The organism is Isoptericola sp. NPDC055063 (genome assembly GCF_053608125.1).
The window spans coordinates 230,690-285,201 of the sequence record NZ_JBSGUW010000004.1 but is presented as its reverse complement, the minus strand read 5'-3'; the positions used below and the strand labels follow the sequence as shown (position 1 = coordinate 285,201).

The following is a 54,512-nucleotide window of genomic DNA, read 5'->3' as shown; positions in this document are numbered from 1 at the left end:
GGCCGACAAGCCCGTTCTTTTTTTGTTTTGTTCTCCTCCGTACCCCCAAACCCCCCCCCCCCCCCCCCGCTCACAGCGTTCTGGGCAGTGGGGTAGCGGGTCAGCCGGCGAAGGGGTTCGTCGTCACCTGGTAGGGCGGGGTGGCGGGGCCGTCGCCGAACTCACTCTCGACGAAAAGGACGCGCCCGCGGAGCTCCTTGGCCGTGGTGAAGACCTTGGTCGGGTCGGTGTCCTGCTGGCCGAGGTAGCGGGCCTGCGATCCGTCGGCGGACAGCCGCAGCGTGGCGATCGCGTGGTCGAAGTTGCGCACCACGGTGAGGCGGTTGCCCTGCCGCACGAGGCCGTCGGCGTTCACGAGGTCCGCGGCACCGGTGTCGATCGCGCGGACCGAGCCGTCGAGCCCGAAGCGCCACAGGTCGCCCGTGTTGCCCTGCGCGACGACGAACGCGCTGCGGTCGGCCGACAGCACGATGCCGCCGAGGTTGAAGCCCTCCTGGCGCTCGACCGTGCCGGTGGCGTCGGCCCAGACCTCGGCCTCCCAGCCGTCCGCCCCCTGCGCGACGCGGTAGATGCGGGGGTCGTTGGAGTCGGTGAAGTAGGCGGCGCCGTCCGGGCCGATCGCGACGTCGTTGAGGAACGCCTCGTCGGCGGGCACCTGGAGCGCGGCGAGCAGGTCGCCCTCGGGCGAGTACACCCACAGGTCGGGGCGGTCGCCCGTGAGACCGTTCGGGCCGCCGGCGACGTAGACGTTCCCCGCGGCGTCCACGGTGATGCCGCGCGCCGTGGTGCGGCCGTCGGCGCCCTCGGGCAGCCACTCCTTGGTCCGGCCGTCGCGCACGTCGCCGCGATGGATCTCGCCGCCGGTGACCTCGCTGACGTAGAAGGTGCCGCGGCGCTGGTCGGCGCCGATGCCCTCGAACCGGCTGCCCTCGGGGTCGCCGGTGAGCGCGTACGAGGCGGGGCGCCCGTGGTCGACGTCCCCCTGCGCGAGGGCCGGCTGGGCGCCGACCAGGCCCAGGCCGCCGAGGGCCGCGGCGGCGGTGACGGTGGCGACGAGTCGCTTGTTCATCGAGCTCTCCTGACTGCTTCCACGAGCCGCGTCTCGGCTCCGGCGTCCAGCGTGCGACGCCGCGGACGGCCGAGGCATCGCACGGCCGGGGACGGCGGCCTCATCCGAACGGATGAGGCGGGCCGCGGATGAGACGCGCGCCACGTGGGGCTTCCGTCGTCGAAGGCCTTCGACGACGTGAACTCTCGCGTCACCTGCCCGGTCGGCGCGAGAGATCGCACCACGGGCCTCCGGGGACCGGATCGCGCCGTCTCGCCGCGTGAGATGGCGTCTCGCCGGTCGGCTACCCTGCGAAGGTCGTGCGTGTGCCGTGCCGCCCTCCCGGGCCCGCGGGCGCGTCCCCACCGACCGGGAGGAGCCCCGATGGAAGACCGTCTGCAGCCAGTGTTCGCCGAGGTGCTGCGGCGCAATCCCGGCGAGGTGGAGTTCCACCAGGCCGTGCGCGAGGTCTTCGAGTCGCTGGGCCCGGTGCTGCGCAAGAACCCGCAGTACGTGGAGGCGGCGGTCCTCGAGCGCATCTGCGAGCCCGAGCGGCAGATCATCTTCCGCGTGCCGTGGGTCGACGACACCGGCCGCGTGCGGATCAACCGCGGCTTCCGCGTCGAGTACAACTCGGCCCTCGGCCCGTACAAGGGCGGCCTGCGCTTCCACCCCTCGGTCTACCTGGGGATCGTGAAGTTCCTCGGCTTCGAGCAGATCTTCAAGAACGCGCTCACCGGCCTGCCCATCGGCGGCGGCAAGGGGGGCTCCGACTTCGACCCGCGCGGCCGCTCGGACGGCGAGGTCATGCGGTTCTGCCAGTCGTTCATGACCGAGCTGTACCGCCACATCGGCGAGTACACGGACGTGCCGGCCGGCGACATCGGCGTGGGCGCCCGCGAGGTCGGGTACCTGTTCGGGCAGTACAAGCGGATCACCAACCGCTACGAGTCCGGCGTGCTCACCGGCAAGGGCCTCACCTGGGGCGGCTCGCTCGTGCGTCGTGAGGCCACCGGCTACGGCGCGGTCCTCTTCGCGCAGAGCATGCTCGGCACGCAGGGCGAGAGCCTGGACGGCCGCCGCGTCTCGGTCTCCGGCTCCGGCAACGTCGCGATCTACGCCGCCGAGAAGGCCGCGCAGCTCGGCGGCCGCGTCGTGACGTTCTCCGACTCCTCCGGCTACGTCGTCGACGAGGCCGGCATCGACCTCGACCTCCTCAAGGAGATCAAGGAGGTGGAGCGCGGCCGCGTCGCGGACTACGTGGAGCGCCGCCCGGGCGCGCGCCTCGTGACCGACGGCAGCATCTGGGACGTCCCCACCGACGTCGCGCTGCCGTGCGCCACGCAGAACGAGCTCAGCGAGGCGGACGCCAAGCAGCTCGTTGCGAACGGCGTGCGCGCCGTCGCGGAGGGCGCCAACATGCCCACGACGCCCGAGGCCGTGGGGCTCCTGCGCGACGCCGGCGTGCTGTTCGGCCCGGGCAAGGCGGCCAACGCCGGCGGTGTGGCCACCTCGGCGCTCGAGATGCAGCAGAACGCGTCCCGCGACTCGTGGAGCTTCGAGCACACCGAGTCCCGCCTCGCGGAGATCATGACCAACATCCACGACAACTGCCTCGCCACGGCGGAGGAGTACGACGCCCCGGGCGACTACGTCGTCGGCGCGAACATCGCGGGCTTCACCAAGGTGGCCGACGCGATGATCGCCTTCGGCGTGATCTGACCGGCACAGGCCTCGACGAACGACGACGGCGCGTCCCCGACCGGGGGCGCGCCGTCGTCGTGACCGGGTCCGGGCGATCGCCCGCGGGCCGGCTCAGACCTCGTGGTTCTCCGACGAGATCATCCACGCCTGCTTCTCGAGGTCGGTGATGATCTCGTGCAGCAGGTCGGCCGTGGTCGGGTCCTCCGCGTCGACGTCGTCGTGCACCTCGCGCGCGACCTCCGTGGCCTGCGCCACGCGCTCGACGATCGCGTCGACCGTGTCCTCGACGGACACCAGGCCAGCGGGGTACGGGGACAGGTCCGTCGTGGTGGCGACGGTCTCGGTGCGCCCGTCCGGCACGGCCTGGAGCGCGCGGAGCCGCTCGGCGACGGCGTCGCTGTGCTCGCGGGCGACGTCGACCAGCTCGTCGAGCTGGAGGTGCAGGTCGCGGAACCCGCGGCCGGTGACGTTCCAGTGGGCCTGCTTGCCCTGGACGTGCAGGTCGACCAGCGCGACGAGCACGCGCTGCAGGTGGGCGCGGAGGGTGTCGGACGCGGCGGCGCGGGGAGTGATGCGCTTCATCGTGGGAGTGGTCATGGGTGAACCTTCCTTCCGGTGACGATCGCTCTCTTGAACCATTCCAGGTTAGGGAGCCTTCCCGCGCGCCGCCAGCAAGGCCAGGCGAGCCTTGGTCGGGCGCTGGCAGACAGGCAGACGGCTCAGCGCTCGCCCGTCACGAGGTCGAGCACCGACGTCGCGAACGTCCCGGTGAGGGCGGGGGCGTGCCCGGCGCCCGCGATCGACCACAGCTCGACCGAGGTGCCGCCCGAGCACCCGTCCCACGTCGTCGCGGTGGTCTCGGCCTCGGGGATCGCCCCGTCGAGGTCGCGCCCTGCGGTGGCGCCCGTGGGCGCCGGGTCGCAGCCGTCGAGGCGTGCCCAGTCGGCGGCGGACCTCGCGGCCGACGGGTAGGCGTGCCCGTCGCGGACCCCGCCGTCCGCGCGGATGACGGCGTCGGCGGTGCCGTGCGCCTGCACGACGGTCACCGCGCGCGAGGGACGGCAGGCGCCCTCGTCCGCGGGCATCGCCCCCGCGAGCGACACGGCGACGGACACGAGGTCGGCGTGGTCGCACGCCGTGCGGTAGGCCATGAACCCGCCGTTCGAGTACCCGACGACGGCGACCCGGTCCGGGTCCACGGCGTACGTGGCCCCGAGCGTGCGGATCACGAGAGCGAGGTAGGCGGAGTCGTCGACGCCGGCGCGGTCGACGCCGCAGCAGGCGTCGCTCGCGTTCCAGAACCGCCGGCCGTCGGGGCCCTCCGTCCCCTCGGGCAGGGCGTAGAGCACGCCGCGCGCGAGCGCCCCGTCGCGCAGCCCGAGGGCGGCGTCCACGCGGGCGGCGCCGGAGCCGAGGCCGTGCAGGACGACGACCAGCGGGGCCGGGCGGGCGGGGTCGTACGAGGGCGGCACGTGGACCTGGACGGGCCGACCGCCGACGTCGACGCTGCCGGTCGCGCCGGGCGGCAGCGCCTCGGCGGCCGCGAGCACCAGGGGCGGCTCCGCCGACTGCGGCGGCACCCGGGAGCCGCAGGCCGCCAGGAGCAGCGCGACCACCGCGAGGATGGTCGCCGCGAGGGCCCGGTGCGCCGGCATGCCGCCGATTGTCGCGTGCGCGACGCGCCCGGCATAGGCTGAAAAAGGGTGCGGAGGTGGTGCTCCGATGACGTGGCAGCTGGCGCTCGTGACGGTGGCGGTCGTGGCGTTCGTGACGGTCGCCGCATGGTCGTGGGTGCGCTCGGGAGCGCACCGGGAGGCCGTCGAGCGGCGGTCGCGCCGCCGTCGGGACCTCGCGTCCGACCCGCTCCTGACGCTGACCGTCCAGGTGCGCCTGGGTGAGCTCTCGCGCGAACTGCGCGCCATCGACGACGACCCGCAGGTGTACGCGCGTGCGCACCACTCCCGCGCGGCGCAGTCGGCGTACGACGCCCTGCTCCGGGAGGCGTGCCGCCTCGCCGGGCTGAGCGTCGTCGACCTGCCGGTGCGCGCCGGCGAGCGCGCCGAGTCCGCGGAGCGGCTGCGCGAGGAGCTGGAGCTCAGCTCCCGCGGCTGGTCCTGGTAGCACGCCGAGGTAGTTCCCCCTAGGAGGTCGGACCACCCCGGGGGAACTACCTCGGCGATTTTCGAACTACCTCGCGAGATTCCGGACTACCTCGGCGCTACAGGGCCTCGAGCGCCGTGTTGAAGGTGGCGGACGGGCGCATCACCGCGGCGGCCTTGGCCGCGTCGGGGCGGTAGTAGCCGCCGATGTCGGCGGGCGAGCCCTGCACGCCGACGAGCTCGGCGACGATCGTCGACTCCTGCTCGGCGAGCGACGCGGCCAGCGGCCCGAACGCGGCGGCCAGCTCGGCGTCCTCCGACTGCGCGGCGAGCTCCTGGGCCCAGTACAGCGCCAGGTAGAAGTGCGAGCCGCGGTTGTCGATCCCGCCGACGCGGCGCGTCGGGGACTTGTCCTGGTCGAGGAACGTGCCCGTGGCGCGGTCGAGGGTGTCCGCGAGCACCTGGGCGCGCGCGTTGCCGGTGGCCGTGGCCAGGTGCTCGAACGACGCGGCCAGCGCGAAGAACTCGCCGAGCGAGTCCCAGCGCAGGTAGTTCTCCGCGAGCAGCTGCTGCACGTGCTTCGGGGCGGAGCCGCCGGCGCCGGTCTCGAAGAGCCCGCCGCCGTTCATCAGCGGCACGACGGACAGCATCTTGGCCGACGTCCCCAGCTCGAGGATGGGGAACAGGTCCGTGTTGTAGTCGCGCAGCACGTTGCCGGTCACCGAGATGGTGTCCAGGCCCTGGCGGATGCGCGCGAGGGAGAATGCCGTCGCCTCGGCCGGCGCCATGACGTGGATGTCGAGGCCCTCGGTGTCGTGGTCGCCCAGGTACTCCTCGACCTTGGCGATGAGCTGCGCGTCGTGGCCGCGCTGCGCGTCGAGCCAGAACACGGCGGGGGAGCCGGTGGCGCGGGCGCGGTTGACGGCGAGCTTGACCCAGTCGCGGATGGCGACGTCCTTGGTGGTGCAGGCGCGCCAGATGTCGCCGGCCTGGACGTCGTGGCTCAGCAGCACGTCGCCGGCCGCGTTCACGACCTCGACGGTGCCGTCGGCGGGGATCTCGAACGTCTTGTCGTGCGAGCCGTACTCCTCGGCCTTCTTGGCCATGAGGCCGACGTTGGGCACGGAGCCCATCGTGGCCGGGTCGAGGGCGCCGTTCGCGCGGCAGTCGTCGATGACGGTCTGGTAGACGCCCGCGTACGACGAGTCAGGGATGACGGCGAGCGTGTCGTGCTCCTTGCCGTCAGGGCCCCACATGTGGCCGCCGCCGCGGATCATCGCGGGCATGGAGGCGTCGATGATGACGTCGGACGGCACGTGCAGGTTGGTGATGCCGCGGTCGGAGTCGACCATGGCGAGCGCCGGGCCGTCGGCCAGGCCCTGCTCGACGGCGGCCTTGATGGCGGCGCCGTCGGGCAGCGTGTCGACGGCGGCGAGGAGGCCGCCGAGGCCGTCGTTGGGGGAGATGCCCGCGGCCTTGAGCTGGTCGCCGTACTGCTCGAACAACGCCGGGAAGAACGCCTGCACGACGTGGCCGAAGATGATCGGGTCGGAGACCTTCATCATCGTGGCCTTGAGGTGCGCGGAGAACAGCACGCCCTCCGCCTTGGCGCGGGCGACCTGCTCCGCGAGGAAGGTGTTCAGCGCCGCGACGGACATGAACGTCCCGTCGACGACCTCGCCGGCCTCGACCTTCAGGCCGTCCTTGAGCACGGTCGAGCCGGCCGGGGTGACCAGGCGGATCGTCAGGGTGTCGTCGGCGGGGATCACGACCGACTTCTCGTGGGAGAAGAAGTCGCCGGAGCTCATCGTCGCGACGTTCGTCTTCGAGTCCGCCGACCAGGCGCCCATGCGGTGCGGGTGCGCCTTGGCGTAGTTCTTCACCGAGGCGGGCGCGCGGCGGTCCGAGTTGCCCTCGCGCAGCACGGGGTTGACGGCCGAGCCCTTGACCTTGTCGTACCGGGCGCGCACGTCCTTCTCGGCGTCGGTCTGCGGGTCCTCGGGGTAGTCGGGCACGTCGTAGCCCTGGCCCTGCAGCTCGGCGATCGCGGCCTTGAGCTGCGGCTGGGAGGCCGAGATGTTCGGCAGCTTGATGATGTTGGCCTCGGGGGTGGTGGCCAGCGCGCCCAGCTCGGCGAGGGCGTCGCCGATGCGCTGGTCGTCGCTCAGGCGCTCCGGGAACTGGGCCAGGATGCGACCGGCGAGGGAGATGTCGCGCGTCTCGAGCGTGACCCCGGCCTGGGCGGCGTACGCCTCGACGATCGGGAGGAACGAGTACGTCGCGAGCAGCGGCGCCTCGTCGGTGTGCGTGTAGATGATCGTGGCGGCCTCGGGCCGGGACTCGGTGGTCATGCGGCGATGCTCCCTAGGCAGGGCAGTGATGGACGAGAGATTGTTTGACATCAAGATATCTGGCCGCGGCGGAGCCTGTCGAAAACGGGACGCACGCCATACCGGTGCGGCGGCCGCTCGCCGCGCGGCCCCGACGGCGCGCCGTTACCGTCGAGCCGTGCCGACGCGTCAGCTCCATCTCGCCCATGCCGGCCCGGCCGAGGTCGCGGACGCCCTCGCCGCACTCCGCGCCGAGGTGGGGCTGCCCGCAATGTTCCCCGCCGCGGTCCGCGACGAGGCGCAGGAGGCCGCGAAGGGCGGCGGTTCGTCGGTCGACGGCGGCCAGGCGCGGCAGGATCGGCGCGACGTCGAGCTCGTGACCATCGACCCGCCGGGCTCCATGGATCTCGACCAGGCGGTCCACGTCGCGTCGTCCGGCCGCGGCTACATCGTGCGCTACGCCATCGCGGACGTCGCCGCCTTCGTGGCCCCGGGCGGCGCGCTCGACGCCGAGACCCACCGGCGCGGCACCACGGTCTACGGCCCGGACGTGCGCACGCCGCTGCACCCGCCCGTCCTGTCCGAGGGCGCCGCCAGCCTGCTGCCCGACGAGGACCGGCCCGCCGTCCTGTGGACGATCGGGCTGGACGCGGAGGGCGAGATCACCAGCACCTCGGTGACGCGCGCGACGGTCCGCTCCCGGGCCCGCCTCACCTACGGCGAGGCGCAGGCCCAGCTCGACGCCGGCACGGCGTCCGACTCCTTGGCCCTGCTGGCCGACGTCGGGCGGCTGCGCCAGGCGCGCGAGCGCGACCGCGGCGGGGTGTCGCTGGAGGTGCCCGAGCAGGAGATCGTGCCGCACGAGGACGGCACGTTCGCCCTCGAGCTGCGCCGCACGCTGCCCGTGGAGGGGTGGAACGCGCAGATCTCGCTCCTCACCGGCATCGCCGCGGCCGCGATGATGCGCGAGGCCGGGGTGGGCCTGTTCCGCACTCTGCCGCCCGCCGACGACCGGGACGTCGCGCGGCTGCGGCGCACCGCCGCCGCGCTGGGCATCGACTGGTCGGACGACGTCTCGTACGCGCAGCTCGTGCCCACGCTGGAGTCGCGCCGCCCGGCCCACGCGGCGTTCCTCTCCGAGGCGACGTCGCTCTTCCGCGGCGCGGGCTACCTGGCATTCGGGGTGCCGGGGCCCGACGGCGGGGCGCCGGTACCGCTCCCGGCCGACGCGCGGCACGCGGCGATCGCCGCCGAGTACGCCCACGTCACCGCGCCGCTGCGCCGGCTCGCCGACCGCTACGCCACCGAGGTGTGCCTCGCGCACGGCGCGGGGCGGGAGGTGCCGGCCTGGGTGGCCGACGCCCTGCCCGCCCTGCCCGAGACGATGGCGGCGGCGTCCCGCACGGCCGGTGCGTTCGAGCGCGGCAGCGTCGACATCGTCGAGGCGGCGCTGCTGGCGGGCCGCGAGGGCGAGGGGTTCGACGGCGTCGTCGTGGACGTGCGCGGTGCGAAGGGCGACGCCGAGGGCGGGGTGCAGCGCGGCGAGATGATGCTGACCGAGCCTGCGGTCCGGGCGCGCGTCGACGGCGCCGACCTGCCCCTCGGCGAGCGCGTCCGGGCGACCCTCGCCGCGGCGTCCGTCCCCGAGCGGCGGGTGCTGTTCACCGTGCCCTGACGCTGCCCTGACGCTGCCCTGACGCGGCACCGACGCCGGCCGCCCCGGCCGGGCGGCCGTCGGTCAGGGTTCGAGGTCGGTGATCCCGGCGCCGGTGCGCACGTCGAGCGGCACCGAGACCTGGTCGTGCGCGACCACCCAGCGGTCGCCGTCGCGGCGCAGGCCGAACGTCCCGCGCACCCACATGCCGCCCACGGCCGTGCCGTCGGCGAGGGTGCCGCTGAGCCGGCCGAACGCGTGCCCGAAGGCGACGCGGTCGTCGACGGTGAGGGTGAGGTCGCGCAGCTCGTAGTCGACCGTGGCGAAGGTGTCGAACACCCGCGTCCAGTTGCGCAGCTTGGCGTCGATCCCGACGTGCTGCAGGGGCGGCTCGACGTCGAACGACACGACGTCGTCCGCGTAGAGGTCGCGCAGCACGTCGAGGTCCTTGGCGCGCAGGGCGTCGGCGATCGACCCGAGCCGTCGCCGGATCTCGGCGGGGTGGTCCTGTGTCGCGGTCATGGTGGGCTCCGTCCTGAGTGGTCCTCGTGGTCGTCCACCGTCCCGACGAGACAGCGGGCCGAGACGTGAGGCCGGCCCGGTCGTCGGCGTCGTGACCGCACGAGGTGACGTTTTGATAACACTCCTGCCTTATAACGATTCAACCCCTAGCGGACCACCCCGATGTATTCGTTAAGGTTCCTGCCCTACGGCCATTGCGGTACCACCGCGGCGTGACGACGCGTCGCCTTCCGGAAGGACCCACGATGAACCGACGTACGACGCGAGGCCGGTGGCTGATGGCGGCCGCTGCCCTCACGAGCGTGACCCTCCTGGCCGCCGGGTGCTCCGGTGGCGACGGGGAGGGCAACAAGGACGGGAGCTCCTCGAGCGCCCCCGCGGCCGAGGGCAAGGCCACCGACCGCGAGCTCGTGATCTGGGCCGGCTCCCAGACCCCGATCACGGCCAACTTCAACCCCTACGCCGTGGGCGTGCTCCACCTCGCCAACGGCGGCATCTACGAGACGCTCTTCGCCTTCAACAAGCTCCAGGACGTGGACCCGACGCCGATGCTGGCCGAGTCCTACGAGTGGAACGCGGACGGCACCGAGCTCACGGTCAAGATCCGCCAGGGTGTGACGTGGAACGACGGCGAGGCGTTCACCGCCGACGACGTCGTCTACTCGTTCACCAACGCCACCGCCAAGCCCGTGTACCTCAAGGACGCCGTCGCGAAGGACGAGTCCACGGTCGTCTTCTCGTTCGACGACCCGGCCTACGCCAACGAGTTCGCGATCCTCGGCAGCACCTACATCGTGCCGGAGCACGTCTTCGCCGAGCACGAGAAGGACTCCGGCAAGGACGCCGAGGGCAACGCGCTCGAGGGCCTGGTGGCCTGGGCCAACGCGGAGAAGCCCGTCGGCACCGGCCCGTACATGGTGGACAGCACCTCGAACGCGGCCTACACCGCCAAGGCCAACCCGAACTACTGGGGCGGCACCCCGAAGGTCGCCTCGCTGCGGTACGTCGGCATCGACCAGAACCAGTCCGCCGAGGACCTGCTCACCACCGGCCAGATCGACTGGTCGACGATGTTCGTCCCCGACCCGGACCGCGTCACGTCGACCGGTGCGTACGGCTACGTGAACACCCCGGTCGACCCGACCGTGCTGTACACCTGCGCCAACGTCGACCTCGGCTGCGAGGGCGACCAGACGGACGTCGCCGTCCGCCAGGCCCTCAACGTCGCGATCGACCGCAAGGCGATCAACGACAAGGCCTTCGTCGGCCTCGCCAAGGAGATCTCGCCGACGTTCGCCCTGCTCGGGCGCGACGACAAGTGGATCGCCGACGGCATGCCCAAGGAGTCGCCGCAGACCGCGGACGCCGCGGCCGCCGCGAAGATCCTCGAGGACGCCGGCTACACCAAGGACGACAAGGGCTTCTACGGCAAGGACGGCAAGGCGATCGACCTGACGCTCACGTCGGTCGACGGCTGGACGGACTACAACAGCGCCGCAAAGCTCATCGAGGAGCAGGCCAAGGCGGCCGGCATCAAGGTGACCGCGTCCACCATCTCGTGGAACGAGTTCGCCGACGCCCGCGTCTCCGGCGAGTTCGAGCTCATCATGGGCGGCGTCGTCGGCACCTCGATCGCCGACCCGTTCCAGATCTACCGCGAGTGGTTCACCGGCGACTACACCCAGAAGGTCGGCAAGGCCCTCGAGCCCGGCGAGTGGAACTTCTCCCGGTACGACAACGACGACGTGAACGCGGCCGTCCAGGCCGCCTCCGAGACGAACGACGAGGCCGCCAAGAAGGACGCCTACGCCACCGTCCAGGAGCACATCGTCGAGGACCTGCCGTACATCCCGCTGGTCGTGAACGCGTCGCAGACGTTCTTCAACACGACGGCCTACTCCGGCTGGCCCACCGACGACGACATGTACATGTTCCCGCCGTCGTGGCAGGGCCCGTCCTCGGGCGTCATCCTCGGCAAGCTCGGCGGCGCCGAGTAGTCGACCCACCAGACCGGGTGACCGGCGGGCCCGCCCGTCGGTCGCCCGGTCCGGCGCACCCGCGCCCTGCACCACCAGCACCACGACGACGTGACGCACCAACGAGGAGGAGCCGCATGCCCGCGAACCCGAAGGGCGGCCCGACCCCATGAAGTTCTACCTGAGGCGGATCGCCTTCTACGCAGTCACGCTGTGGGCCGCGATCTCGCTGAACTTCTTCATCCCGCGCCTGCTGCCGGGTGACCCGTTCGACATCCTCATGGCCAAGCTGCAGCGCGCCGGAGGCATCCCGGCGGGCACCGAGAACAGCATCCGGCTCCTCCTCGGCGCCGCCGAGAACCAGTCCCTGTGGGACCAGTACCTCACGTACTGGAAGAACGTCCTCACCGGCAACCTCGGCGTCTCCATCACCAACTTCCCGACGCCCGTCACCGAGCTCATCGGCGACGCGATCCCGTGGACCCTCGGCCTGGTCGGCACCGCCACGATCATCTCGTTCGTGCTGGGCATCGGGCTCGGCGCGTTCGCCGGCTGGAAGCGCGGCACGTGGGTGGACAGCCTCGTCCCCAGCACCACGATGTTGCAGTCGCTGCCGTACTTCTGGGTGGCACTCGTCCTCATCTTCGTGTTCGCCGTGAACCTGCAGTGGTTCCCGATCATCGGCGCCTACGACGTCTTCCACTTCAACGGTCCCGAGTGGAGCTGGGCCTTCGTCGGCTCCGTGCTCTACCACGCGTTCCTCCCCGCGCTGACGATCGTGATCTCGTCGGTCGGCGGCTGGCTGCTCGGGATGCGCAACATGATGGTCTCCACCCTGTCGGAGGACTACGTCACCACCGCCGAGGCCAAGGGCCTGCGGCCCCGCCGGGTGTTCACCACCTACGCGATGCGGAACGCGGCCCTGCCGTCGCTCGCCGGGTTCGGCGTCTCCCTCGGCTTCGTCGTCGCCGGCTCGCTCGTCATGGAGCAGGTCTTCACCTACCCCGGCGTCGGCAAGCTCATGATCACGGCCGTCCGCAACAACGACTACGCGCTGATGCAGGGGGTCTTCCTCGTCATCACGCTCGCGGTCCTCGCGGCGCTGTTCCTCATGGACCTCATCTACGGCTTCCTGGACCCGAGGACGCGCCACAATGACTGATACCCAGACACCCGACACGACGACGGCCGCCGCCGCGGCTCCCGTGAAGAAGTCCGCGCTCCGCCAGATGCTGCCCTCCATGTCGGGCAAGCTGATCGCCGGGCTCGTCCTCATCGGCGCGATCCTGCTCTTCGCGATCGTCGGGCCGTTCCTCACGCAGGACCCGCACAGCTCCGCCAACGACCCGATGCTGCCGCCGCAGCCGGGCCACTGGCTCGGCACCACGAGCCTCGGCTACGACGTCCTCGCGCAGCTCGCCGAGGGTGCCCGCGGCTCGCTGCTGGTCGGCGTGACCGCCGGCCTCATCGCCATCGTGCTGGCGCTCCTGTTCGGCGTCATCGCCGGCTACATGCGCGGCTGGACCGACGAGGTCCTCTCGCTGATCACCAACATCATGATCGTCATCCCCGGCCTGCCGCTGATGATCGTGATCGCCAGCTACCTCCAGGTGCGCAGCACGCTGCTGGTGGCCCTGATCCTCGGCGTGACCGGCTGGGCCGGCGGGGCGGTCGTGCTGCGCTCCCAGGCCCGCTCGCTGCGCGTGCGCGACTACGTCTCCGCCGCCCGCGTGGCCGGCGAGAAGACCCCGCGGATCATCCTCGTCGAGGTGCTGCCCAACCTGCTGCCCCTGCTGGCGTCGCAGTTCCTGTTCGCCATCATCCTGTCGATCCTCGGCGAGGCCGGCCTGTCCTACCTCGGCCTCGGGCCCAACGGCCAGATCACGTGGGGCACCATGCTCAACGAGGCGCAGGGCGGCAGCGCGCTCTCCCGCGGCGCCTGGTGGTGGTTCGTCCCGCCGGGCCTGCTGATCGCGCTGTTCGGCACCGGCCTGTCGCTCGTCAACTTCGCCATCGACGAGATCGTCAACCCGAAGCTGCGCCTCGCGCCGGCCGCCGCCAAGAGCGTGCGCGAGGCCCGCAAGGCCGGTCGGGACAAGCTCGGGCGCGGCGCAGCCGAGCCCGTTACGGCCGCCGTTCCCGCGGGCGACGACGCCCCGACCGACCCGCAGGACTCGCCCGGCCAGAAGGAGAGGGTCGACGTATGACCACCGCCACCACCACGGGCCCGCTGAGCTCCGCGACCCACGCCGAGCACGTCGCCGGCCTCGAGCCGGTCCTCACCGCCCGGCACGTCTCCATCGAGTACGAGGTCGACCCGCCCGTCCGCGCCGTCCAGGACGTCTCGCTGACGCTGCACCGCGGCGAGATCCTCGGCCTCGCCGGCGAGTCCGGCTGCGGCAAGACGACCCTCGCCTACGGCCTCAACCGGCTCCTCAAGCCGCCGGCGATCCTGCGCTCCGGCGAGGTCACGTTCCACGACGCGAACGGCACCGACATCGACGTCGTCGGCCTCACCGGCGACTCGCTCCGGGCGTTCCGCTGGGACAAGGTCTCCATGGTGTTCCAGGGCGCGATGAACTCGCTCAACCCGGTCATCAGCATCCGCAAGCAGCTCGGCGACGTGCTCACCACCCACCGGCCGCAGATGGGCAAGAAGGAGCGGGCCGAACGGTCCGCCGAGCTGCTCGAGCTCGTCGGCGTCGACCCCACGCGCCTCGACAGCTTCGCCCACGAGCTCTCCGGCGGCATGCGCCAGCGCGTCATGATCGCGATGGCCATGGCGCTCAGCCCGCAGGTCATGATCATGGACGAGCCGACGACGGCGCTCGACGTCGTCGTCCAGCGCGGCATCCTCCGCGAGATCATGCGGCTGCGCGAGCGGTTCAACTTCGCCGTCGTGTTCATCACGCACGACCTGCCCCTGCTGCTCGAGATCAGCGACCGCATCGCCGTCATGCGCGCCGGCGAGATCGTCGAGCTCGACACGTCCGAGTCGATCTACGCGCGGGCCCAGCACCCGTACACGCGGCAGCTGCTGAGCTCGTTCCCGAGCCTCACTGGCGACCGCGGCTCGTTCGTCCGCACCGGCGTCTCCCAGGACGCCCCCGAGGAGGAGGCGTCATGAGCGGCAGCCTCGAGGTCCGCCACCTCGTCAAGGAGTTCAAGGTCCGCAACGGGATGAGGAGCACCAAGCTGCGGGCCGTCAACGACGTGTCCTTCACCCTCGAGCCGGGCAAGACCATCGCGCTCGTCGGCGAGTCCGGCTCCGGCAAGTCGACCGTGGCCAAGATGATCTCCCAGCTCGAGACCCCGACCACCGGGGAGATCCTGCTCGACGGGAACCCCGTGCTGCGGCGCGGGAAGGGGCTGGCGTCCTACCGGCACCAGGTCCAGATGGTCTTCCAGGACCCGTTCGCGTCGCTCAACCCGTACCACACCGTGGGTCACCACCTGGAGCGGCCGCTGCGCCTGCACGGCGTCGCGTCCGGGGCCGGGCTCGAGACCGCCGTCCACGACCTGCTGGAGCGCGTCAACCTCACGCCCGCCGAGATCTACGCGGTGAAGCGGCCCCACGAGATGTCCGGCGGGCAGCGGCAGCGCGTCGCCATCGCCCGGGCCCTCGCGCCCGGCGCGCGGTTCCTCGTCGCCGACGAGCCCGTCTCCATGCTCGACGTGTCCATCCGGCTCGGGGTGCTCAACCTCCTCGCGCGCCTGCAGCGCGAGGAGAACCTCGGCGTCCTCTACATCACCCACGACCTCGCCACCGCCCGGCACTTCAGCGACGAGATCATCGTCATGTACCGGGGCGACATCGTGGAGCGGGGGCCGTCCGACGAGGTCATCCTCAACCCGCAGCACGACTACACGAAGACGCTGCTCGCTGCTGCTCCGGAGCCGTCCCGTCACGGGCGGCTGCGGGAAGAGGTGCGGGCGGAGCTGGCTGCTTCTTAGGTGCTGTCTCGCGTGGTTGCTTCCGCGCGGGTCGGCGAGTGCGCCGCGGCGACTGCTTCGCATGGGTCAGTGGGTGGGGGTGCTTCCGCGCGGGTCGGCGACTGCTTCGCGCGGACGCGTTCACGGGCGCCAGGGCGCCCTCCACTTCGGGAGGGATACGTCCGCGCGAAGCACTCGCCGACCCGCGCTTCGCTGTCACCGCACCCAGCGCCCGCGCCGACAGGGAACCCGATCCCGGCTCGACCTGAGCTGGTACGAGGGGCGCCGCGCATTGAGGGCCGCGCCCTCCTCGCGGTCCCATGACGGGCGATGACCACGCCGTGCCGGAGGGGAGGCGTGCACGACCGGGACGAGGCGGCGCCGAGGCATAGGGTGCTGGCGTGCCTGCTCGACGACGGACCGACCCTGCCGCGGGGCGCGCGGCCGTGGCCGCGTGGCTGGAGGGTGACTCCTCGCGCCCGGTGGTGACCACCGCGGTGCGGTTCACCCTGGAGGAGCTGGCGGACGTCGCGCCCGGGAACTCCGTGGAGGTGCGGGTGCCGCCCGCCGGGGCGGTGCAGGCCGTCGCCGGGCCGCGGCACACGCGGGGGACGCCGCCCAACGTCGTGGAGACCGACGTCGAGACCTGGCTCGGCCTGGCCACGGGCCGGCTGACGTGGGACGACGCCGTCGGGTCCGGTCGGGTGAGCGCGTCGGGGGAGCGTGCCGACCTGGCCGCGCTGCTGCCGCTGCAGGCGGCGCGACCGCGGCGCTGAGCAGGACCCGCGCGCGCGATCGCGGGTGTCGGCGCCGTCCGCTACGTTCGGCGGCACCGGGCAGGTGCTGCCGGGTCGCGGACGACGGCGTCCGGTGACCTGGGGTTCAACCGTGGTTCACACGGTCCTGCTTGGGTGACGTCACCCGCACGTCCGCCGCAAAGGAGCCACCGTGACCCCACCCCGTTCCGCCCGCCGCCGAGGACCGCTCGCGGCCGCCGTGACGGCCGCGCTCGTCCTGCCCGCCGGGGCGGCCCTCGCCGCGCCCGCGTCCGCCGCCGTCTCGCCCGCCGCGCCCGTCGTCATCGACGAGGTGTACGGGGGCGGCGGCAACAGCGGCGCCCCGTTCAACCAGGACTTCGTCGAGCTGTACAACCCGACGGACCAGCCCGTCTCCCTCGACGGCTGGTCGGTGCAGTACGCGTCGGCCGCCGGCACCTGGGCCAACGGCGCGCAGACCGCGCTGCGCGGCCAGATCCCCGCCCGTGGCTCGTACCTCGTCGCGCAGGCCCTGGGCGCGAACACCTCGCTGCCCGCGCTGCCCACGCCCGACGTCACCGGCACGATCGCGATGTCCGGCACGGGCGCCAAGGTCGCCCTCGTGCGCAGCACCGACCGGCTATCGTGCACCGGCGCCGACTGTGCCGCGGCCGCCGACGTCGTCGACCTCGTGGGCTGGGGCCCGACCGCGAACGCCTGGGCCGGTTCCGGCCCGGCGCCCGCCACCACGAACGCGACGTCGGTCGCGCGCCGCGCCCACGCGCACACCGCCGACAACGCCGCCGACTTCGCGGCGGGGGCGCCGACGCCGGCCGCGAGCGGCACCGACCCGGGCACCGACCCCGGCCCCGGCGAGGACGCGACGATCGCGGAGATCCAGGGCACCGGCGCCACCTCGCCGCTGGCCGGGAAGACCGTGACGACCGCCGGCGTCGTCACCGCCACGTACCCCACGGGCGGCTTCGACGGCCTGTACCTGCAGACCGCGGGGAGCGGCGGCGACCCCGCCGCCGACGCCACCCCCGGCGCCTCCGACGCCGTGTTCGTCTACTCCCGTGCGGCCGCGCAGCAGCTCGAGATCGGCGACCACGTGGAGGTCACGGGCACCGTCAGCGAGTATTCGGGCCTGACGGAGGTCAGCGCCGACGTGTGGACCGTGCTCGACGAGCCCGCCGCGGTGGAGCCCCTGGCCACGACCTGGCCCGCCACGGAAGCCGAGCGGGAGGCGCTCGAGGGCATGCTGCTCGCGCCCCAGGGCGACTTCACCGTCACCGACAACTACGACACCAACTTCTACGGCACCGTCGGCCTCGCGGCCGGCAGCACGCCGCTGGTGCAGCCGACGACGGTCGGCCGGCCCGGGTCGCCCGAGGCGAAGGAGCAGGCCGAGGACAACGCGGCCCGCGCTGTGCTGCTCGACGATGGCGCGTCGACGAACTACAGCTCGGCCACCAACTCGAGCCAGCCGCTGCCGTGGCTGACAGGCGGCGAGCCGGTGCGGGTCGGGGCCGCCGTGACGTTCACGCGCCCCGTGATCGTCGACTTCCGCTACGACGCCTGGGGGCTCCAGCCGCAGCACCGGCTCACCCCCGACGTGGCCGACGCGGTGCAGCCGGCCACGTTCGAGGACACGCGCGAGGCGTCGCCGCAGGACGTGGGTGGGACGCTCCAGGTGGGCACGTTCAACGTGCTCAACTACTTCACGACCACGGGTGACCAGCTCGATGGGTGCACCTACTACACCGACCGCGCGGGCGACCCGGTGACGGTCCGTGGCGGGTGCGACGCCCGCGGCGCCGCGCAGGCCGACGACCTGGAGCGGCAGCAGACCAAGATCGTCGCCGCGATCTCCGCGCTGGGCGCCGACGTCGTCTCGCTCGAGGAGATCGAGAACTCCGCGACCTTCGGCAAGGACCGCGACCAGGCGCTCTCCGACCTCGTCGACGCGCTGAACGCGCACGACGGCGCCGGCACCTGGGCGTACGTCGCGTCGCCGGCGGACCTGCCGGCCAGCGAGGACGTGATCCGCACGGCGTTCGTCTACCGCACGACGGGCGCCGAGCCCGTGGGCCCCTCGCGGATTCTCGACGACCCGGTGGCGTTCGGCAACGCGCGCCAGCCGCTCGCGCAGGTGTTCCAGCCGGCAGGCGGGGTCGACGCCGACCCGGGCGACGACGTCGTGGTGATCGCCAACCACTTCAAGTCGAAGGGGTCGGCCGGCCCCTGGCCGGGCGACAAGGACACCGGCGACGGCCAGGGCGCCTCGAACGAGTCCCGCGTGCGGCAGGCGACCGCGCTGGTCGCCTTCGCCGACGACGTGGCCGACGACGCCGGCACCGACGCGGTGCTGCTCGTGGGCGACCTCAACTCCTACGAGCAGGAGGACCCGGTCATGGTCCTCACCGACGCCGGCTACACGGACCTCGGCCCCACCACCGGCGAGTACACGTACGCGTTCGACGGCGCCGTCGGCTCGCTCGACCACGCGCTCGCCTCCCCGGGCCTGATCGACCGGGTGTCCGGCACGGACATCTGGAACATCAACGCGTACGAGCCGGTGGCGAACGAGTACAGCCGGTACAACTACAACGCGACGATCCTCTACGACGAGACGCCGTTCCGGTCGTCGGACCACGACCCGCTGCTCGTGGGGCTCGACCTCGCGCCCGCGGCGCCCGCGTGGTCGGCGAGGGCCACCTACACGAAGGGCGACCGTGTGGTGTTCGACGGCGGGCTCTTCGAGGCGCTGTGGTGGTCGCGCGGCGACGAGCCCGGGGCCTCCACGAAGGGGCCGTGGGCCGAGGTCGGGGCGCCGGTCGTCACGCCCGCGGGGACGTTCCCGGCCTGGACGGACACCTGGGTGTACGGCGCCGGCGACGTCGTCGTGCACGACGGTCATCGCTGGGAGGCGCGCTGGTACTCGCGCGCCGACGAGCCCGGCGCCACGCGGCACAGCCCGTGGCGGGACCTCGGGATCGCCTGACCGGCGCGGGGACGCCGGACGCCCGCCGCGCCGGCCGAGACCACCACCCGTGGTCTCGGCGGGTGCGGCGGGCGTCGTCGTGCTCGGGCTTCGTCGGCCCTGACCGTCGGCCCTGACCGTCCGCCCGGCCGGCGTCAGGGCTGCTGCTTGCGGCTGCCCATGCCCGCGACGAGGGAGACGCCCACCGCGGCCAGCACGATCTGGAAGGCCAGCTCCAGCCAGTCGATGCCGTCCGTGTCCTTGACCCCGACGAGGTCCGCGATCCACGTGCCCAGCAGGGCTGCGACGATCCCGACGAGGATCGTCACGAGGATCGAGACGTTCTGCCGCCCGCGGACGACCAGCCGTCCCAGGGCGCCGATGATCGCGCCGATGATGATCGCGCTGATGATGCCGGAGATGCTCACGATGCTTCCCCTTCCCGACGATGCCTTCTCGTCGACTCGGCGACGGCGCAGGTCGCGCCCGGATCGACCGTACGGCGGGCGGCCGTTGCACGCCGGGCGGGCGTGGCGCGCGAGGGCCGGCAAGAGGGCAGCGCGACGGCGACGACCGGAGGGTTCCGCCGGGTGACTTAGGCTCGTGGGGTGACCAGCTCCACCCCCGACGGCCCCGCCGGCGCCCGTCCCGTGCCCGAGGACGCCGCGAACGGCGGCACCGCGAACGACCGCCCCGCGACGCCCGGGACGGCCGGCGACGTCCCGGCGCCGGCCGCGCCCGCCGACGCCCCGGCGGACGACGCGCCGACCCTGCACGTGCCCGAGGAGCCGCAGGAGGTGACGCTGCTCGTCGACCCGGAGCGGGTCCGTCGCGCCCCCAAGTACCCCGTCTTCCTGTGGGTGGGTGCGCTGGTCGGCGCCGTCGTGGGCCTGATCTTCTCGACGTGGCTCATCGACGTCTCCGGCTCCGCCGAGACGTTGATGAAGCCGGGCGTCTACGTGTCGGTCACCATTCTCGGCGGCATCGCCGTCGGCCTCGGCGTCGCCGGGCTGATCGCGGTGATCTCCGACCGGCGCAGCCTGCGCCGCCGCTGAGCCGTCCGCCCGCCCCCGCGCACCCGTCCGCGCAGGTCGGCCCTCCGGGCTCCTGTGGGATACTCGGACCATGCCCTTGCGCCCTGACGGCCGCCTGAACCATGACCTCATGCCCGGCGAGAAGGGCCCCCAGGACGCGTGCGGCGTCTTCGGGGTCTGGGCCCCCGGTGAGGAGGTCGCCAAGCTCGCCTACTTCGGTCTGTACGCGCTGCAGCACCGCGGACAGGAGTCCGCGGGCATCGCGACCAGCAACGGAGAGCAGATCCTCGTCTACAAGGACATGGGTCTCGTGTCCCAGGTCTTCGACGAGACGGCGCTCGACGCCCTCACCGGCCACCTCGCCGTCGGCCATTGTCGGTACTCCACCACGGGTGGTGTGACCTGGGAGAACGCCCAGCCGACGCTCGGCGCGACGGCGGGTGGCACCGTCGCCCTCGGGCACAACGGCAACCTCACCAACTCCGCCGAGCTCGTCAACCTCGTGGCCGAGCGCTACGGCGCGCAGCGGCGCGGCGAGCTCGCGCGCGGCAACACCACGGACACGGCGCTCATCACCGCGCTGCTCGCGGGCGACGCCGACCACACCCTCGCCCAGACGGCGCTCGAGGTGCTCCCGCGTCTGCGCGGCGCCTTCTCGCTCGTCTTCATGGACGAGGGCACCCTGTACGCCGCGCGCGACCCGCAGGGCGTGCGCCCGCTGGTCCTGGGGCGCCTCCAGCGCGGCTGGGTGGTCGCGTCCGAGACGCCCGCCCTCGACATCGTCGGCGCGTCGTACGTCCGCGACGTCGAGCCCGGCGAGCTCATCACCATCGACGCCGACGGCCTGCACTCCGACCGCTTCGCCGAGCCCGAGCGCGCCGGCTGCGTGTTCGAGTACGTGTATCTGGCGCGCCCGGACAACACGATCAACGGCCGTTCCGTGCACGCGTCGCGCGTGGCGATGGGCCGTGCGCTGGCCCGCGAGCACCCGGTCGAGGCCGACCTCGTCATCCCGACCCCCGAGTCCGGCACGCCGGCCGCCGTCGGGTACGCCGCCGAGTCGGGCATCCCGTTCGGCCAGGGCCTGACGAAGAACGCGTACGTGGGGCGCACCTTCATCCAGCCGTCCGACACGCTGCGTCAGCTCGGCATCCGGCTCAAGCTCAACCCCCTGCGTGAGGTCATCCGCGGCAAGCGCCTCGTCGTCGTCGACGACTCGATCGTGCGCGGCAACACGCAGCGCGCCCTGGTGCGGATGCTCCGCGAGGCGGGGGCCGCGGAGGTGCACGTGCGCATCTCCTCCCCGCCGGTGAAGTGGCCGTGCTTCTACGGCATCGACTTCGCCTCGCGTGCCGAGCTCATCGCCAACGGGCTCACGCCGGACGAGATCGGGCAGACCCTGGGAGCCGACTCCCTCGGCTACATCTCGCTCGAGGGCATGATCGAGGCCACCGAGCAGCCCGCCTCGCAGCTGTGCGCGGCCTGCTTCACGGGCAAGTACCCGATCGAGCTCCCCACCGCCGACCAGCTCGGCAAGCACCTGCTGGAGCAGGCCGAGCTGCCCCTCGGCGCCCCCGAGGACGGGCTCCGGCAGGTCGCCGTGGGTGCCGGCGGCTCCACCGCCCTCGACCACCCCTGACCGCCGGCTGACACCCCAGCCGACCGACACAGCCGACGAACGGTGAGCCACACGTGACGAACGAACCCCTGACCTACGCCGCGGCCGGCGTCGACACCGAGGCCGGCGACAAGGCCGTCGAGCTGATGAAGGACGCGGTGCGGCGCACGCACGGGCCCGCCGTCCTCGGCGGCGTGGGCGGGTTCGCCGGGCTCTTCGACCTGTCGGCGATCCGCGAGTACCGCAAGCCGCTGCTCGCCACGTCCACGGACGGCGTCGGCACCAAGGTCGCGATCGCCCAGGCGCTCGACAAGCACGACACGATCGGCTTCGACCTCGTCGGCATGGTCGTGGACGACATCGTCGTGGTCGGTGCCGAGCCGCTGTTCATGACGGACTACATCGCCACCGGCAAGGTCGTCCCCGAGCGCGTCGCCGACATCGTGCGCGGCATCGCGCAGGCGTGCGAGGTGGCCGGCACGGCCCTCGTGGGCGGCGAGACGGCCGAGCACCCGGGCCTCCTGGAGCCCGACGAGTACGACGTCGCGGGCGCGGCGACGGGCATCGTCGAGGCGGATGCCGTGCTCGGCCCGGACCGGGTGCGCGCGGGCGACGTGCTCGTCGCGATGGGCTCGAGCGGCCTGCACTCCAACGGCTACTCGCTGGTGCGCGCGGTCGTGAGGCACGCGGGCTGGTCGCTCGACCGGCACGTCGAGGAGTTCGGCCGCACCCTGGGCGAGGAGCTGCTGGAGCCCACGCGCGTGTACGCGCGCGACGTGCTCGCGCTCGCCGAGGACCCGGCCGCCCAGGTGCACGCGTTCACGCACGTGACCGGTGGCGGGCTCGCGGCGAACCTCGCGCGCGTGCTGCCCGAGGGCACGGTGGCCACGGTCGACCGCTCGTCGTGGGAGGTGCCCGCCGTCTTCCGCACGGTGCGCGACCTCGGCTCGGTGCCGCGCCGCGACCTGGAGAACACCCTCAACCTCGGCGTCGGGATGGTGGCGGTGGTCGGCGCCGACGGCGTGGACGCGGCGCTGGCCACGCTGGCCGCGCGCGGCGTGCCCGCCTGGGTGCTGGGCTCGGTGGCGGACCTGGACCCGGCCGCGCCGGCCGAGGACCTCGTCGCGGGGACCAAGGGCGTGCACGGCGGGGCCGTGAGGATGACCGGCGACTACCGCTGACGGTGAGCCTCGCGCAGACGAAGGGCCGGACGGCGATTGCCGTCCGGCCCTTCGTCTGCGCGGCTCAGGAACCCGTCGAGGCGGGAGCCTGACGCTGACGAGTCAGCGCTCGTCGTTCCAGGCGTTGTATCGGTTGTCGTACTCGTCGTCGTCGGGGGAGGAACGGTCCTCCGTGGCGACATCGGTGCGACTGCCCTCGCTGCCCTTGAGCTCTCGCTCGAGCGCGTGGTAGTTCGTCTCGGGGCTGTAGTACTTCAGCTCGCGAGCGACCTTAGTCTGCTTTGCCTTCTGACGGCCGCGGCCCATGGCTGAGACCCCCTCAACGTAGGAGCGGGGCTTGCGCCGTCCGTGACGGCGGCCCCGTGCGTAAGTAGTCTGTTCAGATCCCAACGGTACATGCTCGCGCGCCATTCCCTCCACTCCGCGACACGTGCCGTGCGCATCAGTGGACGTCGGAGCGGGTGATCTCGCGCCGATGGTGTCTCAGGTCACGAGACCGGACGGTGCACGTTCCGGTCGTTCCCGGGCCCCGCAGCAGGAAGAACGGGACGCACGGCGCGTCTCGGACCAGTCCAGGACGATCCGGACGATTTCATCCGGCTCCCAAGTCGCCTCAATCCCGCTTTCTGCACACAATGGATGAGCGAGACCGTGTCCGCACACCGGGCGCCGCCCGGGCCGGTCGCGCACCAGGAGGTGCAGGGGATGTCGCTCCACGGAGACTCCGAGGTTCTGCTGACGCCTGCCGAGGTGGCCAGCCTCTTCCGCGTCGATCCCAAGACCGTGACCCGCTGGGCGAAGGCGGGGAAGCTCTCGTCGATCCGCACCCTCGGTGGGCACCGTCGCTACAAGGAGTCGGAGGTGCGGGCGCTCCTCGGCGCCGCCTCCGAGGAGGCGACGCCGGACAAGTAGCGCCGGCCCGGAGCCCGGGCCGCGAAGGGCCGCTCAGCGGCGCCGGGCGCGCACGACGACGATCACGACCAGCGCGAGGCCCGCGGCGGCCGCCCCGAGCAGCACCTGGGCGTTGCGCCGGCGCCGGGGCTCGCCGTCGGGCAGGCCGCCGCCCGTCACGAACGCGCCGGCGTCGGACGCCGCCCGCTTGGTGGCCCGGGCGAGCTGGTTCGCCTGGTAGGCGGGGGAGAGGCGGGTCGCGAGCTGGTCGAGGGTCTCGGTCAGCTCCGCGCGGGTGCGGGCGACCTCGTCCTCGAGCTCCCGGGTGGTAGGCGCCGGGGCCCTGTTCTCGGGCGTCGTGGACTCGGTCACCGGCGCACCCCCTTCTTCAGCGTCTCGACGTCTTCCTTCACCCGGTCGATCGTCTCGGGCCGGCGGGCGGCCTTCTTGAGCTGGCCGACGGCGATCGCGACGGCGATGCCCGCCACGATCAGCATCGCGACGCCGACCGTCAGGGCCGAGAGCCACAGCGGCCACGCCGTGGCGAGGCCGGTGATCCCCGCCCAGATGAGCACTCCCACCGCGTACAGCACGATGACGAGGGCGACGACGACGAGGCCGACCCCGATGCCGGACCGCTTGGCCTTCTCCGCCAGCTCGGCCTTGGCGAGCGCCACCTCGGCGCGCACGAGCCGGGTGGTCTGTTCCGACAGCTGCTCCACGAGCCGCCCCATGGAGGGCGGCTGCTCGGCGGGCGGCGTGCGTCCGTCGTCCCAGTCCGTCATCGACTGCTCCGATCCTGCGTGAGGTGATCGTCCGTGCGGTCCCACTCAACCCGTCCCCGCTGGTCCAGGCAATTCGACCGGCGATATCGAGGGGGTGAGGCTGCCGGTTCCGCACCGGCCGGGAACGACGAAACCCCCGCGCCCTGAGGCACGGGGGTTTCGGTGGTGGCTCCGACCGGCGTCGATCCGGTGACCTTTCGATTTTCAGTCGAACGCTCTACCAACTGAGCTACAGAGCCTGGACACGAACGCCCGGGCGCCGTTTCCGACGAACCGGGCGCATCATGCGCGACCCTGACGGGACTTGAACCCGCGACCTCCGCCGTGACAGGGCGGCGCGCTAACCAACTGCGCTACAGGGCCATGGCGAGGAGGATTCTCCGCGCCTGGAAGCTCGTTTCGAGCCGAGAAGAAGCGTACCCCATGGTCGGCGGGATCTTGAAATCGGATCCTGACCAGCAAGAACGCCCCGTTTCGCGGGTTTCCGGCCAGGCCGGTGTCCCGCTGACGTACCCCCAACGGGATTCGAACCCGTGCTACCGCCGTGAAAGGGCGGGGTCCTAGGCCGCTAGACGATGGGGGCTGGACCGGGCAAGCATACCCAGGCGTCGGCCGGGCCCACGCGCGCGGTGGGCGAGGATGGGCCCGTGGTGGAGATGACGCGCGAGGAGTTCGAGGACGCCGTCCGGGACGGCCTCGATGAGGTGCCGGCCGACCTGGCGGCCATGATGGACAACGTCGTCGTCCTGGTCGAGGACGACGCCCCCGCCGACGACCCGGAGCTGCTCGGGCTGTACGAGGGGGTGCCGCTGACCGAGCGCGACCTGCACTGGGCGGCCGGGTCGCTGCCCGACCGCATCACGATCTACCGGAACCCGACCCTCGCCATCTGCGACACGCGCGAGGACGTGGTGGAGGAGGTCGCGATCACGGTGGTGCACGAGATCGCGCACCACTTCGGGATCGACGACGAGCGGCTGCACGCGCTCGGCTGGGACTGAGCGGGCGGGCAGAGCGGGCGGGCAGAGCGGACGCGGTCGGACCCTGGGTCAGAGCGGGCTGTACTCCCAGTGCCACGCCTCGGGCTTGCGGCCGTCGGGCTGGGCCCAGGCGGGGTTGTGCCAGCCGAACTTGCCGGCGTTGGCGACCAGCCACTGGTGCTCGGCGCTGGTGTACTGCTGGACGCCGCCGTTGAGGTCGACCGCGATGCCCCAGCCGTGGTCCGAGTACCCCGGCACGGCGGCGAAGTAGCCGCGGCTCGCCTTGACGGAGACCTGCGACTCGTAGGAGCGGTAGGAGTCGCGGACCTTCAGGTGCGTGCCGAAGCGGGCCTGGTACGCGGCGTCGAGCCGCTCGAGCTGCTCCGCCGCGTCGGCGCGGAGCGTCTCGCCCTTCGCGAACGACAGCTCGGCGAGGTCCGCGGAGGCGATGCGACCGTTCTCGTACCCGGCGGTGTCGTCCGCGTGCTTCTTGAGCGCGGGTGCCGCCTTCTTCGCCGCGGCGGCCTGCGCGTCGAGGATCTCGGCCGGGGTGGCCGGCGCGGGCTCGATGCTGACGGCGCTCGGGTCGGCCTGGTCGACCAGGTCGGTGAGCGCCTCGGTCGCCTTGGCCACGTCGGCCGCGTCCGTGTCGCGGACCTCGAGCGAGGCCCGTTCACCGGCGCGCGAGGCCGCCTCGGCACCGGAACGGTCGGCGACGAGGGCGCGCAGGCGCTGCGCGCTCCTGGCCACGGAGCGGCGCTCGGCGCGGGGGATGCCGCGCGTCTCGGTCGTCACCTGGTCGGCGCGGGCCAGCGCGGCCTGGGCGGCCGACAGCGCGTCGTCGCCGCCGGCGGCGGGCCTCGCGCGCCGGGAGCCGTCGTCGGCGTCCTTCGCCGTCGTGGCGGCAGTGGTCGCTGCGGCACCCACGGCGCCGGACGTTGCGGCGGGTGCCCCGGCGAGGGTGGGGCGCGTGATCGTCGCGGCGCCGGAGGTGGGCTCGATGCCGAAGGTGCCGGTGCCGATGGTGCCGACCGACGCCGCCGCGGGCGCGCTCTGCGCCTCGGTGGGGGTCTCGGCGGACGCCTGGGCGATGCCGGTCGTGATGCCGGTCGTGACGCCGGTCGACAGGGCCATCACGGCGAGGGCGACGGGCACGCCGGCGCGCACCGCACGACGGCGCCGCTTGCGCGGGGCGTCGGTGCGGTCGGTGGGCTCGGCCCGTCGCGGGCGGTCGGGGTGGTGGATGTCGCGGCGCCGGGGGTGCTGCGCGGGCGCGTCGTCCTGCGGGTCGTGCTGGTTCACGTGTGGGGTCCTCGGGGTCGGGGCTCATCCCATCGTGGGGGCGGCCGCCGGGTGCCCCCGACGATTTGGTTGACCAATCAACAGAAGTCCCGTGCGGACCGGGCGGACGCGATGTGAAGACCGGGACATCCCGGGGCGATCGGCCTCGCGGCGTCCGGGCGATCCGGATGCTGGGACGCGGCGTCCCGTGCGGGCGCCCGCACCGCCCGGCGTCGGGTGGCGCGGCTCAGGATGCTCCGATGAGCTCCGCACCCGTGACCGTCGCGATCCACCGCGCCGTCAGCCCCGACCGTGTCCCCGAGGTCACCGCGTGGGTGCAGTCCGGCGTCCGCCTCGCCAACCGGTGGGACGGCTTCCTCGGTTCCGGCTGGATCCGCGCCTCCGAGGGGGCGGCCGACTGGATCATGCTCTACCGCTTCGCCGACGCGGCGCGGCTCGACGCCTGGGAGGGGTCGGACGAGCGGCGCCGCTGGCTCGCCGCCGGGGAGGGCCTGGTCGAGGAGCGCCGGGTGGAGAAGCGGACCGGGATCGAGGGCTGGTTCGACCCGCCGCTGCGTCAGGACGAGCCCGCCGGCCCGCCGCTCCTGTCGGCCCCGCCGCGCTGGAAGCAGTCCGTGGCGATCTGGCTGGGCTTCTTCCCGGTGAACCTCGCGTTCACCGCGCTGGTGGGCTGGCTCGTGCCGTCCTTCGCGGACCTGAACGTGGTGCTGCGGGTGCTCGTGTCGACCCTCGTGCTTACCCCGATCATGTCCCTGTGGGTGCTGCCGTGGGTCACCGGCCGGCTCTCCGGCTGGCTGCACGCGCCGCGCAGCTGAGGCGCGGGCGTCAGCGGCGCGCCGGGACGGCCGCCTCGTCGAGCCAGCCGCGCAGCGCCGCGGGGCGGTCGGTGATGATGCCGTCGACGCCGGCCCGCAGCAGCGTTTCCCACGTGGCCTCGTCGTTGGCGGTCCAGCCGAACACCCGCCGGCCCGCGGCGTGGGCGGCGAGGACGAGGGCCGGGTCGCCCGCGAGGAGCTCGGCCCCCGGGCTGACCGCGGCGGCGTCGAGCTCGTCGAGGAGCTCTGCCAGGTCGGCGCGCGGGTGCTCGACGAGCAGCGACCGCGGCACCTGCGGCGCGACGTCTCGCAAGGCGGCGACCGTCGTGGGGGCGAAGCCCTGCACCACGAGGCGGTCGCGCAGGCCGGACTCCGCGACCACGCGCATGGTCGCGGCCACGTCCTCGGGCGTCCAGACGCCCTTGTACTCGCAGAGGACGTCGAGACCTGGCCGCGCCGCGACCAGGTCGAGCACCTCCGCCAGCGTCGGGATCCGCTGCCCGGCGAACTCCGGCGCGAACCAGGAGCCCGCGTCGAGCGCCTGCAGCTGAGCGACGGTGAGGCCGCGCACCTCGCCCGAGCCGTCGGTCGTGGCGTCGACGGTGCCGTCGTGGATCACGACCGGCACGCCGTCGGCGCTGAGGTGGACGTCGATCTCGATCATCCCCGCCCCGGCGTCGTCCGCCGCGGCGAACGCGGCGAGGGTGTTCTGCGGGGCGTCCGCCGAGGCACCGCGGTGGGCGACGACGACGAGGTCCTGGGCGCGGACGGGCACGGTGCTCCTTCGGACGGTGCTGACGGGTGGGCCCCGTGGGGATCGAACCCACAACCCGCGGATTAAAAGTCCGCTGCTCTGCCGATTGAGCTAGAGGCCCGCCGCCGTCCGCCCGAGGGCTGGTCGCCGGCTGCGGACAGCGTACGCGGGAGCGGCTGCGGGTCGTGCCGTCGGCGACCTCGAAGGTCACGATCAGGTCACGGAGGGCAACCTATCCGCGGCGCGAGCACCCTGTCACGCGAGGTCTCACCCATCGGGAGATCTCGTCCCGATCGCGTCTCATCGTTGCGCCGAGCACCCCGACCCTGTTTCGGTGGACGAGTTCGCCAGGACCGACGAGAGGAGCTCCCATGCTCACCGTGACCGACAACGCCCGTACCGCCGTCGAGGACCTCGCCCAGCAGGCGGGGGTGCCCGACGAGGGTGGCCTGCGGATCGCGCAGTCTGCCGGGCAGCCCGGCAACTTCGAGCTCGCGCTCGTCCCTGCGCCGCAGCCCGACGACCAGGTGGTCGACGAGGAGGGTGCCACGCACGTCTTCGTCGAGGCGCAGGCCGCCCCGGCCCTCGACACCCTCACGCTCGACACCGACCCGGCGGCGCAGGGCCCGGGGTTCGTGCTCACGCCGCAGGGGTGACCCCAGGACGGGACCTCCGCACCGTCGGATGACGGCGAGGCGACACCGTCCGACGACGACGGCCGGGCACGAGGGACGACCTCGTGCCCGGCCGTCGTGCGTCCGGCACCGCCGCGGGTGGCGGACAAGCACCTGCTGCGCCACTGTGTGACCCGCGCCGGGACCCGTGCGGCGCGAGAAAGGTGAGCGCCCGTGCCTTCGACGCCGTCCGTGTCCCCCGGAGACGCCCCTCGCCGGGCGAACCGCAGCCCTCTGCTGCGGGGTCTCGCCCGCGCCGGCTACGTCGCGTCGGGGGTGCTGCACCTGCTGCTGGGTTGGCTTGCCGTCCGCCTCGCCCTGGGCTCCTCGAGCGGGAGCGCGGACCAGCAGGGCGCGCTGCGGGAGCTCGCTGCGGCGCCCGGCGGCGCCCTACTCCTGTGGCTGACGGCGGCGGGCTTCGCGGCGCTCGCGCTGTGGCAGCTCACGGAGGCCCTGGCGGGCGTCCCCGGGGCCGACACCGCGAAGGAGGTCGGCTCGCGGGTGAAGGCCGGCGGCAAGGCGGTGCTCTACGCGGTGCTGGCGGCCACGGCGGTCGGCGTCGTGACCGGGGCGTCGGGCCGCGGCGGTTCCGAGGAGGGCGTCGCCGCGGACCTGATGGCGGCCCCCGCGGGGCGCTGGCTCGTCACGGCGGTCGGCCTCGTCGTCGTCGGCGTGGGCGTGTTCCACGGGGTCAAGGGCGGGCGCAAGACCTTCCTCGACGACCTGCGGGGGACCGGGGGCGGTGCGGTCGGCCAGGCCGTGCTCCGGCTGGGGCAGGTCGGCTACATCGCCAAGGGCGTCGCCCTCGCGGTCGTCGGCGGGCTGTCCGTGGCGGCCGCTGTCACGGCGGACCCGCAGAAGGCCGGCGGGCTCGACGACGCGCTGCGGACCATCCGCGACCAGCCCTTCGGCACGGTGCTGCTGGTCGTCACCGGTGTGGGGATCGCCGCCTACGGCGTGTACTCGTTCGCCCGCGCGCGGTACGCCCGGATGTGACGGTCAGGTCGCGGGCTCGACGATCCAGGTCGCGCCCAGCAGCAGGCAGCCCACCGTGACGAGCAGGAACACCGCGACCCACAGGATCCCGGTGGTGTGGGTGAGCGCCGCGAGCTGGTCGGCGTCGGACCGGCGTGCGCGGCCGCGGGTGCGCTGGGCCTGCATCTCCAGGACCGGGCGCACGGAGCCGAGCAGCAGGAACCACGTGACGGCGTACGCGACGGCGGCCTGCGTGGCGGCGTCGAGCCACCACGAGACGGCGACGAGCGCGGCGCCGCTCACGAGGATCGACCAGAGCCCGAACCAGTTGCGGATCTTCAGGAGCAGGAGGGCGAGCAGCAGCACCAGGAGCCACAGCAGCCCGACGGCGTAGCCGTGCCGCAGCAGCCATGCGGCGCCGAGCCCGGTGAGGCCCGGTCCCACGTAGCCCGCGAACGCCGTGACGATCATCCCGAACCCGCGCGGGCGCCCGGCCGAGACCGTCAGCCCCGACGTGTCGGAGTGCAGGCGGATCCCGTCCAGCCGCCGTCCGGTGACCATCGCGGCCACGGCGTGCGCGCCCTCGTGCGCGATCGTCACGACGTGCCGGGCCACCCGCCACACGGGGGTGACCAGCACGACGGCGAGCGCGACCAGCCCCGCCGACAGCACCACCGCCTGCGGCGGGGGCGGCACCGGGGTGGTGGCGGCCGTCCAGATCTGCGTCAGCACGTCGCCGGCGTTCGCGAGGAAGTCGTCCACGCCGGTCATTCCACCACGCCTGCCTGGGCGCCCGGCCCGGTGCCCACGGCGGGACGTGCGACAATGCTGGAGGTGGCTGCGCGTCCGCGCGCCCCGCGTCGTGGAGATCCCCCCGGATTGCGTGCGGCGGACCCCGACCCTCGACGTCCTCGAACGTCCCAGCCCGAGAGGCCTTTCTCTGTGTCTGACTTCGCCGGCTTCGGCCTGCCCACGCCTGTCGTCCGTGAGCTCACGGACCAGGGCATCACCACCCCGTTCCCCATCCAGTCCGCGTCGCTGCCCGACACGCTCGCCGGCGCCGACGTGCTCGGCCGCGGCCGCACCGGCTCCGGCAAGACGCTCGCGTTCTCGCTGCCGGTCGTGACGCGGCTCGCGACGTCGGCCGCGCAGGCGGTCGCCGCGGGCCGCCCGCGCCGTCGTGCCGCGCGCCCCCGCGCCCTCGTGCTCTGCCCGACGCGCGAGCTCGCCAACCAGATCAACGCCACGATGGAGCCGCTCGCGAAGGCGCTCGGCCTCGTGACGACCACCGTCTTCGGCGGCGTCGCCCAGTCCCGCCAGGTCAACGCCCTGAACGCGGGCGTCGACGTCGTCATCGCCTGCCCCGGCCGCCTCGAGGACCTGCTCGGCCAGAAGCACCTCACGCTCGACGACGTCGAGATCACCGTGCTCGACGAGGCCGACCACATGGCCGACCTCGGCTTCCTGCCCGGCGTGAAGCGGATCATGGACCGCACACCGGTCCAGGGCCAGCGGCTGCTGTTCTCGGCGACGCTGGACAACGGCGTCGACGTGCTGGTCAAGCGCTACCTCAAGAACCCGGTGACGCACTCGGTCGACGAGGCCGCCGCGCCCCCGCCCCAGATGACGCACCACATCCTCGCCGTGGCGGACGCCGACGCGAAGAAGGACGTGGTGCACGAGCTCGCGTCGGGCACCGGCCGCCGCGTCCTGTTCACGCGCACCAAGCACCAGGCGAAGAAGCTCGCCAAGCAGCTCACCGGCGCCGGCGTGCCGGCGGTCGACCTGCACGGCAACCTCGGCCAGGGCGCGCGCGAGCGCAACCTCGCGGCGTTCTCGTCCGGCGACGTCAAGGTGCTGGTGGCCACGGACATCGCCGCGCGCGGCATCCACGTCGACGACGTCGAGCTCGTCGTGCACGTGGACCCGCCGGCGGAGCACAAGGCGTACCTGCACCGCTCCGGCCGCACGGCCCGCGCGGGCTCCGGCGGTGACGTCGTCACCGTCATGCTGCCCGAGCAGCGCGGCGACGTCCGCGACCTCACGCGCAAGGCGAAGATCACCGCCCGCCCCCAGCAGGTCGTGCCCGGCGACGCAACCGTCACCGCCCTCGTGGGCGAGGTCGCGCCGTACGTGGCGCCGCCCGCCCCGGCGGCCCCCGCGCCGCAGCGGCGCAAGGGCTCCGGCCGGCCCGCCCAGGGCGGTCAGGGCGGCCACGGCGGTCAGTCCCGCGGCGGACGCCCGCAGGGCGGGCAGTCCCAGGGGGGCCAGGCGCACGGTGCTCAGGCGCGCGGTGGTCAGGCGCACGGTGGTCAGGTCCAGGGCGGACGCGGCCAGGGGCAGCGCTCGCAGGCGCCGGGGTCGTCGGCCGTCCGCGCGGACGGCTCGGCGCCGGCGCGCCGCCGTCGCCGCGGCGGCCGCGGCCGGGGTCACGGCGGCTCCGCACCCCAGGCCTGACCGGTCCCGCTCCGGGGCGTGCTCGTCACGCCCCGGCGCGGAACACCCACGGCACGTCCCCGGTTGACCACGACGGAGGTGTCAGATGACGTACGAAGTCACCAAGCCCGACGAGCAGTGGCAGGTGGAGCTCTCCCCGCAGGAGTTCGCCGTGCTGCGGCAGGCGGGCACCGAGCGGCCCTGGACCGGGGAGCTGCTCGACGAGAAGCGCGTGGGCGTGTACCGCTGTCGCGCGTGCGGCCACGAGCTGTTCCGCAGCGAGACCAAGTTCGACTCGCACTGCGGCTGGCCGTCGTTCTACACGCCCCTCGCGGGCGACAGCGTGGAGCTGCTGGAGGACCGGTCGCACGGCATGCTCCGCACCGAGGTGCGCTGCGCGCGCTGCGGCTCGCACCTGGGGCACGTCTTCGACGACGCGCCGCAGACGCCCACCGGCGACCGGTTCTGCATGAACTCGCTGAGCCTGTCGTTCGAGCCCACGGAGACCTGACCGACCCGCCGTCGCGGGTGGGCTCGCGGCCTCTGGTCCGCCATGAGATGGGGCCACGATCCCACCCGCAGCGCTCCGGGCGGGTCGGGGCTAAGGTCGGGCAGGTGACCGAGCCCGTGCCCGCCACGCCCATGTCCGACGCCGACCTCGCGCTCGGCGCGGCGCCCGTCGCGCCGTCGTCCGTCCCCGACCACCTGGTCAACCTGCGCGACGTCGCGACCGCCGCCCCGGGCCTGAGGCCCGGGGCGCTGCTGCGTTCGGACGCGCCCCGGTCGGGCGACCGGGCCCCCGAGGGGGTCGCCTGGCCCCCGCGCACCGTGCTCGACCTGCGCGACCCCGGGGAGAACGGCGAGGCGCACCCGCTGTCGTCCGTCGCGCGCGTGGTTCCGCTGCCGGTGCTGAACGGCACGGCCATGGCGGCGTCGGCCGGGCCCATGGTGGTTCCCGCCCTGGGGGACCTGTACGTGTCGATGCTCGACGAGCCGGGCGCCGGGCACCTCGTCGAGGCGGTACGGCTGATCGCGACCGCCGACGCGCCGGTCCTCGTGCACTGCACGGCCGGCAAGGACCGCACGGGCGTCACGGTGGCCCTGGTGCTCGCGCTGCTCGGCGTCGACCGGGAGGCCGTCGTCGCCGACTACGAGCGCACCGGCCCGCACATGCGCGACGTGATGGCGCGCGCGGCGGTGACGGCCAACCTCGCCGTCCCGGACGCGCACCTGCTGGCGAAGCTGCCCCCGGAGCTCGTGACCGCGCCGGGGTGGGCCATCGAGTCGGTGCTCGACCGGCTCGCGGAGCACGACGGCGGCGCGCAGGGCTGGTTCCTGGCGCACGGCGGCGACGCCCCCATGCTCGACGCGCTCCGCGCGCGGCTCGTCGGCTGACGCCGGGGACGAGGAACGGCGAGGACCCGGGTCGGGTCCTCGCCGTTCGTCTGCCCGCCGTCGGCGGTGGGGTCAGGGGCGCGTGTCGCGCCATCGGACGAAGTCGTCCGAGTAGCGGTGCAGCAGCGTCGCGAGCTGCGAGACGTCGGCCTCGTCCCAGTCGCCGAACGCGTCCTTGTACATCTCGATGCGGCGGTCGCGCGCCCGGGCGAACCGGGCCGCGCCGTCGGCGGTGAGGGTGATGCGCTGGCCGCGCGTGTCCTCGGGGTCGACCTCGCGGTGCACGAGGCCGAGGTCCACGAGCCGGCTCAGCTGTCGGGAGACCGTGGCCCGCCCGACGCCGAAGTGGGCGGCGAGGTCGGAGCCACGGATCCCCGGATGGGAGTCGATGTGCGCGAGGATCGGGTACGCCGACGCCTCGAGCTCAGGATGCACCCGCCGGGCGGTCTGGGCCGCGGACGACTGGGCGCGACGGATCAGCACCCGGATCTCTCGTTCGAGAGCACCGAACGGGTCGGTGGCCGGGTCTGGCATTGACGGGGCGGCTGCGTCGTGCATGCGCCCATCATGAGGCTTCGCCGAGGCAAACGGGAACGCCGCCACCGGGGGAAGTTGCGCCCGGACGGGGCCGCAGCGGGTGAAATCGGCCCCGTCCGGTGTTTTCGCCGGTGTCAGGCCCGCTCGGCGGCGGTCGCGGCCGGCGCCGAGGCGGCCGCCGCGGCGTCCTTCTCCTCGTCGAGCACCTGCTCGATGCCGGAGCGCTTGCCCAGCGGGACCTCCTTGATGAACAGCACGGCGATCAGCGAGATCACCGCCATCGGGACGGCGTACAGGAAGATCGTCGTGATGCCGTCCGAGTAGGCGGACTCGACGACGGTCTGCACCGGCGCGGGGAGGGCGGCCAGGTCGGGGACGGCGCCCGAGCCGGCGCCCATGGCGTCGGCGGGGATGCCGAGCTTCGCGAGGCCGGTGACCAGGTCCGACTTGATGTGCGAGGCCATCACCGCGCCCAGGGCGGAGACGCCGATCGCGCCGCCGAGGGAGCGGAAGAACGCGACGCCGGAGGTGCCGGCGCCCATCTCGTGCACGTCGAGCGTGTTCTGCGTGGCCAGCACCAGGTTCTGCATCAGCGCGCCGACCGACAGGCCCAGGCCGAACAGGAACACCGAGATGAGGACGAAGCTCGTGTCCACCTCGATGGTCGACAGGCCGTACAGCGAGCCGGTCAGGAGGACGGCGCCGCCCACCATGATCGCCTTGTAGCGGCCGGTGTTGGAGATGATGCGGCCCAGGACGATGCCGGCGAGCATCGTGCCGACCACCATCGGGATGGTGAGCAGGCCGGACTCGGTGGGCGTCTTGCCGCGGGCCAGCTGGAAGTACTGGCTGAGGAACACGGCGGTGCCGAACATGGCGACGCCGACGGAGGCGGACGCGACCACCGCGAGCACGAACGTGCGGTTCTTGAACAGGTGCAGCGGGATGATCGGCTCCGCCGCGGCGCGCTCCACGAAGCCGGCGGCAACGAGCGCCACGACGGCGCCGCCGACCATGGCCGCGGTCTGCCAGGACGCCCACTCGAACTGGTCGCCCGCGAAGGTGACCCACAGGAGCAGCAGCGCGACGGCGACGGCGATGAGCACGGCGCCCGCGTAGTCGATCTTCACGGCGCGCTGCTCGCGCGTGGGCAGGTGCAGCGTCTTCTGCAGCACGACGAACGCCACGATGGCGAACGGGACGGCGACGAAGAAGCACCAGCGCCAGCCGAACGAGTCGGTGAGCACGCCGCCGAGCAGCGGGCCGCCGATCTGGCCGACCGCCATGACGCCGCCCATGAGGCCCATGTACTTGCCCCGCTCGCGCGGGCTGATGATGTCGGCCATGAGGACCGTCGCGAGGGCGGTGAGGCCGCCCGCGCCGATGCCCTGCAGGGCGCGGAAGCCGATGAGCATCTCGATGTTCTGCGAGAGACCGGCGGCAGCCGCGGAGACGACGGTGATCGCCAGCGCGATCTGCATGAGGGTCTTGCGGTTCGTGAGGTCGGCGAGCTTGCCCCACAGGGGGGTCGAGATCGTCATCGTCAGCAGCATGGCCGTGACGACCCATGTGTAGGAGTGCTGGGAGCCGCCGAGCTCGTTGACGATCCGGGGCAGCGACGTCGAGACGATCGTCGAGCCGAGCAGGGACACGAAGACGCCGAGGAGGATGCCCGAGAGGGCCTCGAGCACCTCGCGGCGGGACATCGCCGGGGCCGGCGGGGCGGACAGGTCCGGCACCGCGGGCGCCGGGCTGGGGGACTGACTCATCGGGCGGGGATCTCCTCCTGCGCCTGGGCGCGGTCATGGGTCGTGGTGAGGGCGGCCGCGACGCTGCGGATCCGGGAGGTGGCCTCGGCGAGGTCTTCGTCCGACCAGTCGGAGAAGGCTTCGGAGACGAGGTCGTCGATACGGCGGAAGGACGCCTCCGCGAAGTCGCGGCCGGCGTCCGTCAGGGCGAGGTAGCGCACGCGCCGGTCGTCGTCGTCCACCGTGCGGAGCACGAGGCCGGCGTCGACGAGGGCGCTGACCTGGCGGCTCGCGACGGAGACGTCGACGCGGAGCTTGGCGGCGACGTCCGTGAGCTGGACGCGCCCGCACCGCGTGAGCATGTGCAGGGCGCCGAGTCCGGCGCGGGGGAGGTCCAGGTCGCGCGCCACGCGCATGGCGGCCTCGCGCTGGGCGCGGGAGAGCTCTTCGAGCGTCTCCACGAGCTCGCGGGCCGCGGTGCGGGCAACAGGCATGGCAGGGCCTTTGTGAGAGGAGCGAGGGTGCTCGGGGCCGAGGGCCGGAGCGGTGCGACCCGACGGGTCGACTGATTGCAGAGTGCAAACATACGCGCAGTGCTTGCAGCAAGCAAGTGTCCAGGTCGGAGCGTCCGAGCACGGGGACGACGGCGGCCCGCCGCGTCCAGGGCGGACGCGACGGGCCGGTGCCGGTGCCCGTGGGTGGAGGCGCGGGTCAGGCGCGCTTGAACGCCTCGCCCGCCATGTCCTCGAGCTCGACGCCCTTCGTCTCCGGGATCTTGCCCAGCACGAAGAAGAACGACAGCGCCGCGAAGACCGCGTACATCAGGTAGGGGATGGACGGGCCGAACGTCGCGAGCATCGGCGGGAACGTCAGGGTGATCGCGAAGTTCGCGATCCAGTTGGCGGCCGCGCCCACGCCCAGCGCGGCGGCGCGGATGCGGTTGGGGAACATCTCGCCCAGCAGCACCCACATCAGCGGGCCCCACGTGGCGCCGAAGAACACCACGAACGCGTTGGCGCACACCAGCGCGATGCCGTTCCAGGGGGCACCGAGGGTGATCGAGTCGCCGCTCCCGGTCGCCTGCGTGAACGCCAGCGCCATCAGGCCGAGCGAGACTGCCATGCCCGCCGAGCCCACGAGGAGCAGCGGCCGCCGCCCCACCTTGTCGATGAGGGCGATCGCGATGAACGTGACCGCCACGTTGGTGACCGACGTGATCGTCGAGACCAGGAAGGCCTGCGACTCGTCGAAACCGACCGCCTGCCACAGCGTCGTCGAGTAGTAGAAGATCACGTTGATCCCGACGAACTGCTGGAAGATCGCCATGACGATGCCGACCCAGACGATCGGCTTCAGCCCGAAGCGGTTCCCGCGCAGCGTGCCCAGCTCGGAGTTCGCCTCGTCCGTGGCGATCGAGCGATGGATCTCGGAGATCCGGTCGTCGGGATGCTCGTCCGGGCCGAGCACCGACGCGAGGACCGTGCGGGCCTCGTCGTCGCGCCCCTTCGTCACCAGGTAGCGGGGCGACTCCGGCATCCGCATCGCGAGGATCCCGTAGACCGCCGCGGGGATGACCGCGACCAGGAACATCCAGCGCCAGGCCTCCCAGCCGAACCACAGCTCGTTCGCCGCGCTGCCCGCCGCCGTCGCGAGGATCTGGTCCGACAGCAGGGCCGCGAAGATACCGACCGTGATCGCGAGCTGCTGCAGCGAGCCGAGCCGCCCGCGCATGACCGCCGGCGCGATCTCCGCGATGTACGCGGGCGCGATCACCGAGGCGATACCGATGCCGACACCGGCCATGAACCGCCAGACCGCGAGGTCCCACGCGCTCCACGCGATCGCCGACAGGATCGACGAGACGAAGAACAGCACGGCGCCCAGCACCATCACGTGCGTGCGGCCCCACCGGTCCGCCAGCTTGCCGCCCGACCAGGCGCCCAGCGCGCACCCGAGCAGGGCGATCGCCACGACCAGGCCCGTCACGGTGGAGCTCAGGCTGAACTGCCCCTGGATCGCGTCGACGGCGCCGTTGATCACCGACGAGTCGAACCCGAAGAGGAAGCCGCCGACGGCCGCCGCGAAGGCGAGGGCCGTGGCCTTGCGGTGGGCGCTGTGCGCCGCGGAACCAGGTGCTGGGCTCGTCATGATCGTCCTCGGATCGGTCGGCAGTCCTGCGTCCTTCGATGCTAGGTCGGGGTCGCGGTGTCGGCGCGCTGAGCAGGCGGGACACGCCCCGAGGCGGCGCGGGGTGAGACTGGACCGGTGAACGACGCACCCGAGCCGCGCAGGCACCGCCGACCCGCCATGCTCGACCCGCAGACCGCGGAGCAGATCCCGGGCGACCTCGACCCGGCGCTGCGCGACGAGGTCGCGCACACCACCGCCCGCGCCGTCGTGCACCGGTCGCGCGCCGCCGAGGACCCCGTCGTCGTGGACCGCCTCGTCCGCCTCGTCGAGCGGGAGGGGCTCGACGTCGTCGCCGCCCTCTGGTCCGACGCCGCCGCCGTCTCCCTGCCGGGCGCCCTGTGGCGGCTGTACGTGCTGCGCGAGTGGGTGCGTCGCGACCCGCGGACCGTGGGCCTGCGGTACCGGCTCGGCGTCGACGCGGCCCCCGTGCACGAGGTCGTGGCCGGGGTGCCGCGCCCGCCCGCTCCCGAGGACCTGCGGGCGCTCGCGGACGACGTCCTGTCCGGCGTCTTCGCCGGGGACCTGGCCGTGGCGCTCGAGCGCGCCGCGTCGTTCTGCCGCATCCTCGCGACCGGCGCCGCCTTCGACGCCGACGCGCGCGAGGTGGCCGACCCGGACGGGGCCACCCGGATGACCCGCGGGGCCGCCGACCTCGTGCGCACCGCGGAGGAGCTGGAGCGGGCGGCCGCCTCGTGGCGGGCCGGGACGCTCGGCTGATCGACCACGGCGTGACCTGCGTGTTCGGAACGCGGCGACGGCGGGGCTTACGATGTTCGCGCGACGTCGGGCCGCGGTAGCCCCGGGCTCCATCTTCAGCCGCTTCGAGCGGCCACGCGCCGAGAGGCGCTCCCGGTCCGGCGTCGCACCTCACCCGAGTTCACGCAGCCCGCAGGGGGAAGCGTTCAGCGCGCGTTCAACTGGTCGCGCCAGGATCGCCACCTCTAGTCTGTGAGAGTCTCAGCGTCTTCGACCTCAGGAGCCACACGTGCGCCTGCGCCTGACACCGCGCGACACGACCTATTTCGACATGCTGGCGACCCTCGCACAGCACAACGTGACGGGAGCATCGCTCCTGGCGGAGCTGCTCGGGGCGTCACGGCAGGAGCGCGAAGGGATCGTGCGTCGGCTCAACGAGGCCGAGCACATCGCCGACGACGCCGCCCACTCGATCATGCGGCGCCTGAACCAGACGTTCGTCACCCCGTTCGACCGGGACGACATCTACGGCCTGGCCTCCGCGCTCGACGACTGCATGGACGCCATGGAGGAGGCCGGCGACCTCATCGTCCTGTACAAGGTCGACGAGCTGCCGATCCGGGTCTCCGAGCAGGTGCAGGTGCTGCAGCGCTGCGCCGAGCTCACCGCCGAGGCCATGCCGCGCCTGCGCTCCATGGACCAGCTGTCCGACTACTGGGTCGAGATCAACCGGCTGGAGAACCAGGGCGACAAGCTGCACCGCGAGCTCATCGCGCAGCTGTTCGACGACACCACCGACCCGGTGCTGCTCATCAAGCTCAAGGAGATCGTCGACATGCTCGAGGAGGGCGCCGACGCCTTCGAGCGGGTCGCGAACATGGTCGAGACCATCGCCCTCAAGGAGTCCTGACGGTGGAGGCGGCTCTCGTCGTCTTCGTCGTGGCGATCGCCCTCGGCTTCGACTACACGAACGGGTTCCACGACGCGGCCAACGCGATCGCCACCTCGGTCTCGACCCGGGCCCTGACCCCGCGCGTCGCGCTGGGCATGGCGGCCGTCATGAACTTCGTCGGGGCGCTGCTCGGCACCGAGGTCGCGGAGACCATCGCGACGTCGATCGTCGACCTGCAGGACGCGTCCAACCACACCGCGCTCATCGTGGTGCTGTGCGCGTTGCTCGGCGCCATCGCCTGGAACCTCATCACCTGGTGGTTCGGCCTGCCGTCGTCGTCCACGCACTCGCTCATCGGCGGTCTGGTGGGCGCCGGGCTCGCGGCGGGGCTGCCCATCTACGGCCAGGCGATCATCGACAAGGTCGTGCTGCCGATGGTCTTCTCGCCGCTCATCGGCTTCATCGGCGCCTACGTCGTCATGGTGGCCGTGCTCTGGATCTTCCGGAACAAGGCGCCGTCGAAGGTGACGCGCCGGTTCCGCCTCGCGCAGACCGCCTCGGCCGCGGCCATGGCCCTCGGCCACGGTCTCCAGGACGCGCAGAAGACGATGGGCGTCATCTTCATGGCGCTCCTCACGGTCGGCTGGGCGGACCCGGACGCGGGCATCCCGCTCTGGGTCAAGCTCGGCGCGGCGGCCGCGATCTCGCTCGGCACCTACTCCGGCGGCTGGCGCATCATGCGCACGCTGGGCCGTCGCATCATCGAGCTCGACCCGGCCCGCGGCTTCGTCGCCGAGTCCGTGTCGGCCCTGGTGCTCTACGCCAACGCGTTCATCCTGCACGCCCCCGTCTCCACGACCCACACGATCACCTCGGCGATCATGGGCGTGGGCGCCACGCGCCGGCTGTCCGCCGTGCGGTGGGGCGTCGCGAAGAACATCGGCGTGGCCTGGGTGCTGACCATCCCCGCCGCCGCCCTCGTGGCCGCGATCATGACCTGGATCCTGCACCCCTGGCTCACGTGACGTCGGGCCCGCAGCACGCCGAGAGGGCACGCACCGTCACCACGGTGCGTGCCCTCCTCGCGTCTGGCCAGGGCGGCCCCGCAGGCTCGTCGCGGGTCAGTAGACGGGCGGCGTGACCTTCTCGACGGCGACGACGCGCGGGCCCTTGCCGGTGACGGCGACGTGCGCCACGAGCAGGTCGCCGGGCTCCAGGAACGGGTCGCGCGAGGGCAGCACGTTCGCCACCGCGCGGCGCGAGTGCTGGCCCAGCACGTCCAGCACCGTCGGGAGCACGGGGCGGTGCGTGCACAGCACCGAGGACCGCCCGGACTCCAGCAGGTCGAGCACGGTCGCCGCGACGCGGGCCGGCGAGCGCTCGTGCTCCGCCTCGCCGAGCTGGTCGCTCAGCTCCGGCCGGGCGTGCGACGCGCGCACGTAGGGCTCGATGGTCGCCGCGCACCGCTCCCAGCGGCTCGACACCACCGACGTCACCCCGTACGCCGCGAGCACCGGCACGAGCGCCGCGCCCTGGGCGTGGCCGGTCGGGGTCAGCGGGCGGTCCTGCTCGGGGCCGTGCCAGCCCGCGCGGGCCAGGGCCTTGCCGTGCCGCACGATGACGACGGCGTGCGTGGCGAGCCGGCCCTGCGCGTGCGCCTGCACCAGCGCCTCGAGCGGGCCGCGGTCGGCCTCGCGGGTCAGCCTCGCCGTCGCCGCGTCGACGTCGAGCCACGCCTTCTTGTCCACCTCGTCGCGCGTCGGCGGCCGCACCGGGTACCGGGCGGTCAGCGCCGCGCCGTCGTCCGCGCGCGTCGCCCGCCGGGCCGCCCAGTAGTGCACCCGCTTCACGCGGCCCTCGGGGGTCAGGTACTGCAGGCCGGGCAGCGGCACGCCCAGGACCACGGGCTTTCCGGTCTCCTCCGCGACCTCGCGCGCCGCGGTCGTGTTCAGCGCCTCGCCCGCCTCGAGCTTGCCCTTGGGCCACGACCAGTCGTCGTAGCGCGGCCGGTGCACCAGCTGCACCTGCAGCCGGCCCTCCCGCTCGCGCCAGACGAGGGCACCCGCCGACTCGATGACCGGCGCGTGCTCCACGGACGTCGCCCCCAGCCTGCTCACGAGCGGGGACGCCGCCACGCCCGCCGACCGGCGCGCGCCTGCCGCCCTCACCGGGTCCTCTCGGGCCGGCGACGGTGGCGGTCCACGAGGCTCGCCTGCAGGTCCTCCAGCGGCTCGCCGTCCGGGCCCACGGCGTGCCGCACCCAGGTGTCGTCGGGCTGCAGGTGCCACGTCGACGTGAGGTCCGACATCGAGCGGTCCATCAGCTCCAGCAGCTCGGCGACCTGGCCCTCGTCCGTGATCCGCACCAGCGCCTCGACGCGGCGGTCGAGGTTGCGGTGCATGAGGTCCGCCGAGCCGATGTACACCTCGGGGCCGGACTCCGGGCCCTCGCCGATCGCCGGGCCCGCGGAGTTCGCGAACGCGTAGATGCGCGAGTGCTCCAGGAAGCGGCCCAGGATCGACCGGACGCGGATGTTCTCGCTCAGGCCCGGCACGCCGGGGCGCAGGGCGCAGATGCCGCGCACCACCAGGTCGACGTGCACGCCGGCCTGCGAGGCGCGGTACAGCGCGTCGATCGTCGCCTCGTCCACGGCGGAGTTCACCTTGATCCGCACCCACGCCTCGTGGCCCGCCCGGGCGGCGGCCGCCTCGCGCTCGATGCGCTCGATGAGGCCGGAGCGCACCGTGCGCGGCGCCACCAGCAGGCGGTGGAAGCGCGACTGCGGCGCGTACCCGGAGAGCTGGTTGAACAGGCGCGTGAGGTCCTGGCCGACGTCGCGGTCGCACGTGAGCAGCCCGTGGTCCGTGTACATCCGGGCCGTCTTCGGGTGGTAGTTGCCCGTGCCGATGTGGCAGTACCGCCGCAGCCCGTCGGCCTCCTGGCGCACCACGAGGGACAGCTTGCTGTGCGTCTTGAGGCCCACGATCCCGTACACCACGTGCACGCCCGCCTCCTCGAGCTTGCGCGCCCAGGAGATGTTGGCCTGCTCGTCGAACCGTGCCTTGATCTCGACCAGGGCCAGCACCTGCTTGCCCGCCTCGGCGGCGTCGATCAGCGCGTCGACGATGGGGGAGTCGCCCGACGTGCGGTACAGCGTCTGCTTGATCGCCAGCACCGCCGGGTCGGCCGCGGCCTGCTCGAGGAACGTCTGCACCGACGTGGAGAACGAGTCGTACGGGTGGTGCAGCAGGATGTCGCGCTCGCGGATCGCGGCGAACACGTCGCGCGGCGTCGCGGACTCCACCTCTGCGAGCTGGCGGTGCGTCGTCGGGACGAACGGCGGGAAGTGCAGCGACGAGCGCTCGATGTCGGCGATGACGTTGAGGCCGGTGAGGTCGAGCGGCGCGGGCAGCTCGTACACCTCCTCGTCCGCGACCCCGAGCTCGCGGACCAGCAGCTCGCGGATGCGCGGCGAGATGCCGTGCGCCAGCTCCAGGCGCACGGGCGGGCCGAAGCGGCGGCGCAGCAGCTCCTTCTCCATCGCCTGCAGGAGGTTCTCGGCGTCGTCCTCCTCGACCTCCACGTCCTCGTTGCGCGTGACGCGGAACGTGTGGCTCTCGCGCACCTCCATGCCCGGGAACAGGTGGTCGAGATGCTGGGCGATGACCTCCTCCAGCGGCACGAACGACGTCTGCGTGCCGCCGCCCTGCGTGGGCGTCGGCGCGGACGGCCGCCCGCGGTCGTCGACGGCGATGAAGCGCGGCAGCAGCGGCGGCACCTTGACGCGCGCGAAGTGCTCCTTGCCGGTCAGCGGGTTCGCGACGACGACGGCCAGGTTCAGCGACAGCCCCGAGATGTAGGGGAACGGATGCGCCGGGTCCACGGCCAGGGGTGTCAGCACCGGGAAGATCTGCTTGCGGAAGAACTTGTGCAGGCGCTCCTGCTCCCGCACCTCCAGCTCGTCCCAGTGCACGATCGTGATGCCCTCGGCGTCCAGCGCCGGCTGCACGTCGGAGCGGAACACCTCCGCGTGCCGGGCCATCAGCTGGTGCGACGCGTCGCCGATCGACTCCAGCACCTGGCGGGGGCTCATGCCCGACGCCGCGGTGACCGCGATACCGGTGGCGATCCGGCGCTTCAGGCCGGCCACCCGCACCATGAAGAACTCGTCCAGGTTGGACGCGAAGATCGCGAGGAACCGCGCGCGCTCCAGCAGCGGCAGCGTCGTGTCCTCCGCGAGCTCCAGCACCCGCTCGTTGAACGCGAGCCAGCTCAGCTCGCGTTCGGCGAACCGGTCGTCGGGCAGGGGCTCGACCTCGGCCGCCGCGGCCTCCTCGACCTCGGGCTCCTCCGCGATGTGCTCGGCGATGTGCGCGGCGAGCTGCGGGTCCATCGGGCGCGACGGCGCGACGGCGGTGGCCCGGGGCCGGCTGTCCGTCACCTCGGCGGCCGCGACGGCGTCGGACGAGGCGGGGGAGTTCCGGCCGCGGCCGTCGCGGGTCCGGGGCGGTCGAGGGCGCGACGCTGTCATGCCCCCATCCTGGCACCGCCGGGTGAACGGCGGGTGTCCAAGGGTGGCCGCGGGGTGCTACGCCTCGTCGGGCGCGGCGGGGCGCGCGTACTGGACGTCGGCTGCCGCGCGCTCGAAGCCCGCACCCGCGTACGTGGCCAGCGCGGCCGCGTTGTCGCCGTCCACGTACAGCACCGCGCGGTCGCAGCCGACCCGGGCCAGGTGGCGCAGCCCGACGGCGGTGAGCGCGCGGCCCAGGCCGCGGCCCTGCGCCTCGGGGGAGACACCGACGGCATAGATCTCCCCGGACCTGATCTCGCCGGTGCCGCCCTCGTCGTCGAGCGGGCCGGTCTCCACCTTGGTCCACAGGTACGCGAGCGGGGCGGCGTCGGGGGCGCCGGCGTCCTCGACGAGGAAGAAGCCCTCGGGGTCGAACCACGGCTCGCGCTGCCGGTCGCGCAGGTCGTCGACGGTGAGGCGGCCCTGCTCGGGATGGTCGGCGAAGGCACGGGCGTTCAGCCGCACCCAGGCCTCGTCGTCGTCCCCCGGCCGCACCGTGCGCAGCGTCAGCCCCGGCAGCTCGGGAAGGTCGCGGGCCGCGTCCTCGGGACCGAGCGCGCGCGCCAGCACGAGCAGCTCGCGGGCCACCTCGTAGCCGCGCGCCTGCGCGAACCCCCGGGCGGCGGGAAGGGCGCCGTGCGCCCACACCCGCAGGGGCTTGCCGCGCTGGCCCGGAGCACCCGAGAACATCGGCAGGCGCGCGTCGCGCTCCACCGTGCGCAGCAGCATGCTGCCCACGCCGGCCCGGCGGTGGTCCGGGTGCACGACGAGCTCCGCGCTCGCGTCGTCGCCGCCGCGGTCGACCTGGGCGTAGCCGACCGTCGTGCCGTCGCCGTCCTGCGCGACGACGTGGGTCAGCCAGTCGGCGTCCGTGCCCAGGCGCAGCAGGGGCTGCTCCGACAGCGGGGCGACGCCGTCGTGCTCGGCCGCCGCCGCGGCGAGCGCGCGCACGGCGTCCTGCGCGGCGGGGTCGAGAGGGCCGAAGGACAGGGCGGGCGTGAGAGGCACGCCCCCATTGTCACCGAGGACCGACCGAGCCGACCAGGCGGTTGTGCACCTTCTGACGCTTCAGAAGGTGCACAACCGCCTGGTCGGCGACGGGGTCAGTCCTCCGAACCGGGCTTCGCCGAGGACAGGCCGGCGGCGATGAGGTCCATCACCGAGGAGTCGGCGAGGGTGGTCGCGTCGCCGACCGTGCGGTTCTCGGCGACGTCGCGCAGCAGGCGGCGCATGATCTTGCCGGACCGGGTCTTGGGCAGCTCCGGGACGACGAGGATGCGGCGCGGCTTGGCGATCGGGCCGATCTCCTTGGCCACGTGGTTGCGCAGCTCGAGCTGGACCGCCTCGGCGCCCTCCGGCGTCGCGGCCCGCTCCGCGTGCTCCCCGCGCAGGATGACGAACGCGACCACGGCCTGGCCGGTGGTGTCGTCCGCGGCGCCGACGACCGCGGCCTCGGCCACGACGTCGTGCGAGACGAGGGCCGACTCGATCTCCGTGGTGGACAGGCGGTGGCCGGAGACGTTCATGACGTCGTCCACGCGGCCCAGCAGCCAGATGTCGCCGTCCTCGTCCTTCTTCGCGCCGTCGCCGGCGAAGTAGAGGCCCTCGAACCGCGACCAGTAGGTGTCCTCGAAGCGCTGCAGGTCGCCCCAGATGCCGCGCAGCATGGACGGCCACGGCTCCGAGAGCACCAGGTACCCGCCGCCGCCGTCCGGCACCGAGTGCGCCTCGTCGTCCACGACGTCGGCGACGATGCCGGGCAGCGCGACCTGCGCCGAGCCGGGCTTCGTGGCGGTGACGCCGGGCAGCGGGCTGATCATGATGGAGCCCGTCTCCGTCTGCCACCAGGTGTCGACGATGGGGGCGGTGTCGCCGCCGATGACGCGGCGGTACCACATCCACGCCTCCGGGTTGATGGGCTCGCCCACCGAGCCGAGCACGCGCAGGCTCGACAGGTCGAAGCCGGCGGGGATGTCCTCGCCCCACTTCATGCAGGTGCGGATGGCGGTGGGAGCGGTGTAGAGGATCGAGACCTTGTACTTCTCGACGAGCTCCCACCAGCGGCCGCGGTGCGGGGTGTCCGGGGTGCCCTCGTAGATCACCTGCGTGGCGCCGTTGGTCAGCGGCCCGTACACGACGTACGTGTGCCCGGTGACCCAGCCGATGTCGGCGGTGCACCAGTAGACGTCGCTCTCCGCCTTGAGGTCGAAGACGTTCTTGTGGGTGTACGCCGCCTGCGTCAGGTAGCCGCCCGTGGTGTGCAGGATGCCCTTCGGCTTCCCCGTGGTGCCCGACGTGTAGAGGATGAACAGCGGGTGCTCCGCGTCCACCGCGACCGGCTCGTGGACCGGGTCGGCCTGCTCCAGGGCGTCGTGCCACCAGACGTCGCGGCCGTCGGTCCACTCGACGTCCTGCTCGGTGCGGCGCACGACCAGCACGTGCTCGACGGTGGTCGCGGGCTCGCCGTCCTTGGGCGCGAGCGCCGCGTCGACGGCGGGCTTGAGAGCCGACGGCGCGCCGCGGCGGTAGCCGCCGTCCGCCGTGATGACGAGCTTCGCCTCGGCGTCGGCGATGCGGCTGCGCAACGCGTCGGCGGAGAAGCCGCCGAAGACCACGGAGTGCGGGGCGCCGATGCGCGCGCAGGCGAGCATCGCGACGACCGACTCGACCAGCATCGGCAGGTAGACGACGACGCGGTCGCCCTGGGTGACGCCGAGCGCCGTGAGCGCGTTCGCGGCGCGGGAGACCTCCTCCTGCAGGTCCGCGTAGGTGACCGTGCGCGTGTCGCCCGGCTCGCCCTCGAAGTGGATGGCCACCCGGTCGCCGAGCCCGGCCTCGACGTGCCGGTCCACCGCGTTGTACGCGGCGTTGAGCGTGCCGTCGGCGAACCACTTCGCCACCGGCGCCTCGGACCAGTCGAGCGTCTGGGTGAACGGCGTCGACCAGCTGACGAGCTCCCGCGCCTGGTCGGCCCAGAACCCGAGCCGGTCGGCCTTCGCCTCCTCGTACAGGGACGGCTGGGCGTTGGCCGCCGCCGCGAACGCGGGGCTCGGCGGGAACGCTCGCGTCTCGTGCAGCAGGTTCTCGAGGCTGGGGGCGGTGGTCTCGTTCTCTGGCACGCTTACCTCCGGTGCGCATCGTCTCTGGTGCGGTCCGCCGGCTCGACACGTCGTGGCCGGGGGACGACGGGCCCCGCGGGGCCTCGCGGTCGGGAGTCTAGACCTCGCGGGTGACCCGGGTCACGCCGTCCCACGGTTCGGCCGCACTCCTCGCAAAACGGTCCCCTCGCCGCCCGGCGTCCGCGCCCTGCGGCCGAAAATCCGTGGGCCGTCGTCGTCGGGCCTGGTAGACGTGCACCATGACGACCCCCGAGGTGACGTGGCCGCGCCGGTCCGGCCCCGTCGTGCTGCGCCCGCCGACGTCCGACGACCTGGACCAGGTGCTCACCTGGCGCAACCGGCCGGGCGTGACCCGCTGGCTGCTGCGGACGCAGGTGGACCCGGACCGGTTCCGCGCGGCCTGGCTCGCGTCCGCGGACGACCCGACCGACCACGGCGCCGTCGCCGAGCTGGGCGGCGTCGTCGTCGGGACGGGGTCGCTCTCGGTAGGCGACGGGATGGGGCAGACGCAGGGCGACGCGTGGCGCGGCGCCGAGGGGTCGCTCGGCTACCTGGTCGACCCGGCCCACGAGGGCCGCGGCGTCGCCACCGCGATCGCGCGGGGGCTGCTGGAGGTCGCGTTCGACGAGCTGGGGCTGCACCGCGTCACTGCCGGGTGCTTCGCCGCCAACACCGCGTCGTGGCGCGTGATGGAGAAGGTGGGCATGCGGCGCGAGCAGCACGGCGTCCAGGACTCATGGCACGCCGAGCTCGGCTGGGTCGACGGCTTCACCTACGGGATCCTCGCGGAGGAGTGGCGCGGCCGGGAAGGCTGAGACACGAGGGCTGAGACACGAGGACGGCGCCCGGGAGTCGAGTCCGACCGAGCGCCGCGCCCGCCAGCCCGGACGCGGGTATCAGGCGCTTCATCCGATCACTGGGCGGGGCCGTTCCCGCCGAGTGGGTCCTCAACCGTGGACTTCCTGTGCGTGGGTCCTGCGTCCGGCTGTCTTCACCCATGGAACGTCACCCCGGACGGGGGCGCAAGCGGTCAGGCGCGGCGCCGCACCCACCAGCGGCGGAGCAGCCACGCGGCCACGCCCGCGGCCGCGACGCCGCCCGCGGCGAGGGCGACGGCGGGCGGCCGGAGGGCGGAGCGGAGCGCCACGGGGCGGGAGAAGGTGAGCACGCCCCAGCCGTTCTCGGCGGCGACGCGGCGCAGCGTCTTGTCCGGGTTGACGGCGAACCCGTGCCCGACGGCGCCCAGCATCGGCGCGTCGGTGACGGAGTCGGAGTAGGCGTAGCTGCGCTCGAGGTCGTATCCGCGCCGGCCGGCGAGCTCCTCGACGGCCTCGGCCTTCTGCTCGCCGTAGGCGTAGAACTCGATCTCGCCGGTGTAGCGGCCGTCCTCGACCGCCATCCGCGTCGCGATGACGTGGTCGGCGCCGAGCACCGTGGCGATCGGCTCGACGAGCTCGGCCCCCGACGCGGAGACGATGACGACGTCGTGCCCCAGCTCGTGGTGCTCGGCGATGAGGTCCACGGCCTCGGCGTAGACGTAGGGGTCGATGAGCTCGTGCACCGTCTCGGCGACGATCTGCTGCACCTTGCTCACCTCCCAGCCCGTCGCGAGCTCGGACAGGTGCTTGCGCATCCGCTCGGTCTGGTCGGCGTCGGCGTTGCCCGCGTAGAAGAGGAGGTGCGCGTAGGCGCTGCGGAGCACGTCGCCGCGGGTGATGAGGCCGCCGGCGTAGAAGGGCTTGGAGAACGCGGCCGACGAGCTCGTCGCGATGATCGTCTTGTCGAGGTCGAAGAACGCGGCGACGCGCGACCGCGATGTCGCCGTCCTCGACGGTGACGTCTCGCGCGGACCTCGATCCGGGCCCGGTCCCTGCTCGGTCACGGGCCAGAGCCTAGCCGCAGGGGTCGGGGCGTCGACGGCCGCGTCCATGCAGAATGTTTGTGCACAACTCTTGTGCAGAAGAGTTGTGCATGGTTATCGTGCACGCATGGACGAGACGCCGGAACGCCCGTACACCCACCTCGAGCTCACCGCCGAGGCGGCCAAGGTGCTCGCGCACCCGCTGCGGTCCCGGCTGCTCGGCGCGCTGCGCCGGGAGGGTCCGTCGTCGGCCACGGCGCTCGCCGCCGAGCTGTCGACCAACACCGGCGCCACCAGCTACCACCTCCGCAAGATGGAGTCGGTCGGCCTCGTCGTCGACACAGGGGAGGGGCGCGGCAAGGAGCGGCTCTGGGCGGCGGCCACCGAGAGCCACGGCTGGAGCGACTCCGACTTCGGCGGGGACGAGGACGCACAGACCGCCCTCGGCTGGCTGGTGCGCGACTACCACCGACAGTTCGACACGAACTACGCGCACTGGCTCGACGTCGCGGACAGCTGGCCCAAGGAGTGGACCGACGTCGCCGGGATGACCGACACCTGGGTGGACGTCACGCCCGAGCAGGCGCGGGACATGGCGGAGGAGCTCGAGGCCGTCGTGAACAAGTACCTGCACATCGGCGACGGCGACCCCCGGGCCCGGCGGCTGCACCTGTGGCGGTTCCTGTTCCCGCTCAACTCCGACGACGTCCCCGACGCCGCGGGGCAGCCCGCCGACGACAGCGAGAGCGAGGGCGAGGCATGAGCCCGCAGAAGGTCTTCCTCCTGCTCACCGCCACCCGGTGGTTCCCCGTCGGGCTGGTCATCTCCGTCACGACGCTGCTGCCCATCGAGCGCGGCCTGACCATCAGCCAGACGCTGACGCTGGCGTCGGTCGCCGGGCTCGTCGTGTTCGCGCTCGAGCTGCCCACCAGCGGCACCGCCGACGTCGTCGGGCGGCGGCCCATGCTCGTGGTCGCGGCGGCCGCGCAGGTCCTCGCGGCGGCGACGTTCCTCGTGGCGCAGTCGATGTGGGGCTTCATCGTGTCGGCGGCGCTGATGGGCATGTTCCGGGCGTTGGACTCCGGGCCGCTCGAGGCCTGGTTCGTCGACGCCGTGCACGCCGAGCGGCCTGGGGCCGACGTCGACCGCGAGCTGGCGCACCAGGGCACCGTGCTGGGGGCGGCCATCGCGCTCGGCGCGCTCGTCTCCGGCGGCCTCGTCTGGTGGCACCCGTTCACGGCCTGGTCGGCGCTCGCGCTGCCCTACGCGGTGTACGTGGTGCTGGCCGTGGTGCATCTCGTGATGGTCGTGCTGCTGATCCGGGAGGCACCGCGGCACGGCGGCCCCGTCGCGGAGGCTCCCGACGCCGGGGGCGCGGGCCGTCGCTGGGCCGCCGGGCTGCGCTCCGTGGTCGGGCAGGCCCGCGAGGTGCCCGCCAGCATCGCGTCGGGCCTGCGGCTCGCCCGCGACAACCGGGTGCTGCAGGGCCTGCTGCTCGTGGAGCTATTCGCGTCCACCGCGATGGTCGTGTTCGAGTCCCTGCAGCCGGTGCGGATGGCAGAGCTCCTCGGCGGCGAGGCGCAGGCCGGCGCCGTCATGGGCCCGGTGGCGTCGGTCGGCTGGGGCACGTTCGCGCTCGGTGCCGCCCTCTGCGGGCTCGCGTCGCACCGGTTCGGCGTGGCGCGGACCGCGCTGGCGTCGCGGGCGCTCAACGGGCTCGGCGCGGTGTGGATGGGGCTCACGGGCGGTCCCGTGATGCTGGTGGTCGCGTACCTCATCACCTACGGGCTGCACGGCAGCTCCGGTCCGTCGTACGAGGCGCTGCTGCACCGCGAGGCGCGGCGCGAGAACCGTTCCACCGTGCTGTCCCTGGCGTCGATGGTGGCCTTCGCGACGTACGCCGTCGCCTCACCCGCACTGGGTTGGGTGGCGCAGGGCTGGTCCACGCCGGTCGCGATGATCCTGGGTGGCGGGTTCAGCGTCCTCGGCGTCTTCTGCTTCCTGCCGGCGCTGCGCGCCGAACGGTCGCGCGCGCGACGCGGTGGTGCCGAGGCTGAGGTCGTGGCCGAGACCATGGGGGAGGCGACCGACGACGCCGTCGGCCGGGCCGAGGGTGCAGCGGGCAAGGCCGCCGCCGAGGACGCCGCCGCGGTCTGACGCGGGCGGGAGCCCGCCCCCAGGGCGGCGCCGTCCACAGATCGCCGCGTGACGCCGTGACGGTCGCCGGGCCCGGACCAGCCTGGGCGCATGGACGACGTCACCACACGCATGCTGCCCCGCCCCGTGGCGGACGCGGGCCCCGCGCCCGCCACGGTCCCGAGGCCGGCCCCGCCCGGTGCGCCCGGTGCACCCGGACCGGCGGTCCGCTGGCCGGTCGCCGACCGGCCGCCGTGGACGACGCCCCGAGGACGGCGGACGATCGCCGTCCTCGGGGCCTGCGGGGGCGCCGGCGCGAGCGTCCTCGCGGCGGCGCTCGCCCAGGCGCTGCGGCGCGACGGCGAGGGCGCCGTGCTGGTCGACCTGGATCTCCCCGGCCCCGGCGCGGACGTGCTGCTCGGGATCGAGGACGAGGCGGGTGCCCGGTGGCCCGAGCTCGCCGCGGCCCGCGGTGACGTCGACGGGGTGGGACTCGTCGCCGCCCTCCCGCGCTGGCGGTCCGTGCCGGTGCTCTCCGGGACCCGGCTGCGCCCCGCGCGCCCCGACGACGCCGTGGTGGTGGACGTCTGCACGGGCCTGCTGCGCGGCGGCGAGACGGTGGTGCTCGACCTGCCCCGACCGGCCGCGTGGACCGCCGGCACGCGGATGCTCGTGGGCGCCGCGGACGCGGTGGTCCTGGTGACCCCGTGCAGCGCCCCGGGGGTGGCGGGGGCGCTCGCGGCGCGCGCCGAGCTCGCCGACCTCGGTGCGCCCGAACCGTGGCTCGTCGCCCGCGGTCCCGCGCCCGGACGGGTCGACGCCGCGGCGCTCGAGGAGGCCCTCGGGCTCCGGGTGGCGGCCACGGTGCGTCGGGACCCGCGGCTGCCTGCCGCGGTCGACCGCGGCGACGGGCCCCCGGTCGGCCACCGGGCGCCGCTGGGACGCGCCGCCGGATCGTTGGTCGGCGCGCTGGCGAGGACGTCGTGACCGCGGGCCTCCCGCTCGTCGACCGGGCGCTGCTGGACGACGTGCGGGCCCGCGTCGGCGCGGCCGGCACCCCGGTCGACGACGCCGCTGTGCGGGCGGCGCTGCGGGCCACGGGCCGGGTCTTCGGCTCCGCCGCGCTGAGCGACCTCACCCGGGCGGCCCGCGCCGAGCTCACGGGGGCGGGACCGCTGCAGGAGCTCCTCGACGCGCCGGACGTCACGGACGTCCTCGTCAACGGGCCGCGCGACGTCTGGGTGGACCGCGGTGCGGGCCTGAGCCGCGTGGACCTCGATCTGGGCAGCCCGGACGCCGTGCGAGCGCTCGCCGTGCGCATGGCCGCCGTGGCCGGCCAACGGCTCGACGACGCCGCACCCACCGTGGACGCGCGGATGCCCGACGGCACCCGCCTGCACGCCGTCGTCGAGCCCGTCGCCCCGGCCGGCGCGGTGATCGCCCTCCGGGTGCTGCGGCAGGCGGCGCACTCCGTGCGCACCCTCGTGGCGGGCGGCGCGCTGCCGTCGCGCTGGGAAGGGCTGCTGGGCGCCCTCGTGACGGGCCGGGCCAACCTGCTGGTGACCGGTGGCACGGGCACCGGCAAGACCACGCTGCTCGCCGCCCTGCTGTCTCTCGTGCCGCCCGACGAGCGCGTCCTCGTGGTCGAGGAGGCGCGCGAGCTCGCGCCCCGGCACCGGCACGTCGTGTCCCTGGCCGCCCGGCGGCCCAACGTCGAGGGCGTCGGTGAGGTGACACTCACCGAGCTGGTGCGCGGCGCGCTGCGGATGCGGCCCGACCGGATCGTCGTCGGGGAGTGCCGCGGCGCCGAGGTGCGTGAGCTGCTCCTGGCGATGAACACCGGGCACGACGGCGGCATGGCCACCATGCACGCGAACGCCGTCGAGCAGGTGCCGGCGCGGCTCGAGGCGCTCGCAGCCCTCGCCGGGATGCCGCGGGAGGCGGTGGCCGCGCAGGCGGCGGCGGCGCTGGACGTCGTGCTGCACCTGCGCCGGCGGGGCGGGTGCCGGTACCTCGCGGAGATCGGCGTCGTGGGGCGCGCCGGGGACCACGGCCTGGTCGTGCGCCGTGCGGCTGCCTGGGAGCCCGGCACGGAGCCCCGGCCCGACGAGGCCTGGGACGAGCTGGCCGCGCGGTGGGCACCATGACGCCCGGGTGGGGCGCCGACCCCGGCCTGACGGCGGGGTGGTGGGTGGCGCTGGCGGCGTGGCTCGCCCTGGCCCCCGCCGGACGGCGGGCGACCGCGCTCACCCGGAGGGTCGTCACGGTGCGGTCGGCGCGGACGGGCGGCCTGCTGCGCCCGCGTCGTGACGCGGCGGCCGGAGCGGAGGCGGTGCGGGTCGCCGTGGCGCAGGTCATCGCCCTGCTTCGCGCGGGGGCACCGCCCGCGGCGGCGTGGTCGCGCGCCCTCGGGGTGCCGGTGGACTCCACCGGGATCCCCGACCCCGCGGCGCTGGCCCCGGTGGTCGGTGGCGACGGCCACGCCCGGTCGGTGGTCGCGGGCGCGGTGCTCGCGCGGGACGTCGGGGCCCCGCTGGCGGCGGTGCTCGACGCGGTCTCGGGGGCGCTGGTGGCCGAGGCGGAGTCCCGCGCGGAGCGGGAGGCGTCGTTGGCCGGGCCTCGGTCGACGGCCCGCGTCCTGACCGGGCTGCCCGTGCTCGGCGCGCTGCTCGGGTGGGCGCTGGGTGCGGACCCGCTCGCCACCGCCTTCGACGGCGGAGCGGGGACGATGGCGGTCTGCCTCGGCCTGATGCTCCTCGCTGCCGGCCACGTGTGGACCGGCCGGCTCGTCGCCGCCGCCCGCTCCGCCGGGGAGACGGCCAAAGGACCGGGCTGCCGGCAGTCGAGGCCCCTCCAGTACATTCCCCAGCCGCCGCAGCGGGCCAAAACGTGGACGTGTTTGTCCGGGACGTGGCACGG

At 73.5% G+C, this 54,512-nt stretch carries 51 protein-coding genes and 4 tRNA genes; 30 read left to right on the top strand and 25 right to left on the bottom strand.

Annotation, left to right across the window (positions count from 1 at the left end; translation table 11 throughout):
• Positions 1–100 precede the first annotated feature (100 nt).
• Positions 101–1,069: an SMP-30/gluconolactonase/LRE family protein gene (locus ACWF41_RS07015; protein WP_380327074.1), complete on the bottom strand. Its 969-nt coding sequence runs from the start codon at positions 1,067–1,069 to the stop codon at positions 101–103.
• Between the two features lie 363 nt (positions 1,070–1,432).
• Here ACWF41_RS07015 and gdhA point away from each other — a divergent pair, with 363 nt between their 5' ends.
• The gene (gene gdhA / locus ACWF41_RS07010; RefSeq protein ID WP_380327071.1) at positions 1,433–2,770 is read left to right on the top strand and encodes an NADP-specific glutamate dehydrogenase; all 1,338 of its coding nucleotides are present in this window, start codon (positions 1,433–1,435) and stop codon (positions 2,768–2,770) included.
• A 93-nt stretch (positions 2,771–2,863) separates the two neighbouring features.
• On the opposite strand, the gene ACWF41_RS07005 is transcribed toward gdhA, so the two are convergent.
• Both ACWF41_RS07005 and ACWF41_RS07000 read right to left on the bottom strand, forming a co-directional pair.
• Complete coding sequence (locus ACWF41_RS07005) at positions 2,864–3,349, bottom strand: Dps family protein (RefSeq protein WP_380324194.1); 486 nt, start codon at positions 3,347–3,349, stop codon at positions 2,864–2,866.
• 122 nt (positions 3,350–3,471) lie between these two features.
• Positions 3,472–4,407: an alpha/beta hydrolase family esterase gene (locus tag ACWF41_RS07000; protein ID WP_380324192.1), complete on the bottom strand. Its 936-nt coding sequence runs from the start codon at positions 4,405–4,407 to the stop codon at positions 3,472–3,474.
• A gap of 67 nt (positions 4,408–4,474) precedes the next feature.
• Here ACWF41_RS07000 and ACWF41_RS06995 point away from each other — a divergent pair, with 67 nt between their 5' ends.
• The gene (locus tag ACWF41_RS06995; RefSeq protein ID WP_380324189.1) at positions 4,475–4,873 is read left to right on the top strand and encodes a hypothetical protein; all 399 of its coding nucleotides are present in this window, start codon (positions 4,475–4,477) and stop codon (positions 4,871–4,873) included.
• 97 nt (positions 4,874–4,970) lie between these two features.
• Here ACWF41_RS06995 and ACWF41_RS06990 read toward each other — a convergent pair whose 3' ends face one another.
• Positions 4,971–7,202, bottom strand: a complete 2,232-nt coding sequence (locus tag ACWF41_RS06990; protein ID WP_380324186.1) for an NADP-dependent isocitrate dehydrogenase — start codon at positions 7,200–7,202, stop codon at positions 4,971–4,973.
• Positions 7,203–7,359: 157 nt separating this feature from the next.
• Between ACWF41_RS06990 and ACWF41_RS06985 the strand changes: the two genes are divergently transcribed.
• On the top strand, positions 7,360–8,856 hold the full coding sequence (locus ACWF41_RS06985; protein WP_380324183.1) for an RNB domain-containing ribonuclease: 1,497 nt from the start codon (positions 7,360–7,362) through the stop codon (positions 8,854–8,856).
• Positions 8,857–8,919: 63 nt separating this feature from the next.
• Here the strand turns inward: ACWF41_RS06985 and ACWF41_RS06980 are convergent, their stop codons facing one another.
• Positions 8,920–9,357 carry a YybH family protein gene (locus ACWF41_RS06980; RefSeq protein ID WP_380324180.1) on the bottom strand — a complete coding sequence of 146 codons (438 nt, stop codon included), beginning with the start codon at positions 9,355–9,357 and terminating at the stop codon, positions 8,920–8,922.
• A gap of 245 nt (positions 9,358–9,602) precedes the next feature.
• Between ACWF41_RS06980 and ACWF41_RS06975 the strand changes: the two genes are divergently transcribed.
• From ACWF41_RS06975 to ACWF41_RS06945, 7 genes are all read left to right on the top strand, one after another.
• Complete coding sequence (locus tag ACWF41_RS06975; RefSeq protein WP_380324177.1) at positions 9,603–11,354, top strand: ABC transporter substrate-binding protein; 1,752 nt, start codon at positions 9,603–9,605, stop codon at positions 11,352–11,354.
• A gap of 148 nt (positions 11,355–11,502) precedes the next feature.
• Positions 11,503–12,495, top strand: a complete 993-nt coding sequence (locus ACWF41_RS06970) for an ABC transporter permease (protein WP_380324174.1) — start codon at positions 11,503–11,505, stop codon at positions 12,493–12,495.
• Positions 12,488–13,540 carry an ABC transporter permease gene (locus tag ACWF41_RS06965; protein WP_380324171.1) on the top strand — a complete coding sequence of 351 codons (1,053 nt, stop codon included), beginning with the start codon at positions 12,488–12,490 and terminating at the stop codon, positions 13,538–13,540. The genes ACWF41_RS06970 and ACWF41_RS06965 overlap by 8 nt, the downstream gene beginning before the upstream one ends.
• The gene (locus ACWF41_RS06960) at positions 13,537–14,460 is read left to right on the top strand and encodes an ABC transporter ATP-binding protein (protein WP_380324168.1); all 924 of its coding nucleotides are present in this window, start codon (positions 13,537–13,539) and stop codon (positions 14,458–14,460) included. Before ACWF41_RS06965 ends, ACWF41_RS06960 begins: the two co-directional genes overlap by 4 nt.
• Positions 14,457–15,287: an ABC transporter ATP-binding protein gene (locus ACWF41_RS06955; RefSeq protein ID WP_380324165.1), complete on the top strand. Its 831-nt coding sequence runs from the start codon at positions 14,457–14,459 to the stop codon at positions 15,285–15,287. The genes ACWF41_RS06960 and ACWF41_RS06955 overlap by 4 nt, the downstream gene beginning before the upstream one ends.
• A 380-nt stretch (positions 15,288–15,667) precedes the next feature.
• Entirely contained in the window at positions 15,668–16,042 is a 375-nt protein-coding gene (locus ACWF41_RS06950; RefSeq protein ID WP_380325899.1) for a sterol carrier family protein, read from the top strand.
• A 172-nt stretch (positions 16,043–16,214) separates the two neighbouring features.
• Positions 16,215–19,025: an ExeM/NucH family extracellular endonuclease gene (locus tag ACWF41_RS06945; RefSeq protein ID WP_380325902.1), complete on the top strand. Its 2,811-nt coding sequence runs from the start codon at positions 16,215–16,217 to the stop codon at positions 19,023–19,025.
• 134 nt (positions 19,026–19,159) lie between these two features.
• Here ACWF41_RS06945 and ACWF41_RS06940 read toward each other — a convergent pair whose 3' ends face one another.
• Positions 19,160–19,432, bottom strand: a complete 273-nt coding sequence (locus ACWF41_RS06940) for a GlsB/YeaQ/YmgE family stress response membrane protein (protein WP_380325905.1) — start codon at positions 19,430–19,432, stop codon at positions 19,160–19,162.
• A gap of 180 nt (positions 19,433–19,612) precedes the next feature.
• Here ACWF41_RS06940 and ACWF41_RS06935 point away from each other — a divergent pair, with 180 nt between their 5' ends.
• The 3 genes from ACWF41_RS06935 (at position 19,613) to purM (ending at position 22,837) form a co-directional block, all read left to right on the top strand.
• Positions 19,613–20,059 (top strand): hypothetical protein, encoded by a 447-nt coding sequence (locus ACWF41_RS06935; protein WP_380325908.1) that lies wholly within the window; start codon positions 19,613–19,615, stop codon positions 20,057–20,059.
• 70 nt (positions 20,060–20,129) lie between these two features.
• Positions 20,130–21,677 (top strand): amidophosphoribosyltransferase, encoded by a 1,548-nt coding sequence (purF, locus tag ACWF41_RS06930; protein ID WP_380325911.1) that lies wholly within the window; start codon positions 20,130–20,132, stop codon positions 21,675–21,677.
• Between the two features lie 53 nt (positions 21,678–21,730).
• A complete protein-coding gene (gene purM / locus ACWF41_RS06925; RefSeq protein WP_380325914.1) occupies positions 21,731–22,837 on the top strand; it encodes a phosphoribosylformylglycinamidine cyclo-ligase in 1,107 nt (368 codons plus the stop codon).
• Between the two features lie 102 nt (positions 22,838–22,939).
• Here the strand turns inward: purM and ACWF41_RS06920 are convergent, their stop codons facing one another.
• Complete coding sequence (locus tag ACWF41_RS06920) at positions 22,940–23,143, bottom strand: DUF3073 domain-containing protein (RefSeq protein WP_380326233.1); 204 nt, start codon at positions 23,141–23,143, stop codon at positions 22,940–22,942.
• 399 nt (positions 23,144–23,542) lie between these two features.
• On the opposite strand from ACWF41_RS06920, the gene ACWF41_RS06915 reads away from it, so the two are divergent.
• Entirely contained in the window at positions 23,543–23,749 is a 207-nt protein-coding gene (locus tag ACWF41_RS06915) for a BldC family transcriptional regulator (protein WP_079575713.1), read from the top strand.
• 33 nt (positions 23,750–23,782) lie between these two features.
• Here ACWF41_RS06915 and ACWF41_RS06910 read toward each other — a convergent pair whose 3' ends face one another.
• The 5 genes from ACWF41_RS06910 to ACWF41_RS06890 all read right to left on the bottom strand — a co-directional run bounded on the left by ACWF41_RS06910 (position 23,783) and on the right by ACWF41_RS06890 (position 25,096).
• The gene (locus ACWF41_RS06910; RefSeq protein ID WP_380326230.1) at positions 23,783–24,100 is read right to left on the bottom strand and encodes a DUF3618 domain-containing protein; all 318 of its coding nucleotides are present in this window, start codon (positions 24,098–24,100) and stop codon (positions 23,783–23,785) included.
• Complete coding sequence (locus ACWF41_RS06905) at positions 24,097–24,513, bottom strand: phage holin family protein (RefSeq protein ID WP_380326227.1); 417 nt, start codon at positions 24,511–24,513, stop codon at positions 24,097–24,099. Before ACWF41_RS06905 ends, ACWF41_RS06910 begins: the two co-directional genes overlap by 4 nt.
• A 163-nt stretch (positions 24,514–24,676) precedes the next feature.
• A tRNA-Phe gene (locus tag ACWF41_RS06900) sits at positions 24,677–24,752 on the bottom strand.
• A 50-nt stretch (positions 24,753–24,802) separates the two neighbouring features.
• Positions 24,803–24,876, bottom strand: a tRNA-Asp gene (locus ACWF41_RS06895).
• Between the two features lie 147 nt (positions 24,877–25,023).
• Positions 25,024–25,096: transfer RNA gene (locus ACWF41_RS06890), tRNA-Glu, on the bottom strand.
• 73 nt (positions 25,097–25,169) lie between these two features.
• Here ACWF41_RS06890 and ACWF41_RS06885 point away from each other — a divergent pair.
• On the top strand, positions 25,170–25,514 hold the full coding sequence (locus ACWF41_RS06885; RefSeq protein WP_380326236.1) for a metallopeptidase family protein: 345 nt from the start codon (positions 25,170–25,172) through the stop codon (positions 25,512–25,514).
• Between the two features lie 48 nt (positions 25,515–25,562).
• Here the strand turns inward: ACWF41_RS06885 and ACWF41_RS06880 are convergent, their stop codons facing one another.
• Positions 25,563–26,795, bottom strand: a complete 1,233-nt coding sequence (locus ACWF41_RS06880) for a D-alanyl-D-alanine carboxypeptidase family protein (protein ID WP_380326224.1) — start codon at positions 26,793–26,795, stop codon at positions 25,563–25,565.
• A 239-nt stretch (positions 26,796–27,034) separates the two neighbouring features.
• Here ACWF41_RS06880 and ACWF41_RS06875 point away from each other — a divergent pair, with 239 nt between their 5' ends.
• Positions 27,035–27,610, top strand: a complete 576-nt coding sequence (locus ACWF41_RS06875; protein ID WP_380326221.1) for an antibiotic biosynthesis monooxygenase — start codon at positions 27,035–27,037, stop codon at positions 27,608–27,610.
• Positions 27,611–27,620: 10 nt separating this feature from the next.
• Here the strand turns inward: ACWF41_RS06875 and ACWF41_RS06870 are convergent, their stop codons facing one another.
• Together ACWF41_RS06870 and ACWF41_RS06865 are read right to left on the bottom strand one after the other, a co-directional pair.
• On the bottom strand, positions 27,621–28,385 hold the full coding sequence (locus ACWF41_RS06870; RefSeq protein WP_380326218.1) for a glycerophosphodiester phosphodiesterase: 765 nt from the start codon (positions 28,383–28,385) through the stop codon (positions 27,621–27,623).
• Positions 28,386–28,412: 27 nt separating this feature from the next.
• Positions 28,413–28,485: transfer RNA gene (locus tag ACWF41_RS06865), tRNA-Lys, on the bottom strand.
• A gap of 250 nt (positions 28,486–28,735) precedes the next feature.
• Between ACWF41_RS06865 and ACWF41_RS06860 the strand changes: the two genes are divergently transcribed.
• Together ACWF41_RS06860 and ACWF41_RS06855 are read left to right on the top strand one after the other, a co-directional pair.
• Positions 28,736–29,020: a Fe-S cluster assembly protein HesB gene (locus ACWF41_RS06860; protein ID WP_380326215.1), complete on the top strand. Its 285-nt coding sequence runs from the start codon at positions 28,736–28,738 to the stop codon at positions 29,018–29,020.
• A 192-nt stretch (positions 29,021–29,212) separates the two neighbouring features.
• Entirely contained in the window at positions 29,213–30,034 is an 822-nt protein-coding gene (locus ACWF41_RS06855; RefSeq protein WP_380323207.1) for a DUF1206 domain-containing protein, read from the top strand.
• A gap of 3 nt (positions 30,035–30,037) precedes the next feature.
• Here the strand turns inward: ACWF41_RS06855 and ACWF41_RS06850 are convergent, their stop codons facing one another.
• Positions 30,038–30,784: a M50 family metallopeptidase gene (locus tag ACWF41_RS06850; protein ID WP_380323210.1), complete on the bottom strand. Its 747-nt coding sequence runs from the start codon at positions 30,782–30,784 to the stop codon at positions 30,038–30,040.
• Between the two features lie 171 nt (positions 30,785–30,955).
• Between ACWF41_RS06850 and ACWF41_RS06845 the strand changes: the two genes are divergently transcribed.
• The 3 genes from ACWF41_RS06845 (at position 30,956) to ACWF41_RS06835 (ending at position 33,844) form a co-directional block, all read left to right on the top strand.
• Complete coding sequence (locus ACWF41_RS06845) at positions 30,956–32,470, top strand: DEAD/DEAH box helicase (RefSeq protein ID WP_380323213.1); 1,515 nt, start codon at positions 30,956–30,958, stop codon at positions 32,468–32,470.
• Positions 32,471–32,555: 85 nt separating this feature from the next.
• Positions 32,556–32,960: a peptide-methionine (R)-S-oxide reductase MsrB gene (gene msrB / locus ACWF41_RS06840; protein ID WP_380323216.1), complete on the top strand. Its 405-nt coding sequence runs from the start codon at positions 32,556–32,558 to the stop codon at positions 32,958–32,960.
• Between the two features lie 104 nt (positions 32,961–33,064).
• A complete protein-coding gene (locus ACWF41_RS06835; protein WP_380323219.1) occupies positions 33,065–33,844 on the top strand; it encodes a tyrosine-protein phosphatase in 780 nt (259 codons plus the stop codon).
• Between the two features lie 72 nt (positions 33,845–33,916).
• On the opposite strand, the gene ACWF41_RS06830 is transcribed toward ACWF41_RS06835, so the two are convergent.
• The 4 genes from ACWF41_RS06830 to ACWF41_RS06815 form a co-directional block, all read right to left on the bottom strand.
• Complete coding sequence (locus ACWF41_RS06830) at positions 33,917–34,402, bottom strand: MarR family winged helix-turn-helix transcriptional regulator (protein ID WP_380323222.1); 486 nt, start codon at positions 34,400–34,402, stop codon at positions 33,917–33,919.
• 113 nt (positions 34,403–34,515) lie between these two features.
• The gene (locus ACWF41_RS06825; protein ID WP_380323225.1) at positions 34,516–36,150 is read right to left on the bottom strand and encodes an MDR family MFS transporter; all 1,635 of its coding nucleotides are present in this window, start codon (positions 36,148–36,150) and stop codon (positions 34,516–34,518) included.
• Positions 36,147–36,623 (bottom strand): MarR family winged helix-turn-helix transcriptional regulator, encoded by a 477-nt coding sequence (locus ACWF41_RS06820; protein WP_380323228.1) that lies wholly within the window; start codon positions 36,621–36,623, stop codon positions 36,147–36,149. Before ACWF41_RS06820 ends, ACWF41_RS06825 begins: the two co-directional genes overlap by 4 nt.
• A 217-nt stretch (positions 36,624–36,840) precedes the next feature.
• Positions 36,841–38,277, bottom strand: a complete 1,437-nt coding sequence (locus ACWF41_RS06815) for a sugar porter family MFS transporter (protein ID WP_380323231.1) — start codon at positions 38,275–38,277, stop codon at positions 36,841–36,843.
• 159 nt (positions 38,278–38,436) lie between these two features.
• Here ACWF41_RS06815 and ACWF41_RS06810 point away from each other — a divergent pair, with 159 nt between their 5' ends.
• The 3 genes from ACWF41_RS06810 (at position 38,437) to ACWF41_RS06800 (ending at position 40,932) form a co-directional block, all read left to right on the top strand.
• Entirely contained in the window at positions 38,437–39,036 is a 600-nt protein-coding gene (locus ACWF41_RS06810; protein WP_380323246.1) for a hypothetical protein, read from the top strand.
• Between the two features lie 268 nt (positions 39,037–39,304).
• Positions 39,305–39,925 carry a DUF47 domain-containing protein gene (locus tag ACWF41_RS06805; RefSeq protein ID WP_380323234.1) on the top strand — a complete coding sequence of 207 codons (621 nt, stop codon included), beginning with the start codon at positions 39,305–39,307 and terminating at the stop codon, positions 39,923–39,925.
• Positions 39,926–39,927: 2 nt separating this feature from the next.
• Entirely contained in the window at positions 39,928–40,932 is a 1,005-nt protein-coding gene (locus ACWF41_RS06800) for an inorganic phosphate transporter (RefSeq protein WP_380323237.1), read from the top strand.
• A 96-nt stretch (positions 40,933–41,028) separates the two neighbouring features.
• Here the strand turns inward: ACWF41_RS06800 and ACWF41_RS06795 are convergent, their stop codons facing one another.
• The 4 genes from ACWF41_RS06795 to acs all read right to left on the bottom strand — a co-directional run bounded on the left by ACWF41_RS06795 (position 41,029) and on the right by acs (position 47,596).
• Positions 41,029–42,024 carry an NUDIX hydrolase gene (locus ACWF41_RS06795; RefSeq protein WP_380323240.1) on the bottom strand — a complete coding sequence of 332 codons (996 nt, stop codon included), beginning with the start codon at positions 42,022–42,024 and terminating at the stop codon, positions 41,029–41,031.
• 47 nt (positions 42,025–42,071) lie between these two features.
• Positions 42,072–44,300 carry an RNA degradosome polyphosphate kinase gene (locus ACWF41_RS06790; RefSeq protein WP_380323250.1) on the bottom strand — a complete coding sequence of 743 codons (2,229 nt, stop codon included), beginning with the start codon at positions 44,298–44,300 and terminating at the stop codon, positions 42,072–42,074.
• A gap of 195 nt (positions 44,301–44,495) precedes the next feature.
• Positions 44,496–45,485, bottom strand: a complete 990-nt coding sequence (mshD, locus tag ACWF41_RS06785) for a mycothiol synthase (RefSeq protein WP_380323243.1) — start codon at positions 45,483–45,485, stop codon at positions 44,496–44,498.
• A gap of 95 nt (positions 45,486–45,580) precedes the next feature.
• Positions 45,581–47,596, bottom strand: a complete 2,016-nt coding sequence (gene acs, locus ACWF41_RS06780; RefSeq protein ID WP_380326185.1) for an acetate--CoA ligase — start codon at positions 47,594–47,596, stop codon at positions 45,581–45,583.
• 239 nt (positions 47,597–47,835) lie between these two features.
• On the opposite strand from acs, the gene ACWF41_RS06775 reads away from it, so the two are divergent.
• Positions 47,836–48,411, top strand: a complete 576-nt coding sequence (locus tag ACWF41_RS06775; protein WP_380326182.1) for a GNAT family N-acetyltransferase — start codon at positions 47,836–47,838, stop codon at positions 48,409–48,411.
• 215 nt (positions 48,412–48,626) lie between these two features.
• On the opposite strand, the gene ACWF41_RS06770 is transcribed toward ACWF41_RS06775, so the two are convergent.
• Positions 48,627–49,478, bottom strand: coding sequence for an HAD family hydrolase (locus tag ACWF41_RS06770; protein WP_380326179.1), 852 nt, complete (start codon positions 49,476–49,478; stop codon positions 48,627–48,629).
• Between the two features lie 106 nt (positions 49,479–49,584).
• Between ACWF41_RS06770 and ACWF41_RS06765 the strand changes: the two genes are divergently transcribed.
• The 5 genes from ACWF41_RS06765 to ACWF41_RS06745 all read left to right on the top strand — a co-directional run.
• Positions 49,585–50,220, top strand: a complete 636-nt coding sequence (locus ACWF41_RS06765) for a winged helix-turn-helix domain-containing protein (protein ID WP_380326176.1) — start codon at positions 49,585–49,587, stop codon at positions 50,218–50,220.
• Entirely contained in the window at positions 50,217–51,614 is a 1,398-nt protein-coding gene (locus ACWF41_RS06760) for an MFS transporter (RefSeq protein WP_380326173.1), read from the top strand. Before ACWF41_RS06765 ends, ACWF41_RS06760 begins: the two co-directional genes overlap by 4 nt.
• Before the next feature lie 90 nt (positions 51,615–51,704).
• Positions 51,705–52,580 (top strand): septum site-determining protein Ssd, encoded by an 876-nt coding sequence (gene ssd, locus ACWF41_RS06755; protein WP_380347045.1) that lies wholly within the window; start codon positions 51,705–51,707, stop codon positions 52,578–52,580.
• Complete coding sequence (locus ACWF41_RS06750) at positions 52,577–53,740, top strand: TadA family conjugal transfer-associated ATPase (protein ID WP_380326382.1); 1,164 nt, start codon at positions 52,577–52,579, stop codon at positions 53,738–53,740. Before ssd ends, ACWF41_RS06750 begins: the two co-directional genes overlap by 4 nt.
• The coding region (locus ACWF41_RS06745) for a type II secretion system F family protein (RefSeq protein ID WP_452182230.1) at positions 53,737–54,512 on the top strand (776 nt) is incomplete at its 3' end. The genes ACWF41_RS06750 and ACWF41_RS06745, both read left to right, overlap by 4 nt.

Bases quoted from the DNA above. Each gene is read 5' to 3' on its own strand.
- ACWF41_RS07015 (WP_380327074.1), bottom strand. From the start codon at position 1,069: ATGAACAAGCGACTCGTCGCCACCGTCACCGCCGCCGCGGCCCTCGGC.
- gdhA (WP_380327071.1), top strand. From the start codon at position 1,433: ATGGAAGACCGTCTGCAGCCAGTGTTCGCCGAGGTGCTGCGGCGCAAT.
- ACWF41_RS07005 (WP_380324194.1), bottom strand. From the start codon at position 3,349: ATGACCACTCCCACGATGAAGCGCATCACTCCCCGCGCCGCCGCGTCC.
- ACWF41_RS07000 (WP_380324192.1), bottom strand. From the start codon at position 4,407: ATGCCGGCGCACCGGGCCCTCGCGGCGACCATCCTCGCGGTGGTCGCG.
- ACWF41_RS06995 (WP_380324189.1), top strand. From the start codon at position 4,475: ATGACGTGGCAGCTGGCGCTCGTGACGGTGGCGGTCGTGGCGTTCGTG.
- ACWF41_RS06990 (WP_380324186.1), bottom strand. From the start codon at position 7,202: ATGACCACCGAGTCCCGGCCCGAGGCCGCCACGATCATCTACACGCAC.
- ACWF41_RS06980 (WP_380324180.1), bottom strand. From the start codon at position 9,357: ATGACCGCGACACAGGACCACCCCGCCGAGATCCGGCGACGGCTCGGG.
- ACWF41_RS06975 (WP_380324177.1), top strand. From the start codon at position 9,603: ATGAACCGACGTACGACGCGAGGCCGGTGGCTGATGGCGGCCGCTGCC.
- ACWF41_RS06970 (WP_380324174.1), top strand. From the start codon at position 11,503: ATGAAGTTCTACCTGAGGCGGATCGCCTTCTACGCAGTCACGCTGTGG.
- ACWF41_RS06965 (WP_380324171.1), top strand. From the start codon at position 12,488: ATGACTGATACCCAGACACCCGACACGACGACGGCCGCCGCCGCGGCT.
- ACWF41_RS06960 (WP_380324168.1), top strand. From the start codon at position 13,537: ATGACCACCGCCACCACCACGGGCCCGCTGAGCTCCGCGACCCACGCC.
- ACWF41_RS06955 (WP_380324165.1), top strand. From the start codon at position 14,457: ATGAGCGGCAGCCTCGAGGTCCGCCACCTCGTCAAGGAGTTCAAGGTC.
- purF (WP_380325911.1), top strand. From the start codon at position 20,130: ATGCCCTTGCGCCCTGACGGCCGCCTGAACCATGACCTCATGCCCGGC.
- ACWF41_RS06920 (WP_380326233.1), bottom strand. From the start codon at position 23,143: ATGGGCCGCGGCCGTCAGAAGGCAAAGCAGACTAAGGTCGCTCGCGAG.
- ACWF41_RS06915 (WP_079575713.1), top strand. From the start codon at position 23,543: ATGTCGCTCCACGGAGACTCCGAGGTTCTGCTGACGCCTGCCGAGGTG.
- ACWF41_RS06905 (WP_380326227.1), bottom strand. From the start codon at position 24,513: ATGACGGACTGGGACGACGGACGCACGCCGCCCGCCGAGCAGCCGCCC.
- ACWF41_RS06885 (WP_380326236.1), top strand. From the start codon at position 25,170: ATGACGCGCGAGGAGTTCGAGGACGCCGTCCGGGACGGCCTCGATGAG.
- ACWF41_RS06875 (WP_380326221.1), top strand. From the start codon at position 27,035: ATGAGCTCCGCACCCGTGACCGTCGCGATCCACCGCGCCGTCAGCCCC.
- ACWF41_RS06860 (WP_380326215.1), top strand. From the start codon at position 28,736: ATGCTCACCGTGACCGACAACGCCCGTACCGCCGTCGAGGACCTCGCC.
- ACWF41_RS06850 (WP_380323210.1), bottom strand. From the start codon at position 30,784: ATGACCGGCGTGGACGACTTCCTCGCGAACGCCGGCGACGTGCTGACG.
- msrB (WP_380323216.1), top strand. From the start codon at position 32,556: ATGACGTACGAAGTCACCAAGCCCGACGAGCAGTGGCAGGTGGAGCTC.
- ACWF41_RS06830 (WP_380323222.1), bottom strand. From the start codon at position 34,402: ATGCACGACGCAGCCGCCCCGTCAATGCCAGACCCGGCCACCGACCCG.
- ACWF41_RS06825 (WP_380323225.1), bottom strand. From the start codon at position 36,150: ATGAGTCAGTCCCCCAGCCCGGCGCCCGCGGTGCCGGACCTGTCCGCC.
- ACWF41_RS06820 (WP_380323228.1), bottom strand. From the start codon at position 36,623: ATGCCTGTTGCCCGCACCGCGGCCCGCGAGCTCGTGGAGACGCTCGAA.
- ACWF41_RS06815 (WP_380323231.1), bottom strand. From the start codon at position 38,277: ATGACGAGCCCAGCACCTGGTTCCGCGGCGCACAGCGCCCACCGCAAG.
- ACWF41_RS06810 (WP_380323246.1), top strand. From the start codon at position 38,437: ATGCTCGACCCGCAGACCGCGGAGCAGATCCCGGGCGACCTCGACCCG.
- ACWF41_RS06790 (WP_380323250.1), bottom strand. From the start codon at position 44,300: ATGGACCCGCAGCTCGCCGCGCACATCGCCGAGCACATCGCGGAGGAG.
- ACWF41_RS06775 (WP_380326182.1), top strand. From the start codon at position 47,836: ATGACGACCCCCGAGGTGACGTGGCCGCGCCGGTCCGGCCCCGTCGTG.
- ACWF41_RS06765 (WP_380326176.1), top strand. From the start codon at position 49,585: ATGGACGAGACGCCGGAACGCCCGTACACCCACCTCGAGCTCACCGCC.
- ACWF41_RS06760 (WP_380326173.1), top strand. From the start codon at position 50,217: ATGAGCCCGCAGAAGGTCTTCCTCCTGCTCACCGCCACCCGGTGGTTC.
- ssd (WP_380347045.1), top strand. From the start codon at position 51,705: ATGGACGACGTCACCACACGCATGCTGCCCCGCCCCGTGGCGGACGCG.